Origin of the sequence: Kitasatospora sp. MAA19 (genome assembly GCF_029894125.1) — a bacterium.
Lineage (GTDB): Bacteria > Actinomycetota > Actinomycetes > Streptomycetales > Streptomycetaceae > Kitasatospora.
In genome coordinates, this window is sequence record NZ_JARXYZ010000045.1 from 1 (window position 1) to 57,671 (window position 57,671).

Here is a 57,671-nt window from a genome sequence, read left to right on the forward strand (position 1 = left end):
TACATTCCGAACCCGGAAGCTAAGCCTTACAGCGCCGATGGTACTGCAGGGGGGACCCTGTGGGAGAGTAGGACGCCGCCGAACAATCATTCCAAGAAGACCCCCTCCCGTCCGGGAGGGGGTCTTTTTGCGTTACCCTCTGCCGACACACGAACCAGAGCTTGTCGGAGAGGCGCGATCCGTTGCAGAACCTGACCCTTACCTGGCAGTCCGCCGGGGGCGCCGCGGTCGCTCTCTACGGTGGCGCGTACGCCGCCTCCAGGGTCCGGAGGACGTCGCTGTCGGCACTGCTGCGGGAGGCCGGCACGCTGCTGGCACTGTTCGCGCTCTGGCAGCTGGTGGGACACCTCTCGGTGATGAGCGCGGACCATGCGCTGGACCGGGCGAGCTGGGTCCACCGCACCGAGTTGGCGATCGGACTGCCGGACGAGGCGTCCTGGCAGGCGGCGATCACGCCCTACCCGGTGCTGGTGAAGCTGGCGAACTACTACTACGCGGTGATGCACTTCGCGGTGATGCTGGCCGTGTTGCTCTGGGTGTTCCTGCGGCACCGGGAGCGGTACGCGTGGGTGCGCAACACGGTGGTGATCACCACGGCGGTCTGCCTGCTGGTGCAGTTCATCCCGGTGGCGCCGCCCCGGATGCTGCCGCAGAACGGGTTCGTCGACGTGGCCGCGGAGTACGGGCAGTCGGTGTACGGCGGCGCGGTGGGCGGGGTGGTGGTGGCCGACCAGCTGTCGGCGATGCCGTCGGTGCACGTCGCGTGGTGCGTGCTGGCGGCGGTCGCGGTGGTCAGGCTGTCGTCGAGCCGGCTGCGGTGGGCGATGGTGCTGCACCCGGTGCTGACCGTCGCGGTGGTCGTGGTGACCGCGAACCACTTCTGGTCGGACGGCATCGTGGCCGTCGTGATCCTGCTCCTCGCGTACGCCGTGCAGGCGGTGGTGGCACGCCGCCGGGGCCGGGCCTCCGTCGACACGGAGGTCCGACCCCGGCGCACTGCGGCGGATCAGCCGCAGCAGGGGAATCCGGTGGAACAGGCGAATCAGCCGCAGCAGGTCACTTGACCGGGAGGGCGATCCGCCCCCAGGAGCCGTTGCTGAGCGCCGAGGTGGCCCAGTACCAGGCGGCGAGCCCGGAGACGGCCGCGACCCAGCCGGCGAACTTGGCGAGGCCGCTGTAGCCGCCGAAGGCGGCGATGGCGGACAGCAGCAGGGAGAGCGTCAGCAGGCCGTAGACGGCGCGGCTGAACAGTCCCGCGCCCCAGCTGGCGGCGGTGAGGGTGAGGGCGAGCAGGGCCCACAGCAGCAGGAACAGGCCGGTCGCGTTCTTGCCCGCTCCGCCGGCCACTGACCAGGTCGCCCAGAAGGCGCCGAGGCTGGTGAAGGCGGTGCCGGTGAAGCCCTCGCCGCCGCGGAGCTGCCAGAGGCCCGCGATGAAGAGGGTGACGCCGCCGACCAGATGGGCGAGGGGTGCCGCGTCCCCGACTCCGGTGCCGCTGAAGACGCCGGTGGAGAGCAGGCCGTAGGCGAGCAGTGTGAGGCCGAGTGCGAGGTAGCCGAGGTTACCCGCGTCGGCTCCGGTGGAACGGGCGTTCGTTGCCCCGGTAGCTTCGTTGCTCACCGGAGGCTCCTTTCACTCTGGGCGCGCGCAGGGCGCAGTGAACGCAGTGGTGTGGTCCGATGAGGTGGATGCGCGCGACCGCGCCGAGGGCGCACGGCTGGAGCGTGCGCGGGCTGCGGTCAGAAGTGATGGGCCAGCGGGAGAGCCGCTGGTCGCGTCCCCGCCGAGGGATTCCCCGGTGAGATCGGTGTACCCGGCCCCACTCGCTTGTACCCTTGTGAATCGCACAATTTGTGACGTCGTCAGCTGTGGACCGCTCAGGGTTGGTCCCGGCACGGGCCGTGGCCGATCAGGAACGACCCGGTCCGGTCCGCTCAGGGGTTGCGCTGGGTCGGCACTCGCAGGGTCAGGATGGCCATGTCGTCGGACGGCGGTTCCGGGGCGAAGCGCTCGACGGCCCGCTGCACCCGCATCGCGACCGCGCCGGCGGTCAGGCCGGTGCAGCCGGTGAGCACCTCGGCGAGGCCGTCGTCGCCCAGCATCCGGCGGCCCTCGCGGCGTTCGGTGACGCCGTCGGTGACGCACAGCAGCACCTCGCCGGGGGAGAGCACCAGGCGTTCGGCGGTGAGGTCGAGGTCGTCCATGACCCCGAGCAGCGGTTGCGGGGTGGCGGCGCGGTCGACCTGGCCGTCGGTGCGCAGCCGCAGCGGCAGCGGGTGGCCGGCGCAGACCAGGGACAGCTCGGTGCTGCCGTCCGGGCGGGGCGTCAGTTCGCCGTAGAGCAGGGTGAGGAAGCGGCTGCGCGAACCCTCGTCCAGGATGGCCGCGTTGAGGCGGCTGAGCACCTGTGGCGCGTCCAGGCCCTCGCGGGCGAGCAGGCGCAGCGAGTGCCGGGCGAGGCCGGTGACCGAGGCGGCCTCGGGACCGGTGCCGCAGACGTCGCCGATGGCGAAGCCGTAGGTGCCCTCGCGGATGGTGAACAGGTCGTAGAAGTCCCCGCCGACCTCGTTGCCCTCACCGGCGGCCTGGTAGTAGACGTCTACCTCGACGCCCGGGATCTCGGGCAGGTCCGGCGGCAGCAGGCTGCGCTGCAGGGCCTGGCTGGTGGCGGTGCGCTCGGAGTAGAGGCGGGAGTTGTCGAGGGCGAGGGCGGCCCGGCGGGAGAGGTCCTCGGCGAGTTCGAGGATCTCCTGGCGGAACCGGACACCGGCCGGGACGCCGAGCGCCAGCAGGCCGATGACCCGGTTGCGGGCGGTCAGCGGCAGGACGACGGTCTCGCCGAGCAGGCCGGCGAGTTCGGGGCTGTCGGTGAGGCCGCCGGCGGCGGCGGTCTCGGTGGGCGCCGACCAGAAGCGGACGCCGTGGGTCGGACCGGCCTCGGGGGCGGGGGTCTTGTCGAGCAGGTCGCGCAGCGGGTCGATCCGGTCCTCGTCCTCGTGCAGGACGAAGGCGAGGCCGGCCGAGGCGCCGTGGTCGCCCTGGGTGTAGACGGCGCACCAGGAGGCGAGGGTGGGGACTGCCATCTGGGCCATCAGGGCGAGGGTCTGCTCGTGTTCGAGGGTACCGGCGAGCAGATCGGAGGCCTCGACGAGGAAGGACAGCGAGCCCCGGCGCAGCCGTTCGAGCTCGGTCAGCCGGGTGCTCTCGACCGCGAGGGCGACCCGGTCGGCGGCGAACTGCAGGCGCAGCGCGTCCTCGTTGTCGTAGCGGCCGGGGGCGGCGGTGGCGATGCCGAGCGAGCCGATCAGCCGGCCCTCGACCTTGAGCGGCACGGTGACCAGGGAGCGCATGCCGCTGCCGGTGAGCAGGGGCAGGCCGGTCGGTCGGGCGGCGAGGTCCTCGTGCACGGAGGGCAGCCGGGCGGAGTCGTAGCGGTTGCCGGTGTCGACCGGGAAGCGGGTGTGCCGGCGGTGTCCGGAGGTGAGGCCGGTGGCGGCGCGGACCTCGAACTCGGTCTCGTCGTCGGTGGTGAGCAGCAGGTACGCGGCGTCGGCGTCGAGCAGGTCGCGGGCGCGCTCGACGGTGCGCTGGAGCAGGGTGTCGAGGTCGTCGGTGGCGACCGGGCCGGCCAGCAGGTCGAGCCGGGGGCCGGCCGGGTCGGTGCGGTCGCCGGGCAGGGCCCGGGCGGGGGAGCGGAGCACCGCGCGGTCGGGTTCGAGGACGAGCAGGCAGAGGGTGGAGGGGACGCCCTCGGTGTCGCGGACGCGGACCTGGACGCCGTACACCTCGACCTCGTGGCCGTCTGCGCGCCGGACGCCGTAGCCGCCCTCCCAGCGGGCCAGCCGCAGGGTGTCGGTCAGGCCGAGGCCGCGGCCGGCCGACGGCGGCCAGACGGCGAGGTCGGCCCAGGGGCGGCCGAGGACGGTGGCGGCGGGGCGCTGGAAGAGCGCCTCGGCGTCCGGGTTCCAGGCCAGGACGCGGCCGTCCTCGTCGAGCTGGACGACGGCGACGTGGACCGGGCCGGGGCTGCTGGGCAGGTCGCTGCCGGGGGTCGCGGGGACGGCGTAGCGGGTGCCGGCCACGGGGGCGGGCAGCGCGAGCCGGAACCAGACGGTCTTGCGGCCGGCCGCGTACTCGACGCCCCAGCGTTCGGCGAGGGCGGAGCACATCAGCAGGCCGCGGCCGCCTTCGCCGTCGGGGTCGGCGTAGCGGTCGGAGGCGGTGACGGGGCCGTCGCCGAGGGAGGGGAGGCCGCGCTCCGGGTGGTGGTCGGTGACCTCGATCCGGACGGTGCCCTCCTCACGCAGGCAGCACACCTCGGCGGCGGTGCCGGCGTGCACGACGGCGTTGGTGACCAGTTCGCTGACCAGGACGACGGCGTCGTCGACGACCTCGGGCAGCCCCCAGCCGAGCAGCGCGTCCCGGACGAAGCCCCGGGCGGCGGCTGCGGACCGGCCGTCGGGGTCGAAGGTGGCGGCTGCGCGCGCGGTGACCACGTTGCCACTTCTCCTCTGCTGCTCTTGCCCTGGCTGTCCGGGGGTGCGGCGCCGACTCCCGGTGCGCGCCGTCGGGTGGCGGCGGCGCTGGGGCGGGTCGTGGCCCGGTGCAGCGCTCCACCCTACTTTCCGCTTGGTTCCCCGTGGGGGCGGGGCGTCGAAACAGGCACCAGAGGGTGATTCTGCCCACCTGTTTCGGACGGCCGGCTACCAACCGAGCGCAACCGGCCGTACACCCGGCGCCAGTGCTGCCAGACTGGGGGGTCCGCGACGGCCGGTCGGAGCAGTACGGTCGGTGCGGGTGCCGGTGTGCCGTGTGGGCGGCCGGTACGCAGCCCGACCGGGCCGGTGTCCCGGTGCGTGCCGTACCGGCACGCACGGTCACCGGACAGTTCACGATGTGGGAGGGGCCCGTTGAGTTCGGCCACCAAGGACGCAACCGGTACGACGCCGCCCGTTCCGCGCGGTGGGCGGTCCGGGACCGCGCCGCGGAACGCGGCCGGCCGACGAACGAGCCACAGCCGGGAGGCGGAGCCGGCCGAGCTGCGGAAGCTGCTGTCCGCGCTGACCGCGATGCGCGACGGCAACTTCCGCCGCCGGCTGACGGTTCCGGGCGACGGGCCGCTGGCGGAGATCGCCGCGGTGTTCAACGAGGTCGCCGAGCGCAACCAGCACCTCACCGGCGAACTGGCCCGGGTGCGGCGGGCGGTGGGCCGCGAGGGCCGGTTGAACGAGCGGCTGGAGACCGGCGCGGGCGAGGGCGCCTGGATGGCGGCCGTCGACAACTGCAACGCGCTGATCGACGATCTGGCCCGCCCGATGGCCGAGGTGGGCCGGGTGCTGACCTCGATCGCCGAGGGCGACCTGGACCAGAAGATGGAACTGCGCTCGCTGCACAGCAACGGGGTGAGCCACCCGCTGCGCGGCGAGTACCTGAAGATCGGCCGGACCGTCAACGGACTGGTGGACCAGCTCTCGGAGTTCACCGACGAGGTGACCCGGGTGGCCCGTGAGGTGGGCACCGAGGGCAAGTTGGGCGGTCAGGCCAAGGTCCGCAGCGTGTCGGGCAGTTGGAAGGACCTGGCGGACTCGGTCAACACCATGGCCGGCCGGCTGACCGCGCAGGTGCGCAACATCGCCCAGGTGACCACGGCGGTGGCCAAGGGGGACCTGTCCCGCAAGGTCACCGTCGAGGTGGCCGGCGAGATGCTGGAGCTGAAGAACACCGTCAACACGATGGTGGACCAGCTGAACGGGTTCGCCGCGCAGGTCACCGGGGTGGCCCGGGACGTGGGCACCGAGGGCCGTCTCGGCGGTCAGGCGCAGGTGCCGGGCGTGGCCGGGGTCTGGCGGGACCTGACCGACTCGGTGAACTTCATGGCCGACAACCTGACCGGCCAGGTCCGCAACATCGCCCAGGTGACCACGGCGGTGGCGCGCGGGGACCTCTCGCAGAAGATCGAGGTGGACGCGCGCGGCGAGATGCTGGAGCTGAAGAACACCATCAACACGATGGTCGACCAGCTCTCCGGCTTCGCCGAGCAGGTGACCAGGGTGGCCCGCCAGGTGGGTACCGAGGGGCGGCTCGGCGGTCAGGCCCAGGTGCCGGGCGCGGCCGGGGTGTGGCGTGATCTGACCGACAACGTCAACTTCATGGCGAACAACCTCACCGATCAGGTGCGCAACATCGCGCAGGTGACGACCGCGGTCGCCAAGGGTGACCTGTCGCAGAAGATCCAGGTGGACGCGCGCGGGGAGATCCTGGAGCTGAAGAACACCATCAACACGATGGTGGACCAGCTGGGCGCCTTCGCCGACGAGGTGACCAGGGTGGCCCGGGACGTCGGCACCGAGGGCATCCTCGGCGGCCAGGCGAGCGTGCCCGGGGTGTCCGGGACGTGGAAGGACCTGACCAACAGCGTCAACCTGATGGCCAACAACCTGACCAGTCAGGTCCGCAACATCGCCGAGGTGACCACCGCGGTGGCGCGCGGCGACGTGTCGAAGAAGATCACCGTCGACGCCCGGGGCGAGATCCTGGAGCTGGTGACGACCGTCAACACCATGGTCGACCAGCTGTCGGCGTTCGCCGACGAGGTCACCCGGGTCGCCCGCGAGGTGGGCACCGAGGGGATCCTGGGCGGCCAGGCGCGGGTGCGCGGCGTGTCGGGGATCTGGAAGGACCTGACCGACAACGTCAACTTCATGGCGTCCAACCTGACCGGACAGGTGCGCAACATCGCCGAGGTCGCCACCGCGGTGGCCCGCGGCGACCTGTCCAAGAAGATCACCATCGAGGCGCAGGGCGAGGTCGCGGCGCTCGCCGGGACCCTGAACACCATGGTCGACCAGCTCTCCTCCTTCGCGGTGGAGGTGACCAGGGTGGCCCGCGAGGTGGGCACCGACGGCACCCTGGGCGGCCAGGCGAGCGTGCCGGGCGTGGCCGGGATCTGGAAGGACCTGACCGACAACGTCAACCTGATGGCCAACAACCTCACCGGCCAGGTGCGCAACATCGCGCTGGTGATCACGGCGGTGGCCCGCGGCGACCTGTCACAGAAGATCGACGTCGACGCGCGCGGCGAGATCCTCCAGCTCAAGACCAGCATCAACACCATGGTCGACCAGCTGTCGGCGTTCGCCGACGAGGTCACCCGGGTCGCCCGCGAGGTGGGCACCGACGGGCGGCTCGGCGGCCAGGCCCGGGTGCCCGGTGTGGACGGCACCTGGCAGGACCTGACCGAGTCGGTGAACGAGCTGGCCAACAACCTGACCCGGCAGGTGCGCGCGATCGCCCAGGTCGCCACCGCGGTGACCAGGGGCGACCTGAGCCTGCGGATCGACGTGGACGCCGCCGGGGAGCTCGACGAGCTCAAGGACAACATCAACCAGATGATCGCCAACCTGCGCGAGACCACCCGCACCAACCAGGAGCAGGACTGGCTCAAGACCAACCTGGCCCGGATCTCCGGCCTGCTCCAGGGCCGCCGGGACCTGGAGGCCGTCGCCTCGCTGATCATGACCGAGCTGACCCCGGTGGTCTCCGCCCAGCACGGCGCCTTCTTCCTCGCCCAGCCGGCCGGCCGCACCGCCGAGCTGATCACCGAGGACGACGACGAGAACGACACCGTGCTACGGCTGATCGGCAGCTACGGCTACCAGCGGCGCGCGATGCCGACCACCTTCCGGCCCGGCGAGTCGCTGATCGGCCAGGCCGCGGTGGAGAAGCGGGCGATCATCCTCAAGGAGGCGCCGCCCGGGTACCTCAAGATCGCCTCCGGCCTCGGAGAGGCCTCGCCGGCCCACATCGTGGTGCTGCCGGTGCTGTTCGAGGGCCGGCTGCTGGGCGTGATCGAGCTGGCCACCTTCAGCTCCTTCACCACCGTCGCGCTGGACTTCCTCAACCAGATCGCCGACCTGATCGGCGTCACCGTCAACACCATCAGCGTCAACACCAAGACCGAGGGCCTGCTGCTGGAGTCCCAGCGGCTCACCGCCGAACTCTCGATGCGATCCGCCGAGTTGGAGGCGCGCCAGGAGGAACTGGAGCGAACCAACGAGGAGTTGCAGGAGAAGGCCGAGCAACTCGCCCAGCAGAACCGCGACATCGAGATCAAGAACAGCGAGATCGAGGAGGCCCGCCAGGTCCTGGAGGAGCGCGCCGAGCAGCTCGCCCTGGCCTCCCGGTACAAGAGCGAGTTCCTCGCCAACATGTCGCACGAGCTGCGCACCCCGCTCAACTCGCTGCTGATCCTGGCCAAGCTGCTCTCCGACAACAACGAGGGCAACCTCTCGCCCAAGCAGGTCGAGTTCGCCGACACCATCCACGGGGCCGGCTCCGACCTGCTCCAGCTGATCAACGACATCCTCGACCTCTCCAAGGTCGAGGCCGGCAAGATGGACGTCCGCCCGGCCCGGATCGCCCTGGTCCAGCTGGTCGACTACGTCGAGGCCACCTTCCAGCCCGTCGCGCTGGACAAGAACCTGGACTTCGCCGTCCGGGTCTCGCCCGCCCTGCCGGTCACCCTGCACACCGACGAGCAGCGGCTCCAGCAGGTGCTGCGCAACCTGATCTCCAACGCGGTCAAGTTCACCGACGCCGGTGCGGTCGACTTCTCGATCTCCCCGGCCGGCGCGGAGGTCCCGCAGCACGTGCGCGAGCGGTTGCTGGAGTCCGGCTCGATCAAGGGCCCGGACGAGGAGCTGATCGCCTTCGCGGTCTCGGACACCGGTATCGGCATCCCCGGCAACAAGCTCAGGGAGATCTTCGAGGCGTTCAAGCAGGCCGACGGCACCACCAGCCGCAAGTACGGCGGCACCGGCCTCGGCCTGTCGATCAGCCGCGAGATCGCCCGGCTGCTCGGCGGCGAGATCCACGCCGAGAGCGAGCTGGGCAAGGGCTCCACGTTCACGCTCTACCTGCCGCTGCGCACCGAGGCCCCGGGCGCGGCCCAGGGCGACCGCGCGGCCGGGTCGAACGCCCCGGCGCCGCGCGCCTCCGTCGGCGTGACCCCGGTCGGGGTGCCCGTGCCGGTCGGCGAGAACCCGGCCGACCACTGGGCCCAGGAGGTCCGTGAGCTGGCCGAGGAGCGCCGCCGGGGGGCGGTGGAGCGCCGCCGCGTCGCGGCCCTGGACGCCGCCGCCACCGGGACCCGCCCGGTGGCGCCCGCGCCGCTCCGCCCCGCCCGCGGCGACGTGCGCTTCGACGGCCAGCAGGTGCTGATCGTGGACGACGACGTCCGCAACGTGTTCGCCCTCACCAGCGTGCTGGAGCAGCACGGCCTGACCGTCCTGTATGCCGAGAACGGCCGCGAGGGCATCGAGATGCTGGAGCAGCACGAGAACGTGGCGCTGGTCCTGATGGACATCATGATGCCGGAGATGGACGGCTACGCGACCACCGAGGCGATCCGCCGGATGCCCCAGTTCGCCGGCCTGCCGATCATCGCGCTGACCGCCAAGGCGATGAAGGGCGACCGGGAGAAGTCCCTGGAGGCGGGTGCCACCGACCACATCACCAAGCCGGTGGAGACCGACCACCTGCTGACGGTGATGCGCGAGTGGCTGCGGGCGGACCGCGCGTAGCCGCCCGGGAGGGCGTGAACCCCGGGGCGGGCCCCGGAGTTCGCGCCGTCCGGTGGGCCGGTTTGCTGGCGGTCGGGCCCGGGAACCGGGTAGGGTCACCGATCGTTGCGAACAGTGACCGGATGGCGACACGCTGCTGAGCGTGCGCCGGAGCACTGGCCGCGCGCCGCTCCGGATCGGGTCACGACGGAGCGATGTGCCGGGCGAGGGGGTGCGGCTAGCATGACCGGGGTAGCGGTGGGCAGTACGCGAGTGCCATCACCGGGCGGCAGTCAGGCGACAGGAGGGCGAGCCCTGATGCAGAAGGCGAAGATCCTCCTGGTCGACGACCGGCCGGAGAACCTGCTGGCGTTGGAGGCGATCCTCTCCGCGCTGGACCAGACGCTGGTGCGCGCCGTCTCCGGTGAGGAGGCGCTCAAGGCGCTGCTCACCGACGACTTCGCGGTGATCCTGCTGGACGTCCAGATGCCCGGGATGGACGGCTTCGAGACCGCCGCCCACATCAAGCGGCGCGAGCGCACCCGGGACATCCCGATCATCTTCCTGACCGCGATCAACCACGGTCCGCACCACACCTTCCGCGGCTACGCGGCCGGGGCCGTGGACTACATCTCCAAGCCCTTCGACCCGTGGGTGCTGCGAGCCAAGGTCTCGGTCTTCGTCGACCTGTACGTGAAGAACTGCCAGCTGAAGGAGCAGGCCGCGCTGCTGCGGCTGCAACTGGAGGCGGGCGGCGGCGAGCCGGCCCTCGGTGGGGCGCTGCTGGGCGAGCTGTCCGCGCGGCTGGCGGCGGTCGAGGAGCAGGCGGAGGCGCTCGGCAAGCAGCTGGACGGCGTCGAGGACGCCGGGGTGGCCGCCACCGCGGCGCACCTGGAGCGCAAGCTGGTGGGCCTGCGCCGGGCCCTGGACGCGCTGCGCCCGGGCACCGCGTAACCGGTCGGTTCGATTCACTCCTTCGGGTGGTTTCCGGGGGCGGTCGGGTGAAACCCGGTCAGCGTGACGGTGTGTCTGCGACACGGCCCGGCGCCCCGACTCGGGCGCATGTCCACTGGTGGTCCGCCCCGGTAGGCTGCTGACCCATGGCCACTCGTACGCCCGGAAGCGCGGCACGCAACCCGAGTCCGGGACCGTCCAAGAAGGCCGCGGCGAAGGCCCCGGGCAAGCCGCCCGCGAAGAAGGCGGCGGCCAAGAAGGCGGCCCCGGCGAAGAAGGCGGCGGCCAAACCGGCTCCGTCGCCCCCGCCGCCGCCCAAACCGATACTCTTCCGCGCCGTCCGGGCCGTCTGGCTCGGCCTGGCGAACAGCCTCGCCGCGATCTTCCGGGGCTTCGGCGACGGGGCCAAGAACCTCCATCCCGCCCACCGCAAGGACGGGGTGGGCCTGCTGCTGTTCGCGCTCGCGCTGGTGACTGCGGCCGGCACCTGGTTCAGCCCGCAGGGCTGGCTCGGTCAGGCGGCCATCGCCGTGGTGTCCGGCCTGTTCGGGCGGCTCGACGTGCTGGTGCCGTTCCTGCTGGCCGGGATAGCGATCCGGCTCTGGCGCCACCCGGAGCTGCCGGAGGCCAACGGTCGGATCGTGATCGGGCTGAGCGCGCTGCTGGTCGGCGTCCTCGGTCTGGTGCACATCGGCTGCGGCGCGCCCATGATGGGCAGCGGCGCCTCCCGGATAAGGGCGGCCGGCGGAATCATCGGCTGGGCCGCGTCCACCCCGATGATGGCCGCCGCCGGGCCCGCGTTGGCCGTGCCGCTGCTCCTGCTGCTGGCCTTCTTCGGGCTGCTGGTGGTCACCGCCACCCCGGTCAACCGCATCCCCGAGCGGCTGCGCTCGGCCGGCGTACGGCTCGGCGTGGTGGAGCCCGGGCCGGAGGACGAGCTGCGCGGGGGGCGTACGCCGGAGCGGGAGCTGTCCACCGAGCCGCCGGAGGACGCCGACCCGTCCGCGCTGCCGTTCACCGTGGACACCGACGGCGAGGACCCGCGCGACGAGGTGGGTGCCCGCCGGCGCCGCCGCCGGCGCAAGCCGGACCCCGCCGTCGGGCCGGACCAGGACGAGCCGGAGGCCGTCCGGGTGTCCCTGGACAAGGAGCCGCCGGACCCGTACGCCACCCGCAACCTCGCCGCCGGTGCCGCCGCCGACCTGGACGGGGCGCTGGTCTACGGCGTGCCCGCCTCCTCGGCGGTGGCGGACATGATGCACCAGGTGCAGGACCGCACTGCCCCGCCGGAGGAGGCCGCCGTCCCGGCCGCCCGCAGCGGCGGCCCGGAGGCGCCCGAGGAGCACGGCCCGGCGCCGGTGCGGATGGAGCAGCTCCAGCTCGTCGGCGACACCACCTACACGCTGCCCCCGCTCGACCTGCTGGAGCGCGGCGGCCCGGCCAAGGCCCGCAGCGCCCTCAACGACGAGGTGGTGGCCCAGCTCACCGGCACCTTCTCCGAGTTCAAGGTGGACGCCAGGGTCACCGGCTTCACCCGGGGGCCGACGGTCACCCGCTACGAGGTCGAGCTCGGCCCGGCCGTCAAGGTGGAGCGGATCACCGCGCTCGCCAAGAACATCGCGTACGCGGTGGCCAGCCCGGACGTGCGGATCATCAGCCCGATCCCGGGCAAGTCCGCGGTCGGCATCGAGATCCCCAACCGGGACCGCGAGATGGTCAGCCTGGGCGACCTGCTGCGCTCGCGCACGGCCGCCGAGGACACCCACCCGATGGTCGTCGGCATGGGTAAGGACGTCGAGGGCCACACCGTGATGGCCAACCTCGCCAAGATGCCGCACATCCTGGTGGCCGGCGCCACCGGCGCGGGCAAGTCGTCCTGCATCAACTGCCTGATCACCTCGGTGCTCGCCCGGTCCACCCCGGACGAGGTGCGGATGGTGCTGGTCGACCCCAAGCGGGTCGAGCTGACCGCGTACGAGGGCATCCCGCACCTGATCACGCCGATCATCACCAACCCCAAGAAGGCCGCCGAGGCCCTCCAGTGGGTGGTGCGCGAGATGGACCTGCGCTACGACGACCTCGCGGCGTTCGGCTTCCGGCACGTGGACGACTTCAACGCGGCGGTGCGGGCCGGCAAGGTCACCCCGCCGCTCGGCAGCGAGCGCGAGCTGAAGCCGTACCCGTACCTGCTGGTGATCGTCGACGAGCTGGCCGACCTGATGATGGTCGCGCCGCGCGACGTCGAGGACTCGGTGGTCCGGATCACCCAGCTGGCCCGCGCGGCCGGCATCCACCTGGTGCTGGCCACCCAGCGGCCCTCGGTGGACGTGGTCACCGGTCTGATCAAGGCCAACGTGCCGTCCCGGCTGGCCTTCGCGACCTCCGCGATGGCCGACTCCCGGGTCATCCTGGACCAGCCCGGCGCGGAGAAGCTGATCGGCAAGGGCGACGCGCTCTTCCTGCCGATGGGCGCCAGCAAGCCGATCCGCATGCAGGGCGCGTTCGTCACCGAGGCGGAGATCGCCGCGGTGGTGCAGCACTGCAAGGACCAGCTGGCCGCCGCCTACCGGGACGACGTGATGGTCGGCGGCGGGCCCAAGAAGGAGATCGACGAGGAGATCGGCGACGACCTGGACCTGCTGATCCAGGCGGCCGAGCTGGTGGTCTCCACCCAGTTCGGGTCGACCTCGATGCTCCAGCGCAAGCTCCGGGTCGGCTTCGCCAAGGCAGGGCGGCTGATGGACCTGATGGAGTCGCGCGGGATCGTCGGTCCGAGCGAGGGCTCCAAGGCCCGCGACGTCCTGGTGAAGCCGGATGAGCTGGACGGGGTGCTCGTTACCCTGCGCGGGTGACCGGCCGGGCCTCCGGCGGGTCCGTGTCCCGAACGAGGTGTCACTCGTTCGGGGGAGGGTAGGCGCGATGTCGGGAACCGAACGTCCGTACACCGCGTCACAGGCCGGAAAAGCGAACCCCGGGTTCCCCGCGCGGATCCGCTGACGAACAGTCAGCGGGGCGCCGGGCCCCGGTCGGGGCGGGCGCGCGCATTCGGGCCTGTTCCGCTTGAGAAACGATCCGCCCACGCCCCTAGACTGTTCCCCAGCAGGTGGCCATCCGCTCGAAAGGCGCGCCCCGTGACCATCGGCAAGTCCCGCGACCGCGAGAACGCCCCGTCGTCCGCCGAGACGTCCGACGAGGCGGTGCAGGCGGCCGATGCCCCGAGCATCGGCCGGGTGCTGTCCACCGCCCGGATCGAGGCCGGGCTCACCGTGGACCAGGTGAGTACGGCGACCCGCGTCCGGGTGCCGATCGTCCATGCCGTCGAGGAGGACGACTTCGACCGCTGCGGCGGCGACTTCTACGCCCGCGGACACATCCGCGCGATCGCCCGCGCGGTCGGCGTGGACGGCGAGGCGCTGATCACCCGGTACGACGCCGCGCACGGTGGGTCGCCCGCCTCCAAGCGGCCGACCCAGCTGATCGACAGCGGCCCGATCAAGGTGCCCGGCCGGGGCCGGCCGAACTGGGCGGCGGCCATGGTCGCCGCGATCGTCGCGGTGGTCGCCCTGATCGGCTTCAACCTGGTCAGCGGCAAGGGCGACCACACCGGCACCGGCTCCGCCAGCGCGCCGCTGCCCAGCGGCTCCGGCACCGGCTCGGTCGCCCCCGCGCCCTCGCCCGACGTGCAGCCGCCGGCGCCCGCGCCGAGCGCCGCCGCGATCGCCGCCGTCCCGGCCGACAAGGTCACCGTGAAGCTGGTCGCCGAGGGCACCAGCTGGGTGTCCGCGGTGGACGGCAGCGGCAAGTCGCTGTTCCAGAACAACATCAGCGGCGGCCAGGACCAGACCTTCACCGACCCCAAGCAGATCAAACTGGTGCTCGGCAACGGCGGGGCCGTGCACGCGTACGTCAACGGCAAGGACCTCGGCCTCCTGGGCAAGGACGGCCAGGTGGTGCACGTCACGTACACCCCCGGCGACCCGCAGGCGGGCTGACCACAGGGCCTCCCGAGGCCCTGGAGGCCGGGGCGGCGGCCTGGCGGAGATCCGGTAATCCGAGGTGCATGGCCTCCGGGGCGAACGGCACCGGAGGCCGCGCGTTAATCTTGGGCCTATGCCTGAACGCCGTACTGTCGCCCTTGTCACGCTCGGATGCGCCCGCAACGAGGTGGACTCCGAGGAACTCGCCGGGCGACTGGAAGCCGACGGCTGGTCGCTCGTCGACGACGCCGCCGAAGCGGACGTCGCCGTCGTCAACACCTGCGGCTTCGTCGAGGCCGCCAAGAAGGACTCCGTGGACGCCCTGCTGGAGGCCAACGACCTCAAGGGGCACGGCCGCACCCAGGCCGTCGTCGCGGTCGGCTGCATGGCCGAGCGGTACGGCAAGGAGCTCGCCGACGCGCTGCCGGAGGCCGACGGCGTGCTCGGCTTCGACGACTACGCCGACATCTCCGACCGCCTGCAGACCATCCTCTCCGGCGGCCACCACGCCCCGCACCTGCCGCGCGACCGCCGCAAGCTGCTGCCGATCAGCCCGGCCGAGCGGCAGTCCGCCGCCGAGGCCGTCGCGCTGCCCGGCCACGGCGCCGCCGAGACCCCGGCCGAGCCGATCACCGACCTGCCCGAGGGCCTCGCCCCGGCCTCCGGCCCGCGCACCCTGCGCAAGCGGCTCGACGACAACCCGGTCGCCTCGGTCAAGCTCGCCTCCGGCTGCGACCGGCGGTGCTCCTTCTGCGCCATCCCGGCCTTCCGCGGCTCCTTCATCTCCCGCCGCCCCTCCGACGTGCTGCACGAGGCCCAGTGGCTGGCCGGGCAGGGCGTGCGCGAGGTCGTCCTGGTGAGCGAGAACAACACCTCGTACGGCAAGGACCTCGGCGACATCCGGCTGCTGGAGACGCTGCTCGGCGAGATCTCCGCGATCGAGGGCGTCGAGCGGGTCCGGGTCTCCTACCTCCAGCCCGCCGAGATGCGCCCCGGACTGATCGACGCGATGACCGGGACCGCGGACGTGGTGCCCTACTTCGACCTGTCCTTCCAGCACTCGGCGCCCGCGGTGCTGCGCCGGATGCGCCGCTTCGGCTCCACCGACCAGTTCCTGGAGCTGCTGAAGACCATCCGGGACAAGGCCCCGCAGGCCGGCGCCCGGTCCAACTTCATCGTCGGCTTCCCCGGTGAGACCGAGGAGGACTTCGCCGAGCTGGAACGCTTCGTCACGCACGCCGGGCTGGACGCGATCGGCGTCTTCGGCTACTCCGACGAGGACGGCACCGAGGCCGCGACCTACGACGGCAAGCTGCCCGAGGACGTGATCGCCGACCGGCTGAGCCGGCTGAGCCGACTGGCCGAGGAGATGACCGCCCAGCGGGCCGAGCAGCGCGTCGGCACCGAGGTCGAGGTGCTGATCGAGTCGATCGAGGACGGCGTGGTCGAGGGCCGGGCGGCCCACCAGGCCCCGGAGACCGACGGCCTGACCACCCTCGCCGGCGTCGAGAACCCCGAGATCGGCCAGTTCCACCGGGCCAAGGTGGTCGCCAGCGAGGGCGTCGACCTGATCGCCGAGGCGCTGGAGCTGGTCCGGGTCCGTCAGGCCCCGGGAGCCGGGGAATGACCAAGGGGCCAGGTGCCCCGGCCGCGGCCCACCCGGGCAGACCGGCGGCCGCGGTGCCGCCGGCACCGGCCGTCTGGAACATCGCCAACATGCTCACGATGCTCCGGCTGCTGCTGGTGCCGGTCTTCGTGACGCTGCTGTTCGCCGACGGCGGGCACGACCCCAAGTGGCGCTCGGTCGCCTGGGCCTCGTTCGCCATCGCGATGATCACCGACCTGTTCGACGGCGAGCTGGCCCGCCGCAAGGGCCTGGTCACCGACTTCGGGAAGATCGCCGACCCGATCGCCGACAAGGCGATCATGGGCTCGGCGCTGATCGGCCTCTCGCTGCTCGGCGACCTGCCCTGGTGGGTCACCGCGGTGATCCTGGCCCGCGAACTCGGCATCACCCTGATGCGCTTCTGGGTGATCCGCTACGGGGTCATCCCGGCCAGCCGCGGCGGCAAGATCAAGACGCTGACCCAGGGCATCGCGGTCGGCATGTACGTCCTGGAGCTGACCGGCTGGCTGGCCACCGCGCGGGCCGTGCTGATGGCCCTGGCGGTGCTGCTGACCGTCGGCACCGCGCTGGACTACGTCGGACAGGCGCTGCGACTGCGCCGTGAGGGACTGGCCGCGGAGCGCGCGGACCGGTGAGCGACGGGGGAGACCGGGTGACGGATTACGACCTGGCGGTGCGCACGCACGAGGCGCTGCGCGCCCGGGGCGGCACGCTGGCCGTCGCCGAGTCGCTGACCGGCGGGCTGCTCGCGGCCGCGCTGGTGGACGTCCCCGGGGCGTCCGCGACCTTCCGCGGCTCGGTCACCGCCTACGCCACCGAGCTGAAGGCCTCGGTGCTCGGCGTGGACGAGGGGCTGCTGGCGGTGTACGGGCCGGTCCACCCGGTGGTGGCCGGGCAGATGGCCGAGGGCGTGCGCCGACTGCTGGGGGCCACGTACGGGCTCGCGACGACCGGGGTGGCCGGGCCGGACCCGCAGGACGGACAGCCGGTGGGCACCGTACACCTGGCGGTCGCCGGTCCGGAGGGAACTCTGGTCAGTTCGCCCCGGCTGTCGGGCGGGCGTGCCAGAATCCGTCACGGGGCGGTGACCGCCGCTCTGGAGCTGCTCGTCGGGCGGCTCCCGGCCGGTACGCCCACGACCTGAACCCCGGGGGCCCCGCACCCGGGTGTCTCGTACCCCGTTGGAAGCACCGCGGAGGCGCGGTGGAGCCCCGGCCGCGGAGATCTCCACCGAACCGAGATCTGCCGGTCTGGTACGCGGGTATGGCACAGCTGGAGGATCGTGTTACATCCAACGGCCTGGTTGGGCAGAAACCAGGTGGCGAACGAGTTGCGTGACGGTGGCCGGGCGGCCGGCGACGGGTACCACGAGGGGCCCGCGGACCCGGGAACGACACCGGAACGAGGAGGGGGACGGCCTTGCAGCCCAGAGTGAACACGACCAGGGTCCCCGCACGCGAAGCGGGCAAGGCGGTACGGTGGGGTCGTGACATCTCGATCCGCAGTCCGAGGAGGGAGGCACCGATGATCCTGCTCCGTCGCCTACTGGGCGATGTACTGCGTCGGCAGCGCCAGCGCCAGGGCCGCACACTCCGCGAGGTGTCGGCGGCCGCCAGGGTTTCGCTCGGTTACCTCTCCGAGGTCGAGCGGGGACAGAAGGAGGCCTCCTCGGAGCTGCTCTCCGCCATCTGCGACGCGCTGGACGTCCGGATGTCCGAGGTCATGCGCGAGGTCAGCGACGAACTCTCGCTCGCCGAACTTGCGGCGATGGCCACCCTCTCCGAAGGTGATCTGCTGAGGCCGGTACTCGAACCGGTTCCGCTGCCCGCCCCCGGCACCGACCGGGCGAACATGTCGCCCAAGGCCGCCGCGATGGACGTGGTCGCCGCCTGAACCCGGCCTCGACTCCCGGGCTCCTGGTGCCCGGGGCGAGCGAAGGAGGGCGGTCGTGCGAAGAGCCGCGACGGTGTGCACGGAGGCCCGAATACGGCTGCGGCGCTTGGAACCGTGGTCGGCCCGCCGGGTCCTGCTGGTCCTGTCGGCGGGGCTGTTCTGGTGGCTCCTGGTGGTCCGCGGACAGTTCGCGGACGGTGCGGTGCTGGGACTGCTCGTGGCCGGCGGCTGGGGGCTCGGCCTGATCCCGGTCCACGCCGACCGGAACGCGACCGGGCCGCAGCGGCGCCCGCACCCCGAGGCCGTGGTCCCGGTGGAGGCGCAGCCGCCGGTGGGTTGAGCCACCCGAACGGGTGATACGAACGAAGGCCGTGGGGCGACAGCCGCCCCACGGCCTTCGGCGCTGTCCGGGCCCGCAGCGCCCTCCGGTCGTGCCTCAGGGGCGCAGGCGCAGGCCGCGCGGGGTGGCGTGGAAGCCGGCCGCCTCCAGGGCGGCGCCCAGCTCCGAGCCGAGGGCCGGCTCGCCGTTGGCCCGCTCGACCGTGACGCTGCCGAGCGCGCCCTCGCGGACCGCGCCCGCCAGCGCGCCCGCCGCCACCGCCCGGGTGGCCTCGTCCTCCGGCCAGGCCAGCAGCGACTTGCCGCCCCGCTCGACGTACAGCGCCAACTCACCGTCCACCAGCACCACCAGGGCGCCCGCCTTGCGGCCCGGGCGGTGCGCCCGGGCCTCCTTGGCGCCGGGGGCCGCCGGCGGCTCCGGCCACGGCAGCGCGGCGCCGTAGGCGTTGGCCGGATCGGCGGCGGCCAGCACCAGCACCTGCGGCGGCTCGGCGGCCGGGGCGGCCGGCCACTCGGTGGCCCGGGCCCGCTCCAGCCGGCCGTTGACCGAGCGCAGTCGGTCCGCCGCGCCCTCCATGGCGAACTGGGCACCGCCCAGGCCCTCGACGAAGTACCCCCGGCGGGCCCGGCCGCGTTCCTCCATCGCGGCGAGCACCCGGTACACCCCGGCGAAGCCGCCCGGCACCCGTTCGGCCGTCACCGCGCCCCGGGTGAGCAGGCCGTGCCGGTCCAGCAGGTTCTGCGCCCGGGTGGTGGCCCGGACCGTCGGGTCGGCGGTGAAGGCGGGCAGCAGCGACCAGCGCCCGGCCACCGTCGGCGGGCCGCTGCGCGGGGCGCCGCCGACCCGGCCGAAGGCGCGGCCGGCGCCGCCGTAGCGGCCGCGCGGGGTGGCCCGGGGCGCGCGGTGGGCGGTGGCGCCCGCCGTTCGGCCGGACCCGAGCAGGGCGCGCAGCGGGGCGAGGGTGTCGTTGGTGACGTACCCGGCCCAGGCGAGGTCCCAGAGTGCCTCGACGATCTCCGGCTCCGGGGTCTCCTCCGGCAGCTGCTGGACCAGTTGGCGGAAGAACAGGCCGTAGCCGCCGGCCAGCGCCGCCATCAGCGCGCTGTGCACGGGGGTGAGCGCGGGCGGGACGGGCTCGGGGCGCAGCAGGTGGGCGCTCTCGGCCAGGTGCAGGCTGAGCCAGCCGTCCTTGCCGGGCAGCGCGCCGGCTCCGCACCAGCCGATCTCGCCGGCTGCCATCAGCTCGTCTAGCAGGCCGGGGGAGTAGTCGGCGAGCCGGGCCGGGAGGATCAGCTTCTCCAGGGCGGAGGCGGGCAGGGCGGTGCCCTGGAGCTGCTCGACCACGCGGAGCAGGCCGTCCGGGCCGCGCAGCCGGTGGCCGGCCAGGTGCTGCCACTGCGGGAGGAAGGCGGCCAGGGCGCGCGGCGGGACGGGCTCGACCTCGTGGCGCAGGGCGGCCAGCGAGCGGCGGCGCAGTCGGCGCAGGACCTCGGCGTCGCACCACTCGGCGGTGGCGGTGTGGCTCTCGACCGGCCTGAACTGGCCCTGGACCAGGCGGCCGGCGGCGGTGAGGCGGTGCAGGGTGCCGGTGACGACGGCGGTGCCGAGGCCGAACCGGGTGGCGGCCTCGGCGGCGGTGAACGGGCCGTGGGTGCGGGCGTAACGGGCGAGCAGGTCGCCCAGCGGGTCCTTGACCGGTCCGGTGAAGGCCTCGGGGACGCCGACCGGCAGCGGGGTGCCGAGCGCGTCGCGCAGCCGTCCGGCGTCCTCCACGGCGGCCCAGCGCGGTTCGCCGGCGATCCGGACCTGGATCACCCGGCGGGTGGCCTCCAACTCCAGTGCCCAGAGCGGCTCGGCGCCGCGGGCGGCCAGCTCGGCCTCGGTGAGCGGGCCGAGCAGGCGCAGCGCGTCGGCGACGCCCTCGGCGTCCTTGATCCGGCGCTCGGGGGTGAGGCGCTGGAGCTCGGCCTCCAACGCGGCGAGCACCTGCGGGTCGAGCAGTTCGCTCAGCTCGGCCTGGCCGAGGAGTTCGGAGAGCAGCCGGGAGTCCAGGGAGAGGGCGGCGGCGCGGCGTTCGGCGAGCGGGGAGTCGCCCTCGTAGAGGAACTGGGCGACGTAGCCGAACAGGAGGGAGCGGGCGAAGGGCGAGGGCTCGGGGGTGGTGACCTCGACCAGGCGGACGGCGCGGGATTCGAGGTCGCCCATCAGCTCGACCAGGCCGGGCACGTCGAAGACGTCCTGCAGGCACTCCCGGACGGCCTCCAGGACGATCGGGAACGAGCCGTACTCGGAGGCTACTTCGAGCAGTTGGGCGGCGCGCTGGCGCTGCTGCCAGAGCGGGGTGCGGCGGCCGGGGCTGCGGCGTGGGAGCAGCAGGGCGCGGCCGGCGCACTCGCGGAAGCGGGAGGCGAACAGGGCGGAGCCGCCGACCTGGTCGGTGACCAACTGCTCGATCTCGGCGGGGTCGAACAGGGCGGCGTCGGCGCCGACCGGGGCCTCGTCCGAACCCGCCTGCGGGGAAAGGCCGGTGGGGCTTCCGAAGTCGAAGTCGGGGGCCAGCAGGTCGGCGTCGGGCAGGCGGAGCACGATGCCGTCGTCGGCGTGCATGACCTGGGGGTCGAGGCCGTGCTTCTCGCGCAGCCGGGCGCCGAGGGCGAGTGCCCAGGGGGCGTGCACCTGGGCGCCGAAGGGGGAGTGGATGACGATCCGCCAGTCGCCGAGCTCGTCCCGGAAGCGCTCGACCACGATGGTGCGGTCGTCCGGGAGGTGGCCGCAGGCGGCGCGCTGCTGGGCGAGGTAGTCGAGCAGGTTGGCGGCGGCCCAGTCGTCCAGGCCGGCCTGCCGGAGCCGGGAGGTGGCGTCCTCGGGTGCCAGGGCGCCCAGCTCGCGGGTGAACGCGCCGAGGGCGCGGCCGAGTTCGAGCGGGCGGCCGAGGGTGTCGCCCTTCCAGAACGGGAGCCGGCCGGGGACGCCGGGGGCGGGGGTGACGAGCACCTTGTCGTGGGTGATCTCCTCGATCCGCCAGGAGGTGGTGCCGAGGGTGAACACGTCGCCGACGCGGGACTCGTAGACCATCTCCTCGTCGAGCTCTCCGACCCGGCCGCCGCCGCCCTTCTTCCCCGTCTTCGGATCGGACCCGGTCGCGCCGGCGATGAAGACGCCGAACAGTCCGCGGTCGGGGATGGTGCCGCCGGAGGTGACGGCGAGCCGCTGGGCACCGGGGCGGCCGGTCACGGTGCCGGCCACCCGGTCCCAGACCACCCGGGGGCGCAGCTCGGCGAAGGCGTCCGAGGGGTAGCGGCCGGCCAGCATGTCGAGCACGGCCTCGAAGGCGGACTGCGGGAGGGTGGCGAAGGGCGCGGCGCGGCGGACCACGGTGAGCAGTTCGTCCACCGGCCAGCTGTCCAGCGCCGTCATCGCGACCAGCTGCTGGGCGAGCACGTCCAGCGGGTTGCGCGGCACGCGCAGTGCCTCGATCCGGCCGGCCCGCATCCGCTCGGTGACCACGGCGGACTGCACCAGGTCCCCGCGGTACTTGGGGAAGAAGACGCCGGTGGAGACGGCGCCGACCTGGTGGCCGGCCCGGCCGACCCGCTGCAGGCCGGAGGCGACCGAGGGCGGGGACTCGACCTGGACGACCAGTTCGACGGCGCCCATGTCGATGCCCAGCTCCAGGCTGGAGGTGGCGACCACGGCGGGCAGCCGGCCGGCCTTCAACTCCTCCTCGACCAGTGCCCGCTGCTCCTTGGAGACGGAGCCGTGGTGGGCCCGGGCGAGCACCGGGGGGACGCCCCTGGCCGCACCGGAGCCGCCCATCAGCTGGGCCGGGGCGTGCGCCTCGTGCGCGGCGGCGCCGGTGGCGCGCTCGTGGGCGATCTCGTTCAGCCGGTTGCACAGGCGCTCGGCGAGGCGGCGGGAGTTGGCGAAGACGATGGTCGAGCGGTGCGCCTGGACCAGGTCGACGATCCGCTCCTCGACGTGTGGCCAGATGGAGGCCTGTCGCTGCGGGTCGTTGTCGGCGGAGCCGCCGGTGGCCGGGGCGGCGGGCAGGTCGTCCAGGTCGGGGACGGGGACGACCACCGACAGGTCGAACTCCTTGGCGGCGGAGGGCTGGACGACGACGGCGCCGCGCTGCGGGCTGAGGTAGCGGGCCACCTCCTCGACCGGGCGGACGGTCGCGGACAGGCCGATCCGGCGGGCCGGGCGCTCCAGCAGTTCGTCCAGGCGCTCCAGGCTCAGCGCGAGGTGGGCGCCGCGCTTGGTGCCGGCGACCGCGTGCACCTCGTCGAGGATCACCGTGTCGACGCCGCGCAGGGCCTCCCGGGAGGCGGAGGTGAGCAGCAGGAACAGCGACTCGGGGGTGGTGATCAGGATGTCCGGCGGGTGGGTGGCGAAGCGGCGGCGGTCGGCGGCCGGGGTGTCGCCGGAGCGGATGGCGACCTGGACCTCGGGCTCGGGCAGGCCGAGTCGGACGGCGGCCTGGCGCAGGCCGGTCAGCGGGGCGCGCAGGTTGCGCTCGACGTCCACCGCGAGGGCCTTGAGCGGCGAGACGTAGAGGACCCGGCAGCGGCGCTTGGGGTCGGCCGGGGGCGGGGTGCTGCTCAGCCGGTCGAGGGCGGAGAGGAAGGCGGCGAGCGTCTTGCCGGAGCCGGTGGGGGCGACCACGAGGACGTCGGTGTCCTGCCGGATGGCGTGCCAGGCCTGGGACTGGGCGGTGGTGGGGGCGGAGAAGGCGCCGGTGAACCAGGCCCGGGTGGTCGGGGCGAATCCGGCCAGGGGGTCTCCGGTGGGCGGGGTCGGGTGCTGGGGCGCCATGCCCCCCATGGTGCCGGGTGGCACCGACAACCGGGGGCCGGGGGAGCGGGGGTGCGCGGGTGTAGTTGAAGGAGCACAAAGAGCAATCCGCTCATATGGTGATGATTCAGACCAGTGATCCATTCGTGACCCATCGGACCGACGAGCGGAGGCCGTGCGATGGCGCAGGTGAACCCGTCCGGCGGTCCCGCCTGCCCCGCCCGTCGGCGTCGGACCGGCGGGCCCGCCCGGGCGCTGCTCGCGATGCTGCTCACCGCGCTCGTGGTCGGCGGCGCCGTCCCGTACGTGGCCGGATCGAGTCGGTCCTACCTCAGCTACCTGGTCCTGGCCGAGCAGGAGGACACCGCCGGCGCCGCCCGGGCCGGCGCCGAGAGCCGGGCGGCGGGCGGGCAGGTGGTCCAGGAGTACCCGCAGATCGGGGCCGTCCTGGCGTACGCCACCGGCGGCTTCGCGGACAAGCTGCGGGCCCGGCCCGGGATCGCCGCCGTCGGCGCCACCCGGACCGTGCCGGTGGTCGGGCCGCCCCGGCTGCTGGACGGCGCCGGGGACTTCTCCGCCGGCGCCGACCGCGTCGGCCGCAGCAGCGCCGACCGGATGGACGGCGGCACCGTCACCGTGCCCGATCCGGCCGAGGGCGACCCGTGGAACCTCGCCATGCTCGGCGCCGCCGGTGCCCGGGCCGACGACGCCTCCGCCGCGCCGCCCGGGCCCGCGGCCGGCGCCGCGCCGACCGCCGACGCGCTGCGCAAGGTGCTGGTGGCGGTGCTCGACTCCGGCGTCGACGACACCCACCCGGACCTGCGGGCCGCCGTCGACCCGAAGGCCTCCGCCTCCTGCGCCGACGGCCGGCCCGACGCCCGCTCCGGCGCCTGGCGGCCCGACCCCGGCGTCGGCGAGAGCGGTCACGGCACCCACGTCGCCGGGATCGTCGGCGCCGCCCGGGACGGCCACGGCGTCACCGGGGTCGCGCCCGGCGTGCGGATCGCCGCCGTCCGGCTGCTCGGACCGCTCGGCCAGTACTACGCCGAGAACATCGTCTGCGGCATGCTCTGGGCCGCCGACCACGGCGCCAAGGCGATCAACAACAGCTACTTCGCCGACCCGTGGAAGTACAACTGCCCGGAGGACCCGGACCAGGCCGCGCTGATCGCCGCCGTCGGTCGGGCGTCCGGCTACGCCCAGCGCAAGGGTGCCGTGGTGGTCGCCTCGGCCGGCAACGACGGGCAGGACCTCGGGGCCCCCCGGTCCGACGAGCGCAGCCCCAACGACCGGGTCTCCGGCCCGGCCCGCTCCCGCTACCTGGGCGCCGAGTGCATCCGGCTGCCCGGCGAACTGCCCGGCGTGGTCACGGTCACCGCCGTCAACCGGGACGGCCGCCCGTCCGGCTACTCGAACCTCGGGCGCGGCCGGGTCTCGCTGGCCGCCCCCGGCGGAGACCCGGACGGCGGCGCGCAGGGCGCGATCGTCTCCGACTGGCCCGGCGGGCAGTACGCGGCGCTGGCCGGCACCTCGATGGCGGCGGCGCACGTCACCGGCGCGGTCGCGGTGGCCGCCGCGCTGCACCCGGACTACGGCTCCGGCCCGCTCGCCGCCCTGCTCGCCGGTACCGCGGCCGCCGCCTGCCCGCCCGGGCCGTACGCCTGCGGGGGCCGGCAGTACTTCGGTGCGGGGCTGCTCGCGCTGCCGCACTGAGGCGGGTGGGGGACCGGGTGCGGAAAACCGGGTGCGGCGGCCGGGCCGACGGGTGAGGATCGGGGCGTGACCACCTTCCTCACCACCGAGCGGCTGCTCCTGCGCCGCTTCACCGCGGCGGACGCCGACCACCTGGTCGAGCTGGACGGCGACCCCGAGGTGATGCGCTACCTCACCGGCGGGCGGCCGACCGCGCGGGAGACGGTCGAGGGCGAGCTGCTGCCGCGCTACCTCGCGCACTACCGGCAGTACGGCGACCTCGGCTGGTGGGCGGCCGAGGAGCGGGCCGGCGGAGCGTTCCTGGGCTGGTTCGAGTTCCGGCCGACCACGGACGGCGCGCGTTCCGAGGTCGAGCTGGGGTACCGGCTGCGCCGGGCCGCCTGGGGGCTCGGGTACGCGACCGAGGGCGCGCGGGCGCTGGTCCGCCGCGGCTTCACCGAGCTGGGCGTGCGGCGGGTGGTGGCGTACACGATGGCGGTGAACGCGGGCTCGCGGCGGGTGATGGAGAAGACCGGGCTGTCCTACGTCCGCACCTTCCACGAGGACTACCCGGAGGCGATCCCCGGCAGCGAGCACGGCGAGGTCGAGTACGCGCTGACGGCCGGGCAGTGGCAGGCCGCGGGCGGCGCGGGGCGGTCCGGGATACTGGAGCCATGAGGCTGACCGAGTTCTGGCGACGGATGCACGCGCACTTCGGGGAGGCGTACGCGGAGTCCTTCGCCGCCGACCACGTGATGAGCGAACTCGGCGGGCGGACGGTGCGGCAGGCGCTGGAGGCCGGCTGGGAGGCCAAGGACGTCTGGCGGGTGGTCTGCGAGACCCAGGGCGTCTCCGGCGTGCTGCGCTGATTCCTGACCCCTGATCTCCCTGGGCCGAACGGGGGTGCCCGGTGCTCGGGCGGGCCCGGGCGATGGGTGAGACTGTCGGAGTGACCAGCAGCACAGAAGCACAGAATTCGGACAGGTCGGCGCGGGTTGCCGACGAGGCCGCGGGCGCGCCGCCCGAACCGCGGCTGCCGGAGGGCGAAGGGCCGGGCAGCAGGCTCTGGGGCAGCGGGATGCCGCGCTGGCTGCCCCGGGCGATGGTGTTGGCCCTGGTGCTGGTCGGGCTCTTCCAGCTCGCCGACTGGGCCTTCCACCAGCTGATCGACCTCTTCGTGATGCTGCTGGTGGCCTTCTTCCTCTCGCTGGCGCTGGAGCCCGCCGTCGACCGGATGGCGGCGCGCGGGGTGCGCCGGGGGGTCGGCACCTTCCTGGTGTTCGTCGCGGTGGGGATCGCGGTGATCGGGTTCCTCGCGGCGCTCGGCACGCTGCTGGTCGATCAGGTGGCGAAGATCGCCGGGGACCTGCCGCACCTGGTCGACAATCTGATGAACTGGGTCAATCAGACCTTCCATCAGGACCTGTCGCTGGGTGAGCTGCAGAAGAAGCTGCTCAAGGACTCCGGTGCGATCGAGAACTACGCCCAGCAGGCCGCCGACAACGTCTGGGGCGTTTCCTCCACCGTGATCGGCGGGCTCTTCCAGGCCTTCACGGTCGGGCTGTTCACCTTCTACTTCACCGCCGAGGGCCCGCGGGTGCGCCGGACGGTCTGCTCGCTGCTGCCGCCCGCCAAGCAGGGCGAGGTGCTGCGGGCCTGGGAGATCGCGCTCGCCAAGACCGGGGGCTACCTGTACTCCCGGGCACTGCTCGCGGTGGTCTCGGCGGCCGGGCACTGGGTGATGTTCGCGCTGCTCGACCTGCCGTACTCGGCCGCGCTGGCGGTCTGGGTCGGCGTCATGTCGCAGTTCGTGCCGACCATCGGGACGTACCTGGCCGGCGCGCTGCCGGTGCTGGTGGCGCTCACCGTGCAGCCGGTGGACGCGCTCTGGGTGCTGGTCTTCGTGGTGGTCTACCAGCAGGTCGAGAACTACCTGCTGCACCCGAGGATCACCGCGAAGACGGTGGACGTGCACCCGGCGGTCGCGTTCGGGGCGGTGATCGCGGGCGCGGCGCTGCTCGGCGCGGTCGGCGCGCTGATCGCGATCCCGGCGGCGGCCACCCTGCAGGGCTTCGTCGGGACGTACGTGCGGCGGTACGAGGTGGCCACCGACCCGCGGATCGACCGGGGCGAGCAGCGGCGGGCCCGGCGGGAGCTGCGCCGGGAGGCGGCGCGGCGGCTGCGGCGGATGGTCGGCGGCGACGGGAAGTGACCCCGCTACCGCTCGGACGTGCGAGGCTTGAATCGAACAGATGTTCTTTGTACTCTCCGGCGAGGAGTTTTCCACAGGCGGAGCCGGGTCGGGCTCGTTTGTCAGTGGGACGCGCTAGCGTCGAGGACGATGAAGCGCACAGCACAGAACCCGAGGGTGGAAGCCATGGCAGGTACGGACCGCGAGAAGGCTCTTGAGACCGCGCTCGCCCAGATCGAGCGGCAGTTCGGCAAGGGCTCGGTGATGCGCCTGGGCGAGAAGGCCAACGAGCCGATCGACGTGATCCCCACCGGGTCCACCGCCCTGGACGTGGCCCTCGGGGTCGGCGGCATTCCGCGTGGCCGTGTGGTCGAGATCTACGGGCCGGAGTCCTCCGGCAAGACCACGCTGACCCTGCACCTGGCGGCCAACGCCCAGCGGGCCGGCGGTACGGTCGCCTTCGTCGACGCGGAGCACGCGCTCGACCCGGAGTACGCCAAGAAGCTCGGCGTGGACACCGACGCCCTGCTGGTCAGCCAGCCGGACACCGGTGAGCAGGCCCTGGAGATCACCGACATGCTGATCCGCTCCGGCGCGATCGACCTGGTGATCATCGACTCGGTCGCGGCGCTCGTCCCGCGCGCCGAGATCGAGGGCGAGATGGGCGACTCGCACGTCGGTCTGCAGGCCCGGCTGATGAGCCAGGCGCTGCGCAAGATCGCCGGTGCGCTGAACCAGTCGAACACCACCGCCGTCTTCATCAACCAGCTGCGCGAGAAGATCGGCGTCATGTTCGGCTCGCCGGAGACCACGACCGGTGGCCGGGCGCTGAAGTTCTACGCCTCGGTCCGGCTGGACATCCGCCGGATCGAGACCCTGAAGGACGGCACCGAGGCGGTCGGCAACCGCACCCGCGTCAAGGTGGTCAAGAACAAGGTCGCCGCGCCGTTCAAGCAGGCCGAGTTCGACATCCTCTACGGCGTCGGCATCAGCCGCGAGGGCGGCCTGATCGACATGGGCGTCGAGCACGGCTTCATCCGCAAGTCGGGCGCCTGGTACACCTACGAGGGCGACCAGCTCGGCCAGGGCAAGGAGAACGCCCGCAACTTCCTGCGGGACAACCCGCAGCTCGCCGACGAGATCGAGCGGAAGATCAAGGGCAAGCTCGGCATCGGCCCGAAGACCGACGAGCCGGCCGAGGGCGAGGCGGCGCCCGCCGCCGCCGACGGCGCCGCGAAGCCGATCACCGCGACCGCCGCCAAGACGGCCGCGGCGAAGAAGACGGCGGCGGCTGCCAAGGCCTGAGCCGTTGACGCAGCACGACGCAGTGGGTGGCCCGGCCGGCCCCGAGGACGACGACTACGGCCCGCCGGACTGGTTCGCCGCGGTGGCGGAGCAGCCGGAGCCGTCGGCCGCGAGGGCGCCCCGAGCACGGTCGCAGTCCCGGAAGGAGCGGCGGCGGGAGCGGTCCTCCGCCGGATCGTGGGCATCCGGTTCGGAGCCGGAGTTCGACCGGGCGCCGGCCCGGGCGGTGCGCGGCGCGGCGCCCGGGCCGGCTCCGGCGGAGCCGACGGTCGATGAGCTCGGGCTGGTCTCCGCCTCGGAGCTGCCCGCAGGCCGCCGCCGGCGCCGCTCGGCGCTGGCGGCCGAGGAGTTCGACGCGACCGCAGCGGCGGTCGACGGTTCGGGCGGGGTCGAGGCGGCCGGTCACGGGGGTGTGGCCGCCGCGGCCCCGCACACCGGCGCCGGCGCGCGACGGGGCCGGCGCGCGGCAGGACGCTCCGCGGGGCGCTTCGCCGAGCGCGCGTCGGGCGAGGAGGGCGAGGAGCAGGACGCCGGAGCCGGTACCGCGCGGAAGCGGGCCGGGGCCGAGGAGTCCGTCGATCCCGAAACCCGCGCCCGCGACATCTGCCTGCGGCTGCTCACCGGCGCCGCCAAGAGCCGCAAACAGCTCGCCGACGCCCTGCACAAGCGGGAGATCCCGGACGACGTCGCCGACGAGGTGCTCACCCGGCTCGAAGAGGTCGGGCTGATCGACGACGCGGCCTTCTCCGCGGCCTGGGTGGAGTCCCGGCACGCCGTCCGGGGCCTGTCCCGGCGGGCGCTGGCCCAGGAACTGCGCACCAAGGGGGTGGCCGCCGACCTGGTCGAGCAGGCCGTCGCCCAGCTCGACCACGACGACGAGACCGAGGCCGCCCGGGCGCTGGTCGACCGCAAGCTGCGGGCCACCCGAGGGCTGGACCGGCAGGTCCGGACGCGACGGCTGGTCGGCATGCTGGCCCGCCGGGGCTACACCGAGGGGCTGGCGTTCCGGGTGGTGCGCAGCGCGTTGGAAGAGGAAGAGCCGGGTGAACTGTCAGGAACCGAGAGGGACTAGTGGCAGTTTCGTACGCTTCTTGGTCCAGTCCAGGTCGAGCCTTGACCGTTTCATGACCCACACCTAGCCTCGCACTCAGTGCGGGGGGCGCTTCCGGACGGCGGTCCACGCCGGGCGGCGGGCAGCGGTGACGGGGAGTGGGCGGCATGAGGATCTCGGCGGGCACCGAATCGGACGCCTCCCTGCTACCGCTCGCCGGGTCGGCCGGCGCCGCCCTGCTGGTCCTCGCGGTACTGGCCGGGCTGATGGTCAGGCGGCTCCGGGCCGCCCAGCGCAGCGCCGCCGCCGAGGCCGAGCGCGTCCGGGGCTGGGCCGAGCAGCAGACCTCCCGGCAGCGGGCCGAACTCGCCCGGCGCGAGGAGCAGTTGACCGAGGAACTGCGCCGGATCCGGACCCGGGAGGACGAACTCGCCGTCCGCTCCGCGGAGCTGGAGCGCACCCGGGGCGAGGCCGAGGCGCTGGTGACCCGCCGGGCGGCGGTGCTGGAGCGGGCCGCCGGACTCTCCGCCGAGCAGGCCCGCGCCGAACTCCTGCGCGAGGCCGAGACCTCGGCCCGGCGGGCGGCCGCCGTCACCGTCCGGGAGATCGAGCGCGAGGCCAAGGAGGAGGGTGAGCGCCGGGCCCGGAGCATCCTCGCCGGGGCGATCCAGCGGTTGGCGGCGGTGCAGACCGCCGAGACGGCGGTCACCGTGTTCCGGCTGCCGAGCGAGGACATGAAGGGGCGGATCATCGGCCGCGAGGGCCGCAACATCCGTGCCTTCGAGGCGGTCACCGGCGTCAACCTGATCATCGATGACACTCCCGCGTCGGTGCAGCTCTCCTGCTTCGACCCGGTCCGCCGGGAGGCCGCCCGGCTCACCCTGGCCCAGCTGGTCGAGGACGGCCGGATCCACCCGACCCGGATCGAGCACCTCCACGAGCGCAGCCGCGAGGAGGTCGAGCAGTGCTGCGTACGGGCCGGCGAGGACGCCCTGCTGGACGCCCGGGTCGGCGGGATGCACCCCGAACTCGTCCGCACCCTGGGCAGCCTTCGCTACCGGGTCTCGTACGGGCAGAACGTGCTCGGGCACCTGCTGGAGTCCGCGCACCTGGCCGGGATGATGGCCGCCGAACTCGGGGTGGACCCTGAGCCGGTCCGGCGGGCCGCGCTGCTGCACGACATCGGCAAGGCGCTCACCCACGAGGTCGAGGGCAGCCACGCGGCGGTCGGCGCGGACTTCGCCCGTCGGCACGGGGAGTCCCCGGAGGTGGTGCACGCGATCGCCGCGCACCACGGCGAGGTGGCGCCGCACAGCGTGGAGGCCGTGCTCACGCAGGCCGCGGACGCCTGCTCGGGCGGGCGGCCCGGGGCGCGCAAGGAGTCGCTGGAGGTGTACGTGCGGCGGCTGGCCCGGCTGGAGGAGATCGCCCGTGCGCACGAGGGCGTGGCCGAGGTGTACGCGATGCAGGCCGGGCGCGAGGTGCGGGTGATGGTGCGGCCGGAGGAGGTGGACGACCTGGGGGCGCAGTCGATCGCCCGGGAGGTCGCCCGGCAGGTCGCCGAGGAGCTGACCTACCCGGGCCAGATCCGGGTGACGGTGGTCCGGGAGAGCCGGGCGATCGCGGTGGCCAGCTGAGTGAGCGCCATCCGCTGGGCGGGCGTCACGCGCTCGGCGAGTCCACCTGTTCCGGCGTAGGTGCGGGCGCGGCCGTGGGTTCGGGCTCGGGCTCGGGCTCGGGTTCGGGTCCGCCGGCGAGCGGGGCGGGCCCGCCCCGCGCCCGGTCGGCGAGCGCGAGCAGGTCCTCGGCGGCCGCGCCCTGGGTGACGCCGACCAGGTGCCCGTCCGGCCGGATCAGCAGCACGGTGTGCGGCCCGGCCTCCGGGTACTCCTCGGTGACCAGCACCTCGGCCGGCACCGGCAGCGCGGCGGCGACCTCGGCGAGCCGCGGCATCAGCCCGGCGCCCAGCCAGTGCTCGGCGGACCAGACGGCGGTGCCGGGGGCGACCAGCAGCAGCAGGAAGGTGGCACCGAGCCGGGCGTGCAGGTGGTCCGGGGTGCCGTCGGCGGCGAGCACCGGCAGGTCCGGGACGAGCACGCCGGGGGCGGTGGCGGGCAGCAGTTCGCTGAGCGAGGTGGCGCTGCGGGCGCCGCGCTGGACCGGCACCCGGCCGGGGACGCCCGAGGGCGCCGCCGGGTAGGCGGGCGCGCCGCCGAAGCGGCCGGTGCCGAGCTGGCCGTCGGCGAGCAGCGGCGCGTGCTTGCGGAAGCCCCCGACCAGCAGCGAGCGCCGGGTCTGCTGCCAGCCGCGCAGCGGGCGCAGCAGCGGCATGGCCTGGTCGACGGCGCGCAGCCGGGCGCCGACCGCGCCGCGCCGCTCGGCCTCGTAGCCGTCCAGCAGGGAGCCGCCGGGCTGCGGGCCGCCGGAGTGGAGGTGCCAGGCGAGGGCGAGCCGCCAGGCGAGGTTGTCGGCGTCGCGCAGCCCGTCGGCGAGGTTCTGCATGCCGAGGGCGCCGTGCAGGTGGGCGGCGTCGCCGGCGAGGAAGCAGCGGCCGCTGCGGAACCGGGCGGCCAGTCGCTGCTGGGCGGTGTGGTCGGCGGCGGCGAGCAGTTCGAAGCGGGGGAGTTCGCCGCACCAGCCGGTGAGGGTGGCGGTGACCCGGGTGAGCAGGGTGTCGCCGGTGACGATGCCGGGCCAGGTGGCGTGCGGGTCGACCGGTTCGGTGGCGGCGGGCCGCCCGGGGGGCAGCCGCCAGTCGAGCCGCCAGACGCCGTCCGGCAGCGGGCGGGCGGAGGCCTCGCGGTCGCCGCGCCACGGGGGCTCGCGGTGCAGCCGGGCCTCCTGGAACGGCAGGTCGACCCGGACGGTGGCGATGGCGTTGCGGTCGACGGCGGGGCGGCCGGGGAAGCGGATCTTCAGGAGCTTGCGGACGGCGGACCTGGCGCCGTCGCAGCCGACCAGGTGGCTGCCGCGCCACCAGGTGCTGGAGCCGTCCTGGGTGCCGTGGGTGCGGACGCTGACGCCGTCGCGGTCCTGTTCGAGCTCGCAGACCCGGCTCAGCGGGACCAGCTTGACCAGCGGGGTGCCGGTCAGGGCGTCGCGCAGGCCGCGCTGGAGGCGGTGCTGGGGGAGGTGGAAGGTGGGGGAGTCGGTGAGGTCGATCCGCAGCATCTCCTGGCGGCGGCGCCAGACGGTGAAGGAGTCCCACAGGGCGGAGTCCGAGACGGCCCGCGGGTAGCCGATCCGGGTGAGGAAGGAGGCGGTGTCGGCGCCGAGGACGACGCTGCGCGGGCCCTCGGGACAGAGCCCGGAGCCCTCGTCCAGGACGATGGTCGGCACCTCGTGCCGGGCCAGGGCGAGGGCCAGGGCCAGACCGACCGGTCCGGCCCCGACCACGATCACCGGGTCCATGCCGTGACCTCCGGGCACGAACCGGCCGCTGGGCCGGCGTCAGTTACCGCTGCCGCATATGCCGCGTGGATGCTCCCGGGAGGTGTCACGAAGAGCAATGCAACAGTTCACCTGCGTGTGCGTCAAGCAGCAGCTGAAGTGCGCCGGTTCGCGCCGCGACGGCCGCGTGCTTCGATCCACCGGGCGAGCGCGGTGAGGAGCAGGCACAGGGCGACGTAGATCGGACCGATCACGAGGACCACGGGGATGTAGGGGAAGCCCGCGGCGTTGATCGGCTGACTGGCGATCGCCTTACCGACGAACAGCAGCTCGTGGTAGGTGATGATGAAGCCGAGCGAGGTGTCCTTCAGGGTGACGACCAGCTGGCCGATCATCGAGGGCAGCATCGAGCGGACCGCCTGCGGCACCAGGATGCCGGCCATCACCTGGGTCTTGCGCATGCCGAGCGCGTAGGCCGCCTCGCCCTGGCCGCGCGGGACGGCGTTGACGCCGCTGCGGATGATCTCGGCCTGCACCGAGCCGTTGTAGAGGGTGAGCCCGAGCACCAGCGCCCACATCGGCTCCTTGGCGAAGAACGCGTAGTAGAGCGCGACGATCAGGATCAGCAGCGGCATCGCCCGGAAGAACTGGACGAAGCCGACGCACGCCCAGCGGATCGGCCGGTGGTCCGAGAGCTGCCCGGCGGCGAGCAGGGCCCCGAGCGTGAGCGAGAACAGCGCCGCCAGCCCGAAGGCCTCCAGGGTGGAGACCAGGCCGTCCAGGATCCGCTGCTGGACGGTGTTGTACTGGAACACGTCCCACATCTGCGGGTCGAACTGGCCGTTGTCGGAGAGCGCGGCGAAGACGTACCAGAGCAGTCCGGCGACGCCGATCAGCGCCAGCACCCCGAACAGCCGGTACCGGGCGCGGGCCCGCGGGCCGGGGGCGTCGTAGAGGACGCTGGCCGTGGAGGTGCGGGTGAAGAGGCTGCTCATCGGGCCACCGCCAGTCGGGATTCCAGGACGCGGAACAGCGTGGCGACCGCGGCGCTGATCACCAGGTAGGCGCAGGCCACCCAGAAGAAGATCGCGAAGATCGCGTAGCCGCGCTCGGAGAAGGTCTGCTGCACGCTGTACAGCTCGCCGACGCTGAACGCGCCGGCGATCGCCGAGTTCCTCGGCAGCGCGATGAACACGCTGCTCAGCGGGGCCAGGACGGTCCGGGCGGCCTGCGGCAGGACGACCAGGGTGAGGGTCTGACCGAAGGTCATGCCGAGGCTGCGGGCCGCCTCGGCCTGGCCGAGCGGCACGGTGTTGATGCCCGAGCGGATCACCTCGCAGACGAACGAGGCGGTGTAGCCGCCGAGCGCCAGCACCCCGAAGACGAGGTGGCTGAAGTGCACGCCGAGCGGCGGCAGGCCGAACTCGACGGCGAAGAACAGCAGGGTCAGCGGGGTGTTGCGGAAGAGCGTCACCCAGGCGGTGCCGAAGGCGCGCAGGACCGGCACCGGGGAGACCCGGAAGGCCGCCAGCAGGGTGCCCAGCAGCAGGGCGAGCAGGGCGCTGAGCGCGCTCAGCTCGATCGTCTGCAGGAAGCCGTCGCGGAACAACGAGAAGTTGTCGTCCTCGAACAGGAACCCCATCCGGCGGCCCTCCTCTCAGTGGTCGGGGACTCGGGAGTGGTCAGGAGCGGTCGGCCGGGAGCCGGCCGACCGCGGGTGGATCAGTAGCGGTCGAGGGCCGGCGGGGTCGGCGCGGCGGAGCCGGACAGGCCCAGCGTCGCGTCGTAGGCCTTCTTCCAGTCGCCGTTGTCCTCGTGGGCCTTGAGGGCGTCGCTGATGGCGCCGCGCAGGGCCGCGTCGTCCTTGTTGAGGCCGACGCCGTAGTTCTCCTTGGTGAACGGCTTGCCGACGACCTTGAGCTTGCCGGCGAACTTGGAGGCGTAGCCCTTGAGGATCGCGTCGTCGGTGGTGACCGCGTCGACCTCGCCGGCCATCAGCTTCTCGACGCAGGCCGAGTAGGTGTCGAACTGGGTGACCTTGGCGTTGTACTGCTGGATGTTCTTGATCGAGGTCGAGCCGGTGGCGGTGCAGATGTTCTTGCCGGTGACGCTCTCCGGGCCGGTGATCGAGGTGTTGTCGTTCTTCACCAGGAAGTCCTGGCCGGCGATGTAGTACGGGCCGGCGAAGGAGACCGACTTCTTGCGCTCGTCGTTGATGCTGTAGGTGCCGACGTAGAAGTCGATCTGGCCCTTGGCGATGGCCGGCTCGCGCTGCGAGGAGACCAGGGTCTGCCACTTGATCTGCTGCGGGGTGAAGCCGAGGTCGGCGGCGATCATCTTGGCGATCTCGATGTCGAAGCCGCTGCGGTCGCCGCTGGCGACGTCCTCGAAGCCCAGGAACGGCTGGTCGGCCTTGGCGCCGATGATCAGCTGGCCGCGCTTCTTGGCCTCGGCGAGGATCGCGGAGTCGATCTTGACGTCGGTCTTGACCGTGTAGGTCGGCAGCGTCGGGGCGTTGCTGCCGCTCGCGGCGGCGCCGGCGGCACCGGGGGAGCCGTCCTTGCCGCAGGCGGCGGTGGCGGTGAGCGCGACGGCACAGAGCGCGACGGCGAGGGTGCGACGAGTCCTCATGAGGGTGTTCTCCTGGGAGCTGGGCCACGGCGTCAACCGGGCTCTGGCGTCTGGAAGGTGCGTGCACGGGCGGGGCCGCCCGGCGCCCTTGCCGGCGGCGGCCCCGGGTCGTCCCGGAGCGTCAGTGGTGGAGGATCTTCGAGAGGAAGTCCTTGGCGCGGTCGGAGCGCGGCGCGGTGAAGAAGGCGTCCGGGGTGTTCTGCTCGACGATCCGGCCGTCGGCCATGAACAGCACGCGGTTGGCGGCGGAGCGCGCGAAGCCCATCTCGTGGGTGACCACGACCATCGTCATGCCGTCGGCGGCCAGCTGGCGCATGACCTCCAGCACCTCGTTGACCATCTCCGGGTCGAGGGCCGAGGTGGGCTCGTCGAAGAGCATCACCTTGGGCTTCATCGCCAGCGCCCGGGCGATCGCCACGCGCTGCTGCTGGCCGCCGGAGAGCTGGGCGGGGTACTTGTCCGCCTGCGCCCCGACGCCGACCCGTTCCAGCAGCTCGCGGGCGGTCTTCTCGGCCTCCGGCCGGGCGACCTTGCGCACCTTGACCTGGCCGATGACCACGTTCTCCAGCACGGTCTTGTGCGCGAACAGGTTGAAGCTCTGGAACACCATGCCGACCTCGGCGCGCAGCCGGGCCAGCTCCCTGCCCTCGGCGGGCAGCGGGCGGCCGTCGAGGGTGATCGCGCCGGAGTCGATGGGCTCCAGCCGGTTGATCGTCCGGCAGAGCGTCGACTTGCCCGAGCCGGACGGCCCGATCAGGACCACGACCTCGCCCTGGACGATCTCCAGGTCGATGTCCTGCAGGACGTGCAACGCTCCGTAGTGCTTGTTCACGCCGCTCAGCACGACCAGGGGGGCGGCTGCAGGGGTGGAGTCCTCGACCGGATTCTCGGCCATCGCGCCTGCTCCCTCGTGTCGGCCCGTGAAAGTCTGAACTCCCTTGGGCGGCAATGGTGGTACGAAATCCGGGAGCCGCGACCGGCGGAGCCGCAGCCCCCGGTGGGCCGACCATAGGAGCGATGACGACGCGCCGTCAGCCGATCTGAGCGGAACTTGAGGATCACAAAACGGCCACACGCTGCTCGCGGACTGTTCGCCCGGCCGCCAACGGGGCATGTGACAGCGGGCGCTCGCGCCGGTGCACCCCGTCCCGGGGGAGCCCGCTGGGCGGCCGAGCCTGGCGTCCGGCCGCCCGCTGGCCCATACTGCGCAGGACCGGGACCCGACCGGGTGGGCCCGGTGATCAGGTGGGGGAAGGAGGAGAACAGGATGCGACTGCTGCTCGTCGAGGACGACGAACGCGTGGCCGCCGCGCTGGTCGCGGTGCTGGGCCGGCACGGCTTCCAGGTCCGGCACGCCCGCAGCGGGCACGAGGCGCTGGACGCCCTGGTGCCGGACGGCAACGACCCGTACCGGGTGGTGCTGCTCGACCTCGGGCTGCCGGACCGCGACGGCTTCGAGGTGTGCAGCCGGATCAGGGCCGGCAGCGGCGTACCGGTGATCATGGTCACCGCCCGCGCCGACATCCGCTCCCGGATCCACGGCCTCAACCTGGGCGCCGACGACTACGTCACCAAGCCCTACGACATGGGCGAGCTGCTCGCCCGCATCCACGCGGTGGCCCGCCGCGGCCTCGCCCCGGCCTCGGTGTCGGTGCCCGCGCCCGACGCCGTCCCGCAGCAGCGCGGCCCGCTGGAGTCCCGCGGCATCCGGATAGACCGGGAGCGCCGCCGGGTCAGCGTGGACGGCCGGGACGTGCCGCTCACCCGCAAGGAGTTCGACCTGCTCGCCCTGCTCGCGCAGAGCCCCGGCGTGGTCTACCGGCGCGAGCAGATCTTCAGCGAGGTCTGGCGCAGCGGCTGGGAGGGCAACGGGCGCACCCTGGAGGTGCACATCGGCTCGCTGCGCAACAAGCTCGCGCTGCCCGGGCTGGTCGAGGCCGTCCGCGGCGTCGGCTACCGCCTGATCCCCGAGTCCCCGGCGTCCGCCGCGGGCCCGGCCCCGTCCGCCGCGGGCCCGGCCCCGTCCGCCCCCGCGGAGCACTGACCGCTCGTGCGTACCCGTCTGCTCGGGATCCTGATCGCCCTCATGCTCTGCGTCCTGGCCGCCCTCGGGCTGCCGCTCGCGGCGGCGGTCGCGGCGGCCGAGCAGAGCAGGGTGGTCGTCGACCGGCTCGACGACGCCGCCCGCTTCGCCCAGGACCTGCCCACCTCCGGCCCCTCGGTGGTGGAGTCCGCGCTCAAGGGCGACCCGGAGCCCGCCCCCGGTGACGCCAGCCGCCGGCACGCGATCGACGCCGAGGTCCGCCGCTACCACGACCTGTACGGCGTGCGGCTGGGCATCTTCCAGCGCGACGGCCTGCCGATCTCCGCCGCCCCCGCCGACTGGCGGGTGCCCTCCGGCGGCTGGGGCGCGCAGGCCTTCCAGGAGGCGCTGGACGGGCGGCGCAGCCACAACCCGCCGCAGGTCTGGCCGTGGACCGCCGACCGCACCCTCACCGTGGCCACCCCGGTGGTGCGCGACGGCGACGTGGTCGCGGTGGTGCTCAGCGAGTCCCCGACCGGGGCGCTGCGCACCCGGATACTGCACAGCTGGCTGGTGATCGGCGCGGGCGAGGCCGCCGCGATGATCGTCGCGGTGCTGCTGGCCGTCCGGCTCACCGAGTGGGTGCTGCGCCCGGTCCGCACCCTCGACCGGGCCACCCACGACATCGCCACCGGCCGGATGGCCGCCCGGGTCGCGCCCGGCGGCGGGCCGCCCGAGCTGCAGCGGCTGGCCCGCTCGTTCAACGAGATGGCCGACCACGTGGTGCTCGCCATGGACCAGCAGAAGGCCTTCGTCGCGGACGCCTCGCACCAGCTGCGCAACCCGCTGGCGGCCCTGCTGCTGCGGGTCGAGGTGCTCGGCCTGGAGCTGCCCGAGGGGCACGAGGAGGAGCTCGGTGGCGTCCGGGAGGAGGGCGCCCGGCTGGCCCGGGTGCTGGACGACCTGCTCGGCCTGGCCACCGCCGAGCACGCCCGCCCCGAACCCGAGCAGACCGACCTCGCCGCGCTCACCCTGGCCCGGGTGGACGCCTGGCGGCCGGTGGCCGAGCAGCGCGGGATCGAGCTGTGCTGGGAGGGCCCGGCGCTCGCCCTCGGCATGGCCGACCCGATCGGCTTCGGCTCCGCCCTGGATGCCGTGGTGGACAACGCGCTCAAGTTCGGCCCGGCCGGCAGCCGGGTGCGGCTGAAGGTCACGGTGCGCCGGGACGAGGTCGCGGTGACCGTCACGGACGCCGGGCCCGGCCTCGCCGAGGACGAGCTGCCCCGCGCCGGGGACCGGTTCTGGCGCAGCCCGCGGCACCAGAACGTGGACGGCTCCGGGCTGGGCCTGTCGATCGCCCGCACCCTGCTGGCGGCCGGCGGCGGCTCGCTCGGCTTCGCCCCGGTCAAGCCGACCGGGCTCGCGGTGACGCTGGCGGTGCCGCGGCCGGAGCAGCGGTAGCGCCCTGCGGCGTCACCGGGCGGTGGTGGCCCCTTACGGCTTCACCGAGCGGTAGTAGCGCGCCGCGCCCTCGTGCAGCGGGAGCGGGTCGGTGTAGACGGCGGTGCGCAGGTCGACCAGCTGGGCGGCGTGCACCTGGGAGCCGATCTGGTCGCGGCTGTCGATCACCGCCCGGGTCATGCCTTCGACCAGACCCGGGTCCACGTCGTCCCGGGTGATCAGCAGGTTGGGCACGGCCACGGTGGCGACGGCGTCCTTGGGATCGGCGTTCGGGTAGGTGCCCTTGGGCATGGTGGCCGCCCGGTAGGCGTCGGTGCCGCCGCCCTCCATCTTGTGGAGGGCCCCGGCGAGGTCCCCCAGCGGCACGATCCGGATCCGCACGTGGTCGGACAGGTCGGTGAGGGCGCTGGTCGGCAGGCCGCCGGACCAGAAGAAGGCGTCCAGCTTCTTCTCGCGCAGCTGGTCCGCGGCGTCGCCGACGCCCGCCGACACCGGGACGATGTCGTGGTCCGGGTCCAGGCCGGCCGCGGCCAGCAGCCGCCTGGTCACCAGGTTCACCCCGGACTGCGGCAGGCCCACGCCGACCCGTAGCCCCCTGAGGTCGGCCGTGCTGTGCACCGGGGAGGAGGCCGGGACGATCAGCTGGAGGTAGTCGTCGTACAGCCGCGCGATCGCCCGCAGCCGGTCCTTGCCGGGGCCCTGGTAGTCGGCGACGGCGTCGGCGGTGGCGATCGCGAAGTCGTCCTGGCCACTGGTCACCCGGGCCAGGTTGTCGACCGAGCCCTCGGTGTTGTCCAGGGCCAGCCGCACCCCCGGCATCGCCTTGGCGACGTGGTCCTCCAGCAACTGGCCGTACCGGTCGTAGACGCCGCGCTGCACGCCGGTCGCGAAGCGCGTCTCGCCGCGCGGGTACCCGGGCGAGCGGCCCGCCGACAGCCACCAGCCGCCCAGCCCCGCGACCAGCAGCACCAGGACCAGGACCGCCCGCCACAACGGGCTGCGGGCCGCGGTGCGGACGGCGGCGCCGAGACGGGACGGGGTGGTGGGGGCCATGCAGGGATACTGCCAGGCCGCCCGGCGGAACGGGAGGGGTCGGCGGGAGGAACGGGCCGGGGCCCGGGGGTGAGCGCCCGCGCAACGGCGGGGGAAAAGCGCTTCGCGGCTGCCCGTACCCTGGTCTGGTGAGCGGTGAGAGCGGATTGAAGAGCTACAAGGTCGTCACGTACGGCTGCCAGATGAACGTCCACGACTCCGAGCGGCTGTCCGGCCTGCTGGAGGACGCGGGCTACGTCAAGGCCGGGCAGGACGGCGACCCGGACCTGGTCGTGTTCAACACCTGCGCGGTGCGGGAGAACGCCGACAACAAGCTGTACGGCAACCTCGGGCAGCTGGCGCCGGTCAAGACCCGCCACAAGGGCATGCAGATCGCCGTCGGCGGCTGCCTCGCGCAGAAGGACCGCGACACCATCGTCCGCAAGGCCCCCTGGGTCGACGTGGTGTTCGGCACCCACAACATCGGCCACCTGCCGGCGCTGCTGGAGCGGGCCGCGGTCGAGCGCAAGGCCCAGGTCGAGATCCTGGAGTCGCTGGAGACCTTCCCCTCCACCCTGCCGACCCGCCGCGAGTCCGCGTACGCCGCCTGGGTCGCCATCTCGGTCGGCTGCAACAACACCTGCACCTTCTGCATCGTCCCGGCGCTGCGCGGCAAGGAGGAGGACCGCCGCCCCGGCGACGTCCTCGCCGAGATCGAGGCGCTGGTGGACGAGGGCGTCATCGAGGTGACCCTGCTCGGCCAGAACGTCAACGCCTACGGCTCCGACCTGGGCGACCGCGAGGCCTTCTCCAAGTTGCTGCGCGCCGCCGGCCAGATCGAGGGCCTGGAGCGGATCCGCTTCACCTCGCCGCACCCGCGGGACTTCACCGACGACGTGATCGCCGCGATGGCCGAGACGCCGAACGTGATGCACCAGCTGCACATGCCGCTGCAGTCCGGCTCGGACACCGTCCTCAAGGCGATGCGCCGCTCCTACCGCCAGGAGCGCTTCCTCGGGATCATCGGCAAGGTCCGCGCGGCGATGCCGGACGCGGCCATCTCCACCGACATCATCGTGGGCTTCCCCGGCGAGACCGAGGAGGACTTCGAGCAGACGATGCACGTCGTCCGCGAGGCCCGCTTCACCAACGCCTTCACCTTCCAGTACTCCAAGCGCCCCGGCACCCCGGCCGCCGAGATGGAGGACCAGGTGCCGAAGGCCGTCGTGCAGGCCCGCTACGACCGGCTGATCGCCCTCCAGGAGGAGATCTCCTGGGAGGAGAACAAGAAGCAGGTCGGCCGGACCCTGGAGATCCTGGTCGCCGAGGGCGAGGGCAAGAAGGACGACCGGACCGACCGGCTCTCCGGCCGCGCCCCCGACAACCGGCTGGTCCACTTCACCAGGCCGGCCGAGCCGGTGCGCCCGGGCGACATGGTGACCGTGGAGATCACCTACGCCGCCCCGCACCACCTGCTGGCCGAGGGCCCGACGCTCGCGGTGCGCCGCACCCGGGCCGGCGACGCCTGGGAGAAGCGCCAGGCCAAGCCCGTGGCCAAGCCGGCCGGGGTGATGCTCGGCCTGCCGACCGTCGGTGCCCCGGCCGCGCTGCCGCTCGCCGCCCCGGCGGGCGGCTGCTGCGGCGACTGACGGCCCGCTTCGAACGGCGGCCCGGCGGGATCTTCGAGTCCCGCCGGGCCGCCGTCGTTCGCGGTTAGAGTGATCCACATGCTGGTAGCCGCCGCCGTGTGCCCCTGTCCGCCGCTGCTCGTCCCCGAGGTCGCCGCCGGGGCGGCCGCCGAGCTGGACGCGCTGCGGGCCGCCTGCGACGAGGCGCTGGCGGCGCTGGTCGCGGCCGACCCGCAACTGGTCGTGGTGGTCGGCGCCGGTCCGGAGGCCGAGGTGTGGACCGAGGGCGGGGCGGGCTCCTTCCAGCGCTACGGCGTGCCGCTGGTCGCCAAGCTGCCCGGCGGCCGGATCGAGGGGCCGGAGCTGGCGCCCTCGCTGACGGTCGGCGCCTGGCTGCTGGAGCGCGCCGGGGTGACCCTGCCGACGCACGCCTGCGCGGTGCCCGCCGACGCGCCCGCCGACCGGATGCTCGGGCTCGGCCAGGGCCTGGCCCAGCTGGCCGACCGGGTCGCCCTGCTGGTGGTGGGCGACGGCAGCGCCTGCCGCTCGGTGAAGGCGCCCGGCTACCTGGACGAGCGCGCCGAGGGCTTCGACGCCGCGCTGGCCGCCGCCCTGGGCTCCGCCGACCTGCCCGCCCTCGCCGCCCTGGACGCCGCCCTGGCCGCCGAGCTCAAGGCCGAGGGCCGGGCGCCCTGGCAGGTGCTGGCCGGCGCCGCGGAGGGCGCCGGCCTCACCGCGCGGCTCGGCTACCAGGACGCCCCGTACGGGGTCGGGTACCTCGTGGCCTCCTGGAGCTGATCACCGCGGGGGACGTCAGGACTGCGGCCCCTGGCCGTTGCCGCCGGCCGGCCCGTGGTCGCCCGTCTTCGGCTTGTGGGCGAAGTCGTCCACCGCGTCCTTGGCCTTGCTGGCACCGTGCTCGATCTTGTCGCTGTACTTGCCCTTGGTCGCCTTGTCGATCGCGCCGCCGGCCTTGTCCACCACGTGCTCGATCTGCTCGCTGTGCTTGCCCGCGAGCTCACTGGCCTTGTCCTTGAGCTCCCCGGCCTTGCCCTTGAGGTTGTCCATCAGACCCATGGCGATCTCACCCTTTCTTCCCTGTCTCCTGCACAACGCTCGTCACCGCCGAACCGTTCGCAAACCGGCTCCAACTGCGGAAATGTCCGGAAACAGTCATATCGTCGCGCAGTCGGGGCCGACGGGCAGCCCGGTCTCCGGTGCGGCGGCGGTTTTGCGAGACTGGAGCGGTGAGCAGCTCCCGCACCGTCCAGCCCCGCGTCCTCTCGATCGTCGGCGCGACCGCCGCCGGCAAGTCCGATCTGGCCGTCGCCCTCGCCCGCAGCCTCGGCGGCGAGGTGATCAACACCGACTCGATGCAGCTGTACCGGGGCATGGACATCGGCACCGCCAAGCTCACCACGGCCGAACGCGGGGGAGTGCCGCACCACCTGCTGGACGTCTGGGACGTCACCGAGGCCGCCAGCGTCGCCGAGTACCAGCGGCTGGCCCGGGCCGAGATCGACCGGCTGCTCGCCGCCGGGCGCACGCCCGTCCTGGTCGGCGGCTCCGGGCTGTACGTCCGGGCGGCGATCGACGAGATGGAGTTCCCCGGCACCGACCCGGCGGTCCGGGCCCGGCTGGAGGCCGAACTGGAGCAGGACGGCCCGTACGCGCTGCACCGGCGGCTGGCCGAGCTGGACCCGGCGGCCGCCGAGGCGATCCTGACCGGCAACGGGCGGCGGATCGTCCGGGCGCTGGAGGTCATCGAGATCACCGGGCAGCCGTTCACCGCCAACCTGCCGAGCAACACCGCCGTCTACGACGCGGTGCAGATCGGCGTCGCGGTGCCGCGCCCCGAGCTGGACGAGCGGATCACGCTGCGGGTCGACCGGATGTGGCAGGCCGGGCTGCTGGACGAGGTGCGCGCGCTGGAGCGGATCGGGCTGCGGGAGGGGCGGACGGCCTCCCGGGCGCTCGGCTACCAGCAGGTGCTGGACCACTTCGCCGGCGAGTGCACCGAGGACGAGGCGCGGGCCGAGACCGTCCGGGCCACCAAGCGCTTCGCCCGCCGCCAGGAGTCCTGGTTCCGTCGCGACGGCCGGATCCACTGGCTGTCCCGCCCGGCCGGCACCGACCCCGTCGAGCTGCTGGAACGCTCCCTCGAACTGATCGACCGTCAGGAGGTTCCGGCCGGGTAGAACGGGTTCCGGCCAATCCGGCGGTGCACCTGCGCGCGCAGGTGGCCGTGCAGGACGAACCGGCGGTCACGGGCCGATCACGTGATGGCCACGGATCACCCGTCGACGCCGGTCAGGCCCGGAACGCCCGTCTGGACATGCCATCATCGAAGCCGTAGGGGTCGGCCGCGCGGGCCGACCGTGCCCGACCGCGAGTCCGCTCGTGTCGAACTGTCAGGGGAGGCCGCGTGTCGACGGGTACCGGCCCCGAATCGGGTCAGGGCGGGAGTGTCACCGCACCGGCCGACGAGTCGACGAGGGGCGACCTGCCCGTGCTGACCGACCTGGACGCGCCCACCTCGTACGCGGTCGCGCTGCCCGCCCTGGACACCCGCACCCCGGCGGGCGCGGTGCACGAGCGGGAGATCCGACCGCTGCGCCGGCTCCGCTGGTGGCAGACCCTGCCGATCGCCCTGCTGGGCACCCTCGGCTCGCTGATGTTCGCCTTCCCGCTCGCCTTCGGCTCGGCCGGGGCGCGCTCCACCATGGTCGGCATGCTCGGGCTGCTGTTCACCGCCGCCTCGGTCGGCTGGGGCGCGATGGCCGCGCGGCACGCCGGGTACAAGTGGCCGGGCCTGCCGCGCCGCGGCTCCGGGCAGCGGGCCGGCTGGAAGGCGATCGTGGTCTACACCCTGATCGCGCTGGCGGCCTGCGCGCTGGCCGTCTGGCGGGTCGCCTACCTGCGCTGATCCGCCCGTCGGACCGGCCCGGTGGCGGGCGCGCCGGTTCAGTACCATCGGGAGGGTGAGCGCATCCTCCCCGCAGCCGGTCGGCGTCCCCTTCTTCAAGGGGCACGGCACCCAGAACGACTTCGTCATCGTCCCGGACCCGGACGGCGAGCTGGCGATCGGCCCCGCGGCCGTCGCCGCGCTGTGCGACCGGCGGGCGGGGATCGGCGGGGACGGGCTGCTGCGCGTGGTGCGCTCCGCCGCCGACCCGGCCGCCGCGGACCAGGCCGACCGGGCCGAGTGGTTCATGGACTACCGCAACTCCGACGGCAGCATCGCCGAGATGTGCGGCAACGGCGTGCGGGTCTTCGCCCGCTACCTGGTCGCGGCCGGCCTGGCCGAGCCCGGCGAGCTGGCGATCGCCACCCGCGCCGGGGTGCGGACGGTGCGGGTCGCCGAGGACGCCGCGGACGGCACGCCCGGCGAGGTCACCGTCGACATGGGCCGGGCCCGGCTGCCCGGGCCGGACGGCGTCGAGGTCGCGGTCGGCGCGCGGCGCTGGCCCGCGCTGAACGTCAACATGGGCAACCCGCACGCGGTGGCCTTCGTGGCGAGCCTGGACGACGCCGGGGACCTGTACTCCGCGCCGCTCACCACCCCCGAAGGGGCCTACCCGGAGGGCGTGAACGTCGAGTTCGTGGTGGACCGCGGGCCGCGGCACGTCGCCATGCGGGTGTACGAGCGCGGCTCCGGCGAGACCCGCTCCTGCGGCACCGGCACCTGCGCCGTCGCGGTGGCCGCCATCCGCCGGGACGGCGTCGACCCGGCGGTCACCGGCGAGCCGGCCACCTACACCGTGGACGTGCCGGGCGGCCGACTGGTCATCACCGAGCACCCGGACGGCCGGATCGAGAAGACCGGCCCGGCGGTGATCGTGGCCGCCGGCGAGATCGACGCCCGTTGGTGGGCCGAGCTGACGGGCTGACGGCCCGGTTTGCCCATTTCGTACGGCGGCGAATCCGCCCGTTCGGGTGACGCCTGTCGCGGACGGGAAGCAACGCAACGCGGAACGTGCTCTGCTCGGTAGCATGGACCACCGGGAAGGCGCCCCTCGGCGGGGTGGCGGCCGGTGATCGCTGCCGGAGGTGCGCCGATGACCATCGAAGCCGGGCAGCCCCTGACGGGGCAGCCGACGTCCGCACGGCAAGCCGGGGCCAGGCGGCCCCTGGGGGAGCTCGGCCGGGCCGCGCTCGGCCGGGCCGGGCGGGCCGCCCTGCTGGCCACCGGCCGGCCGCCCGTCCCGGACGCCCTCGAACCGCTGGTCCGGGTCCACCGCGAACACCATCCGCAGGCCGACCTCGGCCTGCTCGCCCGGGCGTACCGGCTCGCCGAGGCCAGCCACCGCGGCCAGAAACGCAAGAGCGGCGAGCCGTACATCACCCATCCGCTGGCCGTCACCATGATCCTGGCCCAACTCGGCGCCGGGACCACCACCTTGGTCGCCTCACTGCTCCACGACACCGTCGAGGACACCGAGTTGACGCTGGATCAGGTCGGCGCCGGGTTCGGTCCCGAAGTCGCCTATCTGGTCGACGGGGTGACGAAGCTGGAGAAGGTCGACTTCGGCGCCGCCGCCGAGGCCGAGACCTTCCGCAAGATGCTGGTCGCCACCGGGGACGACGTCCGGGTGATGGTGATCAAGCTCGCCGACCGGCTGCACAACATGCGCACCATCCGGCACATGAAGCCGGCCAGCCAGGTGCGGATCGCCAAGGTCACCCGGGACGTGCTGATCCCGCTGGCCGAACGGCTCGGCATCCAGGTCCTCAAGGCGGAGCTGGAGGACATCGTCTTCGCCACCCTGCACCCCGAGGAGTACGCCCGCACCCGGGCCCTGATGTCCGGTCACGAGGACCGGCCGGACACCCTGCTGGAACCCTTCGCCCGGCTGCTGGCCCGCCAGCTGGCCGAGACCGGGGTGGCCGCCGAGGTCACCGTCCGGCCCCGGCACTGCGTCTCGCTGCACCGGGTGCTGCTCAAGCGGGCCGCCGCGCCCGGGCGGGACGGGCAGCCGCAGGGGCCGCAGCCGGCCGACTTCGGGCGGCTGCTGGTGGTGGTCGAGGAGAACGCCGACTGCTACGCCGTGCTCGGCGAACTGCACACCTGCTGGACGCCGCTGCCCGGCGAGTTCAAGGACTTCGTCGCCGCTCCCAAGTTCAACCTGTACCAGTCGCTGCACACCGCCGTGGCGTTGACCGGCGGCACGGTCGTCGAGGTGCTGGTGCGCACCCGGCGGATGCACGAGGTCGCCGAGACCGGGGTGGTCGCGCTCGGCGACCCGGAGCCGGCCGGCGCCGTCCAGGACGCCGACGAGCTCGACCGCACCGATCCGGCCCGGCCGGGCTGGCTCAGCCGGCTGCTGGAGTGGCAGCAGGAGACCCCGGACCCGGACGCCTTCTGGTCCGCGCTCACCGCCGACCTGGCCGGCGACCGCGAGATCACCGTCGTGACGGAGTGCGGCGAAACGCTTCAGCTGAGGGCCGGCGCCACCTGCGTGGACGCCGCCTACCTGCTCGGCGAGGAGACCGGCCACCGCTGCATCGGCGCCCGGGTCAACGGCCGGCTCACCGCGCTCTCCACCGTCCTGCAGGACGGCGACCGGCTCGCCGTGCTCACCGAGACGCTGCCGACCGGGAGCGTGCACACCGAGGACGGGCCGCGCGCCGCCGAACCCTCCGGCCCCTCGCCCGAGTGGCTCGCGCACGCCCGGACCCCGGCCGCCCGGCTGGCCATCGAACGCTGGCTCGCCGACCATCCGGCGCGGCTGCCGGTGGTGCGCACCGGCCCCTCCAGCGGCCAGCCCGCCCCGCCCGCGCACCGGGCCACCGAGCGCCGGTCGGCCCCGGTCGCGGTGGCCGGCCGGCCCGGGGCGCCCGTGCGGCTGGCCCGCTGCTGCACGCCCGTCCCGCCGGACGAGGTGGCCGGCTACCCGATCCGCGGCGGTGCCGTCGCCGTGCACCGCACCGGCTGTCCGGCCGGGGAGCGGATGCGCGCGGCCGGGCGCGCGGAGCTGGACGTCCGCTGGCAGCCGGAGGGCGCCCCGGCGGACGGCCACCGGGCGACCCTGCGGGCCGAGGCGCTCAACCGGCCCCGGCTGCTCGCCGACCTCACGGCGGCCATCTCCGCCGAGGGCGTCGGCATCGTCTCGGCCGAGGTCGAGCCGCCACAGGAGCTGCGGGTCCGGCACACCTACACCGTCGAACTGCCCGAGCCGGCCGCGCTGCCCACGCTGATGCGGGCGATGCTCAGGGTCTCCGGGGTGTACGACGTGAGCCGGCCGCAGGCCCCCGAGGGCGGCGGCGCCCGGGAACCCGGGGGAAATGGGGATGACCGGCCCGCGCCGGGCGTGCGACCATCATGGGGAATTCACGGCCGGTCCACGGCGTTCTCAGGGCACAGGAGCCCCGGTGGCGCCCAAGGACCTGAGGGGTAGCTCACCTCGCCCGGACGGTAACCGGGGCGGCAGCTGGGCAGACTCCGGGTGGGACCGTACGTGCGGTCCCCACCGGCCACCCGCACCAGCGACCAAAGGACAGAATGACCTCCACGTCCGACACCCGCGACCACGCCGACGCCCCGCGCCGCCTCGACGGTCTGCGGGCGGAAGCCCTCATGGACGAGGACCTCGCGGCCATCGACGAGGACCTCGGCCACCACTACGACGGCGACCAGTACGACCGCAGCGAGCGCGCCGCCCTGCGCCGGGTCGCCGGCCTCTCCACCGAACTCGAGGACGTCACCGAGGTCGAGTACCGCCAGCTCCGCCTGGAGCGCGTGGTGCTCGTCGGCGTCTGGACCGACGGCACGCTGGAGGAGGCGGAGAACTCGATGGCCGAGCTCGCCGCGCTCGCCGAGACGGCCGGCTCCGAGGTGCTGGACGGGGTGATCCAGCGCCGCGACAAGCCCGACGCCGCCACCTACATCGGCTCCGGCAAGGCGAAGGAGCTGCGCGACATCGTCGCCGCGACCGGCGCCGACACCGTGGTCTGCGACGGTGAGCTCACCCCCGGCCAGCTGATCCAGCTGGAGGACGTGGTCAAGGTCAAGGTCGTCGACCGGACGGCCCTGATCCTGGACATCTTCGCCCAGCACGCCAAGTCCCGGGAGGGCAAGGCGCAGGTCTCGCTCGCCCAGATGCAGTACATGCTGCCCCGGCTGCGCGGCTGGGGTCAGTCGCTGTCCCGGCAGATGGGTGGTGGCGGCTCCGGCTCGTCCGGCGGCGGCATGGCCACGCGTGGTCCCGGTGAGACCAAGATCGAGACCGACCGGCGCCGGATCCGCGAGAAGATGGCGAAGCTCCGCAAGGAGATCGTCGAGATGAAGAAGGGCCGCGACACCAAGCGCCAGGAGCGCAAGCGCCACCAGGTGCCGTCGGTGGCCATCGCCGGGTACACCAACGCCGGCAAGTCCTCCCTGCTCAACCGGCTCACCGGTGCCGGCGTGCTGGTGGAGAACGCCCTGTTCGCCACCCTGGACCCGACCGTGCGCCGGGCCCAGACCCCGAGCGGGCGGGTCTACACCCTGGCCGACACCGTCGGCTTCGTCCGGCACCTGCCGCACCACCTGGTCGAGGCGTTCCGCTCGACCATGGAGGAGGTCGCCGACGCGGATCTCATCCTGCACGTGGTCGACGGCTCGCACCCCGAGCCGGAGACGCAGCTGGCCGCCGTCCGCGAGGTCATCGTCTCGGTCGACGCGCAGAACGTGCCGGAGATCGTGGTGATCAACAAGGCGGACGCCGCCGACCCGCACGTGCTGCAGCGCCTGCTGCGCCGCGAGCCGCACGCCATCGTGGTGTCGGCCCGCAGCGGCGCGGGCATCGAGGAGCTGCTGAAGCTCATCGACGACGAGCTGCCGCGCCCGGCGGTCGAGGTGCGGGCCCTGGTGCCCTACACCCAGGGCGGGCTGGTCTCCCGGGTGCACGCCGAGGGTGAGCTGCTCGCCACCGAGCACACCGGCGAGGGCACGCTGGTGCACGCCAAGGTGTCGGCCGAGCTGGCCGCCGAGCTGGAGCGCTACGCGGTGGCGCTGCAGGGCTGAGGCGCCGAGCCGACGAAGGGCCTCCGGACGCGAGTCCGGGGGCCCTTCGCGTGTGCGGCGGTGGGGCTTCGCGGGCCCGGGCTACTTCACGTTCTTGGCGAAGTAGTCGAAGGCCTGCTTCGCCTGGTCCTGCAGCGAGGGGCCGGCCAGGTGCGCGGACGGGGTGCGGTTGCCGATCGCGGTGACGCTGATCAGGTTGGGCTTGCCGTCCTTGGTGATGAACCAGCCGCCGCCGCTGGAGCCGCCGGTCATGCTGCAGCCGAGCACGTACATCGGCGGGCGGGTCCGGTCGAAGGAGAGCCTGGCCGGCGGGACCGGGGAGTCGCAGCGGTCGAGCTCCAGGCCGTCGAACGGCCGCTCGGCCGGGTACCCGTAGGAGGCGGCCGAGGTGATCTGGTCGCGCGGGGCGTTGAACCAGACCGGCACCGATCCGCCCACCGCCTCCTCCAGCGAGGTGCCGGAGCCGCCCTCGCCGCGCACCCGGATGATCCCGTAGTCGTACTGGTGGTGGGCGCCGACGCCGCTCTCCTTGAGCCAGGTCGGCGACACCAGCGCGCGCACCGCCGTCCACCGGCCGTACGGGGCGGCCTGCTGCTCGGTGAACGGCCGGCCGCGGACCGCCTGGCCGTCCCGGTTGAAGCCGGGTACGAAGACGATGTTCTTCAGCCAGTTGCCGCCCTTGCCGTCGTGCAGGCAGTGCGCGGCGGTGTAGACGAGGTTGCTGCGGCCCGGGTTGACCGGGTCGGAGACCACCGTGCCGGAACAGGCCGCGTCGCCCTGGGGCATGGTGACGAAGAGCCGGCCGACCACGGCGCCGGCCGGGCCGTACGGGTGCGGCTGCGGCGTGGCCGCGACGGCGGCCGGCGGGGTGGCCGGCCGGTCGTCGCCCGGCGCGGCGGTGAGCGGGTACTCCGGGGTGGGCCGGCCCTTGGCGGCCGCCATCCGGGCGGTCGACCAGAAACCCGGGGCCACCTCGTTGGCGAAGCCGCTGTCGGCGACGAACCGGCCCCAGTCCTCCAGCTTCCAGCCCGCCAGGTCGCCCAGGCTGGTGGGGGCCGGCCTGGGGAGGGCCGGCGGCGGGGCGGCCTCGGCGGCGCCGGAGCCGTCCGGCCCGCAGGCGGTCGCGGCGAGGGCGAGCACGACGAGCACCGCGGCGCCGACCGGTGCGGGTCGGCGCCGCGGTCCGCGGCCGGTGTGCTTCGGCATGGTGCATCGTCCCCCGGGGGCGGCCTCCGCCGCCCGTACGGCTGGGGCCGGACAGGCCTCAGCGCTACGGCTTCCTGGAGATCCAGTCCAGCGCCTGCTTGGCGACCTCCTCCAGGTACGGGCCGCTCAGCGAGGTGTGGTCCTGGGTGCCGATGGAGGTGTTGCTGACCAGGGCGGTCTTCCCGTCCGGCATGGTGGCGAACCAGCCGCCGCCGCTGGCGCCCTGGGTCATGGTGCAGCCGATGGTGAGCATCGACGGGCGCTTCGGGTCGAACGACAGCCGGGTCGGCCTGCCGCCCTCGCACTTGTACAACTCCTGGCCGTCGAACGGCTTGTAGAGCGGGTAGCCGACCGCCGCGACGGACACCTTGTCGCGCGGCGCGTCGAACCAGACCGGGACGGCCGAACCGACCGTCTCCTCCAGCGACTTGCCGGTGTCGTTCTGGTTGTGCACCCGCATGACGGCGAAGTCGTACTGGTTCGCGGCGTCACCGCTGCCGCCGCCCTCGACCATCCACTGCGGCGAGGTGGTGACCAGGTCGGCCCACCAGGTGCCCAGCGGGGCCAGTTCGGACAGCGGGGCCTTCTTGCCACCGCTGGAGGCGCCCGAGTTGTTGTAGGCGGGCACGAAGACCAGGTCCTTGTAGAAGTCGCCGCCCTTGCCCGAGTGCACGCAGTGGCCCGCCGTCCAGACCAGGTTGCTCTTGCCCGGGTGCTGCGGGTCGGTGATCACCGTCGCGGAGCAGTTGCCCCGGCCGCCCTGGGCACTGAAGAACACCTTCCCGGACGGCTGCTTGGTGTACGGGCGGGGCACCGGCACCGCCTTGACCGCCGGCGGATCGGGGTCGGTCACACCGTCGTCGGTGGCCGGTTTGGCGGTGGGCGGGGCCGGCTCGGCGGGCTTGGAATCGCCCATCTTGTCCGGGTTCCAGAAGTCCTTCACCACCGGGTTGTTGAAGACGTGCTTGGACGCCCAGGAGTCCCAGTCCTCGAACTTCCACTTCTTCAGGTCGTCCCAGCTCTTCGGCAGGCCCTCCAGCAGGCTGGTCGGGATGCCCGACGGGAGGGTGATCCCGCCGATCACGCCGCCGCTGCCCGCGGCGGTGCTGGTCGGGCTCGCGGAGGCGGGTGGCGGCGCGGCGGTGCCGCTCCCACCGCCCGCCGGGCCGTCCGGCCCGCAGGCGCTCGCCGCGAGCAGCGTCCCCGTGACGAGGGCGACGGCCATGGCTGACCGGTGGATCGATGGCATCTGTGCGCTTCCCCCTGGGCTCGGTCGGGTTGTCGTGCGGCGGCTCGCCGCTGTGGAGTCTTCCACCGGTCACCAGGACGGCGACGGCCGCCCCCCGGGTTCCGGCCCTGACCGGAGGTCACCGATCCGTGACGTGGCCGCAGTCGGCCCGTCGGCCCAGCAGGGCGGTCCGCCCCGGTGGAGCACAATCCCCGATCTTCACCTGGACGAGTGAGCCGACCTTGTGATCACCCGTCGGGGATAGGTAACCCTTACCTGACGCGATGGTGCGAGCGCCCGCCGAATCCCCTCCACCACCCGTGCGCGTCCGCACCCCCACGCGCCCCAAGGAGCAGCCTTGAGCACCGCCCTCACCGGAGCCCCGCCCGACCCGCTGCTGCCCGCGGACCGGTCGGCCGAGCCCGACCAGCTGCTGCACCCGGACCCCGCCGTCGCCGCCGAACAGGCCGCGCTGGAAGCCCTGCTGCGCTGCTGGACGCGCGAGACCGGCGCCCGTCCCGGCCCCGACGGCCAGCTGCGGATCGCCGTCCTCGGCGGCGCCGCCCGGCTCTCCGCCCCCGTCCGCTACTGGTCGCCCGCCGGCTGGCACCGGTTCGGCCCCGCCGTCCTCTCGGCCGGCGAGGGCACCGCCGACGCCCCCGTGGACGCCGTCACCACGGCCGCGCTGCTCGCCGCCGCGGCCGCCGACCGCCCCGACCCCGGGCAGGTCGCCGACCTCGCCGCCCGGGTCGCCGACTCCGTCGTCCGCACCGCCGACATCCTCGCCCACCGCCGCACCGCCGCCCCCTCCGGCGGCCCGGAGCGCTCGCACTTCCTCGCCGCCGAGCAGTCCCTGCTGCTCGGCCACCCGCTGCACCCCACCCCGAAGAGCCGCGACGGCCTCGGCCCGGCCCAGAGCGCCGCCTACTCGCCCGAACTGCACGGCTCCTTCCAACTCCACTGGTACGCGGTGCGCCGCGACCTGCTCGCCGCCGGCTCCGCCCTCACCGAGAGCGCCGACCGGGTCACCGCCGGCCTGCTCGGCGGCCACGCGGCCCTGCCGCCCGGCACCGCCGCGCTGCCCCTGCACCCCTGGCAGGCCCGCGAACTCGCCCACCGCCCGGCCGTCGCCGCCCTGCTCGCCGACGGGCTGCTGCACGACCTCGGCCCGGCCGGCGAACCCTGGCACCCCACCTCCTCGGTGCGCACCGTCTACCGGCCCGGCACCCCGTGGATGCTCAAGCTCTCGCTCGGCCTGCGGATCACCAACTCCCGCCGGGAGAACCTGCGCAAGGAACTCCACCGCGGCCTGGAGGTGCACCGGTTGCTGGAGAGCGGCCTGGCCGCCGAGTGGCGGGCCGCCCACCCCGGCTTCGACATCGTGCGCGACCCGGCCTGGATCGGCGTCGACCACCCCGGCCTCGGCGACCCGGGGGGCCTGGACACCGTGCTGCGCGCCCAGCCCTTCGCCCCCGCCGACCGCGCGCTGTGCGTCGCCGGGCTCGTCGCCGAACAGCCGCTCGGCACCGGCGACGCCGTCCCGTCCCGGCTCGGCGACACCCTGCGGGCGCTCGCCGCGCGCTGCGGCCGCCCGCTTCGGACCGTCGCCGCCGAATGGTTCCTGCGCTACCTGGACGCCGTCGTGCTGCCCGTCCTGTGGCTGGACGGCCGGGCCGGCATCGCCCTGGAGGCCCACCAGCAGAACAGCCTCGTCCTGCTCGACGCCGACGGCTGGCCCAGCGGCGGCCGCTACCGCGACAACCAGGGCTACTACTACCGGGAGGGCGCCGCCGACCGGCTCACCGCGCGGCTGCCCGGGCTCGGCGCGCACAGCGACACCTTCCTGCCGGACGAGGTGATCGACCACCACTTCGCGTACTACCTCGGCATCAACCACGTCCTCGGCCTGGTCGGCGCCTTCGGCAGCCAGGGGCTCGCCGACGAGGCCGTCCTGCTGGCCGGGCTGCGCCGGTTCCTGGCCGGCCCGCGGGCCGCCGCCACCGGCTCGGCGCTGCCCGCGCTGCTGCTCGACGCGCCCACCCTGCCCTGCAAGGCCAACCTGCTCACCCGGATCAACGGACTGGACGAACTGGTCGGTCCGGTCGCCACCCAGTCCGTCTACGTGGACATCCCCAACCCGCTGGCGGGCGCATGAGCATGCTCGACGACCTGCCGGGGTGGGGCGCGATCCCCACCCCGGTCGGCGAGTTCCGGCTCCGCCCGGTCCGGCTGCCCGCCGACCTGGACCTGCTCGCCGGGTGGATGAACGACCCCGAGATCGCCGCGTTCTGGGAGCTCGCCGGTCCGCCCGACGTCACCGAACGGCACCTCCGGGCCCAACTCGACGGCGACGGCCGCAGCGTGCCCTGCCTCGGCCTGCTCGACGGGGCCCCGATGAGCTACTGGGAGGTCTACCGCGCCGACCTCGACCCGCTCGCCCGGCACTACCCGGCCCGCCCGCACGACACCGGCGTCCACCTGCTGCTCGGCCCCGCCGAGAGCCGCGGCCGGGGCCTCGGCGCCGTCCTGCTGGCCGCCCTCGCCGAGCGGATCCTGTGGCGACGCCCGTGCTGCGAGCGGGTCGTCGCCGAACCGGACGTCCGCAACCGGCGCTCCGTCCGGGCCTTCGAACGGGCCGGATTCCGGTCGGACGCCGAACTCGACCTGCCCGACAAGCGCGCCGCCCTGATGATCCGCGCCCGGCTCCCCCTCCCCGCCTAGGACACCCTCGTGGACACCCCCGCACCCCAGCCGCCGTACGACCTGCTCGGCGTCGGCATCGGCCCCTTCAACCTCTCGCTCGCCGCGCTCGCCGACCCCGTCCCCGGCCTGCGCACGCTCTTCTGCGACCAGCGCCCGGAGTTCCGCTGGCACCCCGGCATGCTGGTGGACGGGGCCCGGATGCAGGTGCCGTTCCTGGCCGACCTGGTCTCCCTCGTCGACCCGACCAACCCGTGGTCCTTCCTCAACTACCTGCGCGAGCAGGACCGGCTCTTCCCGTTCTACTTCGCCGAGCGCTTCCAACTGCCCCGCCGCGAGTACGACCACTACTGCCGCTGGGCCGCCGAACGGCTCGACAGCTGCCGCTTCGGCACCGAGGTCACCGCCCTGCACTGGGTCGCCGGCTCGGGAGGGGGCGGCCTGTTCCGGGCCGAGTTGACCGACACCGCGACCGGGCGCCGGACCGAGGTGCAGGCCCGCAACCTCGCCCTCGGCGTCGGCACCCGGCCCGTCCTGCCCGAGGCCTTCACCGCCCTCGACGGCCACCCGCACGCCTTCCACTCCGCCGACTACCTGGACCGCCGCGACGACCTCGCCGGCGCCCGCGACATCACCGTGATCGGCAGTGGGCAGTCCGGCGCCGAGGTCTTCCTCGACCTGCTCCGGCGCCACGCGGGCGACGGCGTCCGGCTGCGCTGGCTCACCCGGACCAGGGCGCTCGCACCCATGGAGTACTCCAAGCTCGGCCTGGAGCACTTCACCCCCGACTACACCCGCTACTTCCACAGCCTGCCCGAACCCGTCCGGGACGCCCTGGTCAGCGCCCAGTGGCAGCTGCACAAGGCCGCCAGCGCCGAGACCCTCGCCGAGATCCACGACCACCTCTACGAGCGCACCATCGGCGCCCCGATCGACACCGCCCCGGTCGAGATCACCCCCGGCACCGCCGTCACCGAGGCCCGTCCCGGCCCCTGCGGCGGCCTCGAACTGCGCTGCCGGCACGCCGACTCCGGCGCCGAACACCTCCTGCGCACCGACGCCGTGGTGCTCGCCACCGGCTACCGGGCCGCCCGCCCGGCCGCGCTCGAACCGCTGGCCCGGCTGATCGACTGGGACCGGGACGGGCGCTACCGGGTCGACCTCGACCACCGGGTCGCCACCCGGCCCGAACTCACCGGCGGCCTCTACGTCCAGAACGCCGAACTGCACACCCACGGCGTCGGCACCCCCGACCTGGGCCTCGGCGCCCACCGGGCCGCCGTGATCCTCAACGCCGTCACCGGCCGGACCGTCCACCGGCTGCCCACCCGCACCGCCTGGACCGGCTTCGCGCCGCCCGGGGCCGCCCCCGTCGTCGGGCGCACGCCCGCCGCCGAGCGTCCCCCTACCGAGCACGCCCCCACCGAGAGCACCCCCGTCGTCCCCCGCCCCCAGGAGCTGACCCGTGCCGCAACCGCCGGCCGCTGAACCGCCGTTGTACCTGCCCCCGCACCTGACCGCCGGGCACTGGCGGCGGGCCGGCCGGGCCCTGCTGGCCAAGATGCTCGGCGAGTTCGCCTACGAGGAACTGCTCACCCCCGTCCGCGGCGCCGCCGACGGCGAGTACCTGCTCTGGCTGCCCGAGGCCGAGTACCGCTTCACCGCCCGCCGCGGCGCGTACGGAAGCTGGCAGGTCGACCCGGCGTCGGTCCGCTGCTCCGACCCGGACGGCCTCGACCCGCTGCGCTTCCTCCCGCACGCCCGGCACGCCCTCGGACTGCGCGGCGAGACCACCGGCCACCTGATCCGCGAACTCACCGCCACCCTGACCGCCGACGCGCACCAGCTCGCCACCGCGCTCACCGCCGCCGAACTCGCCGACCTCGACCACTCCGCCCTGGAGGGCCGCCAGAACGGCCACCCCTGGATCGTCCCCAACAAGGGCCGGATCGGCTTCTCCGCCGCCGACGCCGCCCGCTGGACCCCGGAGGCCCGCACCCCGCGCCCGCTGCCCTGGATCGCCGTCCACCGCCGGCTCGCCGAGTACCGCGGCGTACCCGGCCTGGAGCGGCCCGAGCAGCTGTACGCCCGCGAACTCGACGACCCGGACGCGCTGCGCGCCGCCCTCGGCCCGGCCGCCGACGACTACCTGCTGCTGCCCGTCCACCCCTGGCAGTGGGACGAGACGGTCGTCCCGCTGTTCGCGCCCTGGATCGCCTCCGGCGAGATCGTCCCGCTGCCCTCCGACGGTGACCCACGGCTGCCCCAGCAGTCCATCCGCTCCTTCTTCAACACCGCCCACCCCGAGCGCTGCACCGTCAAACTGCCGCTGTCCATCCTCAACACCCTGGTCTGGCGCGGCCTGCCCACCGAACGCACCCTCGCCGCGCCCGCCGTCACCGCCTGGATCCACGGCCTGCGCGACGCCGACCCGTACCTGCGCGAGGAGTGCCGGGTGATCCTGCTCGGCGAGATCGCCTCCGTCACCGTCGACCACCCGCTCTACCGCGAGCTGCCCGAGGCGCCCTACCAGTACAAGGAACTCCTCGGCGCGATCTGGCGCGAACCGCTCGGCCCCTGCCTGACCGGCGGCGAACGCGCCCGCACCCTGGCCGCCCTGCTGCAGACCGGCTCCGACGGCCGGGCCCTCGCCGCCGAACTGATCGCCCGCTCCGGCCTCACCCCCGCCGCGTGGACCGGCCGGCTGTTCGGCGCCATGCTGCCGCCGCTGCTGCACTTCCTCTACCGGTACGGGCTGGTCTTCTCCCCGCACGGCGAGAACGCCATCGTCGTCTTCGACGAGCATGACGCCCCCGCCCGGCTCGCGGTCAAGGACTTCGTCGACGACGTCAACCTCAGCGACCAGGACCTGCCCGAACTGCGCGGCCTGCCCGCCGAGGTCGACGACGTGCTGCTGCGGGACGGCCCGCAGGAGCTCTGCCAGTTCATCCACTCCGGGCTGTTCATCGGCGTCTTCCGCTTC

General features: G+C 73.8%; 42 protein-coding genes and 1 rRNA gene (1 of these 43 running past the window's edge). 31 read left to right on the forward strand and 12 right to left on the reverse strand.

Annotated elements, in window-relative coordinates; translation table 11 throughout:
* Together rrf and P3T27_RS37015 are read left to right on the forward strand one after the other, a co-directional pair.
* Positions 1-84, forward strand: a 5S ribosomal RNA gene (gene rrf / locus P3T27_RS37010); the annotation flags it as partial.
* A 98-nt stretch (positions 85-182) separates the two neighbouring features.
* The gene (locus P3T27_RS37015) at positions 183-1,064 is read left to right on the forward strand and encodes a phosphatase PAP2 family protein (protein ID WP_280685715.1); all 882 of its coding nucleotides are present in this window, start codon (positions 183-185) and stop codon (positions 1,062-1,064) included.
* On the opposite strand, the gene P3T27_RS37020 is transcribed toward P3T27_RS37015, so the two are convergent.
* Positions 1,057-1,620 (reverse strand): acetate uptake transporter, encoded by a 564-nt coding sequence (locus P3T27_RS37020; RefSeq protein ID WP_280685716.1) that lies wholly within the window; start codon positions 1,618-1,620, stop codon positions 1,057-1,059. The genes P3T27_RS37015 and P3T27_RS37020 overlap by 8 nt on opposite strands.
* A 314-nt stretch (positions 1,621-1,934) precedes the next feature.
* A complete protein-coding gene (locus tag P3T27_RS37025; protein ID WP_280685717.1) occupies positions 1,935-4,496 on the reverse strand; it encodes a SpoIIE family protein phosphatase in 2,562 nt (853 codons plus the stop codon).
* A 543-nt stretch (positions 4,497-5,039) separates the two neighbouring features.
* Between P3T27_RS37025 and P3T27_RS37030 the strand changes: the two genes are divergently transcribed.
* The 9 genes from P3T27_RS37030 to P3T27_RS37070 all read left to right on the forward strand — a co-directional run bounded on the left by P3T27_RS37030 (position 5,040) and on the right by P3T27_RS37070 (position 18,351).
* Positions 5,040-9,581: a HAMP domain-containing protein gene (locus P3T27_RS37030; protein ID WP_280685753.1), complete on the forward strand. Its 4,542-nt coding sequence runs from the start codon at positions 5,040-5,042 to the stop codon at positions 9,579-9,581.
* A 294-nt stretch (positions 9,582-9,875) separates the two neighbouring features.
* Entirely contained in the window at positions 9,876-10,514 is a 639-nt protein-coding gene (locus P3T27_RS37035) for a response regulator (protein WP_280685754.1), read from the forward strand.
* A gap of 146 nt (positions 10,515-10,660) precedes the next feature.
* Entirely contained in the window at positions 10,661-13,366 is a 2,706-nt protein-coding gene (locus P3T27_RS37040) for a DNA translocase FtsK (protein ID WP_280685718.1), read from the forward strand.
* A gap of 279 nt (positions 13,367-13,645) precedes the next feature.
* Complete coding sequence (locus P3T27_RS37045; protein WP_280685719.1) at positions 13,646-14,506, forward strand: helix-turn-helix domain-containing protein; 861 nt, start codon at positions 13,646-13,648, stop codon at positions 14,504-14,506.
* Between the two features lie 118 nt (positions 14,507-14,624).
* Positions 14,625-16,118, forward strand: coding sequence for a 30S ribosomal protein S12 methylthiotransferase RimO (rimO, locus tag P3T27_RS37050; protein WP_280685720.1), 1,494 nt, complete (start codon positions 14,625-14,627; stop codon positions 16,116-16,118).
* Positions 16,115-16,753 (forward strand): CDP-diacylglycerol--glycerol-3-phosphate 3-phosphatidyltransferase, encoded by a 639-nt coding sequence (gene pgsA, locus P3T27_RS37055; RefSeq protein ID WP_280685721.1) that lies wholly within the window; start codon positions 16,115-16,117, stop codon positions 16,751-16,753. The genes rimO and pgsA overlap by 4 nt, the downstream gene beginning before the upstream one ends.
* A 17-nt stretch (positions 16,754-16,770) precedes the next feature.
* Positions 16,771-17,262, forward strand: a complete 492-nt coding sequence (locus tag P3T27_RS37060; protein ID WP_280685722.1) for a CinA family protein — start codon at positions 16,771-16,773, stop codon at positions 17,260-17,262.
* A 380-nt stretch (positions 17,263-17,642) separates the two neighbouring features.
* On the forward strand, positions 17,643-18,011 hold the full coding sequence (locus P3T27_RS37065; RefSeq protein ID WP_049660741.1) for a helix-turn-helix transcriptional regulator: 369 nt from the start codon (positions 17,643-17,645) through the stop codon (positions 18,009-18,011).
* 55 nt (positions 18,012-18,066) lie between these two features.
* Positions 18,067-18,351 (forward strand): hypothetical protein, encoded by a 285-nt coding sequence (locus tag P3T27_RS37070; protein ID WP_280685723.1) that lies wholly within the window; start codon positions 18,067-18,069, stop codon positions 18,349-18,351.
* Between the two features lie 96 nt (positions 18,352-18,447).
* Here the strand turns inward: P3T27_RS37070 and P3T27_RS37075 are convergent, their stop codons facing one another.
* Positions 18,448-23,166, reverse strand: a complete 4,719-nt coding sequence (locus tag P3T27_RS37075) for an ATP-dependent helicase (protein WP_280685724.1) — start codon at positions 23,164-23,166, stop codon at positions 18,448-18,450.
* Between the two features lie 159 nt (positions 23,167-23,325).
* On the opposite strand from P3T27_RS37075, the gene P3T27_RS37080 reads away from it, so the two are divergent.
* From P3T27_RS37080 to rny, 7 genes are all read left to right on the forward strand, one after another.
* Positions 23,326-24,858, forward strand: coding sequence for a S8 family serine peptidase (locus tag P3T27_RS37080; RefSeq protein WP_280685725.1), 1,533 nt, complete (start codon positions 23,326-23,328; stop codon positions 24,856-24,858).
* A gap of 66 nt (positions 24,859-24,924) precedes the next feature.
* Positions 24,925-25,515 carry a GNAT family N-acetyltransferase gene (locus P3T27_RS37085; RefSeq protein ID WP_280685726.1) on the forward strand — a complete coding sequence of 197 codons (591 nt, stop codon included), beginning with the start codon at positions 24,925-24,927 and terminating at the stop codon, positions 25,513-25,515.
* Positions 25,512-25,706: a DUF3046 domain-containing protein gene (locus P3T27_RS37090; protein ID WP_280685727.1), complete on the forward strand. Its 195-nt coding sequence runs from the start codon at positions 25,512-25,514 to the stop codon at positions 25,704-25,706. The genes P3T27_RS37085 and P3T27_RS37090 overlap by 4 nt, the downstream gene beginning before the upstream one ends.
* Before the next feature lie 209 nt (positions 25,707-25,915).
* Entirely contained in the window at positions 25,916-27,049 is a 1,134-nt protein-coding gene (locus tag P3T27_RS37095) for an AI-2E family transporter (protein ID WP_280685755.1), read from the forward strand.
* A 165-nt stretch (positions 27,050-27,214) separates the two neighbouring features.
* Complete coding sequence (gene recA, locus P3T27_RS37100; protein WP_280685728.1) at positions 27,215-28,333, forward strand: recombinase RecA; 1,119 nt, start codon at positions 27,215-27,217, stop codon at positions 28,331-28,333.
* 283 nt (positions 28,334-28,616) lie between these two features.
* Positions 28,617-29,405: a recombination regulator RecX gene (gene recX, locus P3T27_RS37105; protein WP_280685756.1), complete on the forward strand. Its 789-nt coding sequence runs from the start codon at positions 28,617-28,619 to the stop codon at positions 29,403-29,405.
* 146 nt (positions 29,406-29,551) lie between these two features.
* The gene (rny, locus tag P3T27_RS37110; protein WP_280685729.1) at positions 29,552-31,021 is read left to right on the forward strand and encodes a ribonuclease Y; all 1,470 of its coding nucleotides are present in this window, start codon (positions 29,552-29,554) and stop codon (positions 31,019-31,021) included.
* A 25-nt stretch (positions 31,022-31,046) separates the two neighbouring features.
* Here rny and P3T27_RS37115 read toward each other — a convergent pair whose 3' ends face one another.
* From P3T27_RS37115 to P3T27_RS37135, 5 genes are all read right to left on the reverse strand, one after another.
* Positions 31,047-32,795 (reverse strand): FAD-dependent monooxygenase, encoded by a 1,749-nt coding sequence (locus tag P3T27_RS37115; RefSeq protein WP_280685730.1) that lies wholly within the window; start codon positions 32,793-32,795, stop codon positions 31,047-31,049.
* 122 nt (positions 32,796-32,917) lie between these two features.
* Positions 32,918-33,769, reverse strand: coding sequence for an amino acid ABC transporter permease (locus P3T27_RS37120; protein WP_280685731.1), 852 nt, complete (start codon positions 33,767-33,769; stop codon positions 32,918-32,920).
* Positions 33,766-34,416: an amino acid ABC transporter permease gene (locus P3T27_RS37125; RefSeq protein WP_280685732.1), complete on the reverse strand. Its 651-nt coding sequence runs from the start codon at positions 34,414-34,416 to the stop codon at positions 33,766-33,768. Before P3T27_RS37125 ends, P3T27_RS37120 begins: the two co-directional genes overlap by 4 nt.
* Positions 34,417-34,496: 80 nt before the next feature.
* A complete protein-coding gene (locus tag P3T27_RS37130) occupies positions 34,497-35,405 on the reverse strand; it encodes a glutamate ABC transporter substrate-binding protein (RefSeq protein ID WP_280685733.1) in 909 nt (302 codons plus the stop codon).
* Between the two features lie 121 nt (positions 35,406-35,526).
* A complete protein-coding gene (locus P3T27_RS37135; RefSeq protein WP_280685734.1) occupies positions 35,527-36,300 on the reverse strand; it encodes an amino acid ABC transporter ATP-binding protein in 774 nt (257 codons plus the stop codon).
* Positions 36,301-36,672: 372 nt separating this feature from the next.
* Between P3T27_RS37135 and P3T27_RS37140 the strand changes: the two genes are divergently transcribed.
* Both P3T27_RS37140 and P3T27_RS37145 read left to right on the forward strand, forming a co-directional pair.
* Complete coding sequence (locus P3T27_RS37140) at positions 36,673-37,449, forward strand: response regulator transcription factor (protein ID WP_280685735.1); 777 nt, start codon at positions 36,673-36,675, stop codon at positions 37,447-37,449.
* 6 nt (positions 37,450-37,455) lie between these two features.
* Complete coding sequence (locus P3T27_RS37145; protein WP_280685736.1) at positions 37,456-38,889, forward strand: HAMP domain-containing sensor histidine kinase; 1,434 nt, start codon at positions 37,456-37,458, stop codon at positions 38,887-38,889.
* A gap of 33 nt (positions 38,890-38,922) precedes the next feature.
* On the opposite strand, the gene P3T27_RS37150 is transcribed toward P3T27_RS37145, so the two are convergent.
* Positions 38,923-39,942, reverse strand: a complete 1,020-nt coding sequence (locus P3T27_RS37150; protein WP_280685737.1) for a TAXI family TRAP transporter solute-binding subunit — start codon at positions 39,940-39,942, stop codon at positions 38,923-38,925.
* 128 nt (positions 39,943-40,070) lie between these two features.
* Between P3T27_RS37150 and miaB the strand changes: the two genes are divergently transcribed.
* Both miaB and P3T27_RS37160 read left to right on the forward strand, forming a co-directional pair.
* A complete protein-coding gene (gene miaB, locus P3T27_RS37155) occupies positions 40,071-41,570 on the forward strand; it encodes a tRNA (N6-isopentenyl adenosine(37)-C2)-methylthiotransferase MiaB (protein ID WP_280685738.1) in 1,500 nt (499 codons plus the stop codon).
* A gap of 78 nt (positions 41,571-41,648) precedes the next feature.
* Positions 41,649-42,347 (forward strand): class III extradiol dioxygenase subunit B-like domain-containing protein, encoded by a 699-nt coding sequence (locus tag P3T27_RS37160; protein WP_280685739.1) that lies wholly within the window; start codon positions 41,649-41,651, stop codon positions 42,345-42,347.
* A 15-nt stretch (positions 42,348-42,362) separates the two neighbouring features.
* Here the strand turns inward: P3T27_RS37160 and P3T27_RS37165 are convergent, their stop codons facing one another.
* Positions 42,363-42,626: an antitoxin gene (locus P3T27_RS37165; RefSeq protein ID WP_280685740.1), complete on the reverse strand. Its 264-nt coding sequence runs from the start codon at positions 42,624-42,626 to the stop codon at positions 42,363-42,365.
* 170 nt (positions 42,627-42,796) lie between these two features.
* Between P3T27_RS37165 and miaA the strand changes: the two genes are divergently transcribed.
* From miaA to hflX, 5 genes are all read left to right on the forward strand, one after another.
* The gene (gene miaA, locus P3T27_RS37170) at positions 42,797-43,747 is read left to right on the forward strand and encodes a tRNA (adenosine(37)-N6)-dimethylallyltransferase MiaA (protein ID WP_280685741.1); all 951 of its coding nucleotides are present in this window, start codon (positions 42,797-42,799) and stop codon (positions 43,745-43,747) included.
* 227 nt (positions 43,748-43,974) lie between these two features.
* Positions 43,975-44,475 carry a hypothetical protein gene (locus P3T27_RS37175; protein WP_280685742.1) on the forward strand — a complete coding sequence of 167 codons (501 nt, stop codon included), beginning with the start codon at positions 43,975-43,977 and terminating at the stop codon, positions 44,473-44,475.
* 55 nt (positions 44,476-44,530) lie between these two features.
* Entirely contained in the window at positions 44,531-45,439 is a 909-nt protein-coding gene (gene dapF / locus P3T27_RS37180) for a diaminopimelate epimerase (RefSeq protein ID WP_280685743.1), read from the forward strand.
* Positions 45,440-45,607: 168 nt separating this feature from the next.
* A complete protein-coding gene (locus P3T27_RS37185) occupies positions 45,608-47,947 on the forward strand; it encodes an HD domain-containing protein (protein WP_280685744.1) in 2,340 nt (779 codons plus the stop codon).
* A gap of 104 nt (positions 47,948-48,051) precedes the next feature.
* Complete coding sequence (hflX, locus tag P3T27_RS37190) at positions 48,052-49,554, forward strand: GTPase HflX (RefSeq protein WP_280685745.1); 1,503 nt, start codon at positions 48,052-48,054, stop codon at positions 49,552-49,554.
* An 81-nt stretch (positions 49,555-49,635) separates the two neighbouring features.
* Here hflX and P3T27_RS37195 read toward each other — a convergent pair whose 3' ends face one another.
* Positions 49,636-50,760 carry a hypothetical protein gene (locus tag P3T27_RS37195; RefSeq protein ID WP_280685746.1) on the reverse strand — a complete coding sequence of 375 codons (1,125 nt, stop codon included), beginning with the start codon at positions 50,758-50,760 and terminating at the stop codon, positions 49,636-49,638.
* A 64-nt stretch (positions 50,761-50,824) separates the two neighbouring features.
* The gene (locus P3T27_RS37200; RefSeq protein WP_280685747.1) at positions 50,825-52,009 is read right to left on the reverse strand and encodes a trypsin-like peptidase domain-containing protein; all 1,185 of its coding nucleotides are present in this window, start codon (positions 52,007-52,009) and stop codon (positions 50,825-50,827) included.
* Between the two features lie 373 nt (positions 52,010-52,382).
* Between P3T27_RS37200 and P3T27_RS37205 the strand changes: the two genes are divergently transcribed.
* The 4 genes in view from P3T27_RS37205 to P3T27_RS37220 are tightly spaced (at most 9 nt apart) and all read left to right on the forward strand, a layout consistent with a single transcriptional unit that may run on beyond the window.
* Complete coding sequence (locus P3T27_RS37205; protein ID WP_348534196.1) at positions 52,383-54,143, forward strand: IucA/IucC family protein; 1,761 nt, start codon at positions 52,383-52,385, stop codon at positions 54,141-54,143.
* Entirely contained in the window at positions 54,140-54,709 is a 570-nt protein-coding gene (locus P3T27_RS37210; protein WP_280685749.1) for a GNAT family N-acetyltransferase, read from the forward strand. The genes P3T27_RS37205 and P3T27_RS37210 overlap by 4 nt, the downstream gene beginning before the upstream one ends.
* A gap of 9 nt (positions 54,710-54,718) precedes the next feature.
* Complete coding sequence (locus P3T27_RS37215) at positions 54,719-56,176, forward strand: SidA/IucD/PvdA family monooxygenase (RefSeq protein WP_280685750.1); 1,458 nt, start codon at positions 54,719-54,721, stop codon at positions 56,174-56,176.
* A protein-coding gene (locus P3T27_RS37220; protein WP_280685751.1) for an IucA/IucC family siderophore biosynthesis protein crosses the window boundary here: on the forward strand, positions 56,154-57,671 show its 5' portion. The gene runs 306 nt beyond the window's last position; 1,518 of the gene's 1,824 nt are visible here — the first part of the coding sequence; the start codon lies at positions 56,154-56,156; its stop codon lies off the right edge, out of view. The genes P3T27_RS37215 and P3T27_RS37220 overlap by 23 nt, the downstream gene beginning before the upstream one ends.

Bases quoted from the DNA above. Each gene is read 5' to 3' on its own strand.
- P3T27_RS37080 (WP_280685725.1), top strand. From the start codon at position 23,326: ATGGCGCAGGTGAACCCGTCCGGCGGTCCCGCCTGCCCCGCCCGTCGG.
- P3T27_RS37125 (WP_280685732.1), bottom strand. From the start codon at position 34,416: ATGGGGTTCCTGTTCGAGGACGACAACTTCTCGTTGTTCCGCGACGGC.
- P3T27_RS37150 (WP_280685737.1), bottom strand. From the start codon at position 39,942: ATGGCCCCCACCACCCCGTCCCGTCTCGGCGCCGCCGTCCGCACCGCG.
- P3T27_RS37040 (WP_280685718.1), top strand. From the start codon at position 10,661: ATGGCCACTCGTACGCCCGGAAGCGCGGCACGCAACCCGAGTCCGGGA.
- rimO (WP_280685720.1), top strand. From the start codon at position 14,625: ATGCCTGAACGCCGTACTGTCGCCCTTGTCACGCTCGGATGCGCCCGC.
- recA (WP_280685728.1), top strand. From the start codon at position 27,215: ATGGCAGGTACGGACCGCGAGAAGGCTCTTGAGACCGCGCTCGCCCAG.
- P3T27_RS37140 (WP_280685735.1), top strand. From the start codon at position 36,673: ATGCGACTGCTGCTCGTCGAGGACGACGAACGCGTGGCCGCCGCGCTG.
- P3T27_RS37185 (WP_280685744.1), top strand. From the start codon at position 45,608: ATGACCATCGAAGCCGGGCAGCCCCTGACGGGGCAGCCGACGTCCGCA.
- P3T27_RS37115 (WP_280685730.1), bottom strand. From the start codon at position 32,795: ATGGACCCGGTGATCGTGGTCGGGGCCGGACCGGTCGGTCTGGCCCTG.
- hflX (WP_280685745.1), top strand. From the start codon at position 48,052: ATGACCTCCACGTCCGACACCCGCGACCACGCCGACGCCCCGCGCCGC.
- P3T27_RS37095 (WP_280685755.1), top strand. From the start codon at position 25,916: ATGCCGCGCTGGCTGCCCCGGGCGATGGTGTTGGCCCTGGTGCTGGTC.
- P3T27_RS37195 (WP_280685746.1), bottom strand. From the start codon at position 50,760: ATGCCGAAGCACACCGGCCGCGGACCGCGGCGCCGACCCGCACCGGTC.
- pgsA (WP_280685721.1), top strand. From the start codon at position 16,115: ATGACCAAGGGGCCAGGTGCCCCGGCCGCGGCCCACCCGGGCAGACCG.
- P3T27_RS37210 (WP_280685749.1), top strand. From the start codon at position 54,140: ATGAGCATGCTCGACGACCTGCCGGGGTGGGGCGCGATCCCCACCCCG.
- P3T27_RS37075 (WP_280685724.1), bottom strand. From the start codon at position 23,166: ATGGCGCCCCAGCACCCGACCCCGCCCACCGGAGACCCCCTGGCCGGA.
- P3T27_RS37065 (WP_049660741.1), top strand. From the start codon at position 17,643: ATGATCCTGCTCCGTCGCCTACTGGGCGATGTACTGCGTCGGCAGCGC.
- P3T27_RS37165 (WP_280685740.1), bottom strand. From the start codon at position 42,626: ATGGGTCTGATGGACAACCTCAAGGGCAAGGCCGGGGAGCTCAAGGAC.
- P3T27_RS37200 (WP_280685747.1), bottom strand. From the start codon at position 52,009: ATGCCATCGATCCACCGGTCAGCCATGGCCGTCGCCCTCGTCACGGGG.
- P3T27_RS37090 (WP_280685727.1), top strand. From the start codon at position 25,512: ATGAGGCTGACCGAGTTCTGGCGACGGATGCACGCGCACTTCGGGGAG.
- P3T27_RS37160 (WP_280685739.1), top strand. From the start codon at position 41,649: ATGCTGGTAGCCGCCGCCGTGTGCCCCTGTCCGCCGCTGCTCGTCCCC.
- P3T27_RS37130 (WP_280685733.1), bottom strand. From the start codon at position 35,405: ATGAGGACTCGTCGCACCCTCGCCGTCGCGCTCTGTGCCGTCGCGCTC.
- P3T27_RS37120 (WP_280685731.1), bottom strand. From the start codon at position 33,769: ATGAGCAGCCTCTTCACCCGCACCTCCACGGCCAGCGTCCTCTACGAC.
- rny (WP_280685729.1), top strand. From the start codon at position 29,552: ATGAGGATCTCGGCGGGCACCGAATCGGACGCCTCCCTGCTACCGCTC.
- P3T27_RS37135 (WP_280685734.1), bottom strand. From the start codon at position 36,300: ATGGCCGAGAATCCGGTCGAGGACTCCACCCCTGCAGCCGCCCCCCTG.